The organism is Paenibacillus sp. J22P143 (assembly GCF_059692035.1).
In genome coordinates this window covers 1-57671 of the sequence record NZ_JCAUAQ010000010.1, presented here as the reverse complement: position 1 = coordinate 57671, position 57671 = coordinate 1, and the positions used below count along the sequence as shown (strand labels likewise).

Annotated in this window: 51 protein-coding genes and 5 pseudogenes (1 of these 56 running past the window's edge); 20 read left to right on the top strand and 36 right to left on the bottom strand. The window is 43.8% G+C overall.

Going from position 1 to position 57671, the window contains the following annotated elements:
- From AC58PQ_RS15975 to AC58PQ_RS15955, 5 genes are all read left to right on the top strand, one after another.
- Positions 1 to 206: the end of a hypothetical protein gene (locus AC58PQ_RS15975; protein WP_497243105.1), read on the top strand. The gene continues 1660 nt to the left of window position 1, outside the view; the window shows 206 of its 1866 coding nt (coding positions 1661–1866); its start codon lies beyond the left edge, outside the window; its stop codon occupies positions 204 to 206.
- A complete protein-coding gene (locus AC58PQ_RS15970; protein ID WP_497243103.1) occupies positions 184 to 1545 on the top strand; it encodes a hypothetical protein in 1362 nt (453 codons plus the stop codon). The genes AC58PQ_RS15975 and AC58PQ_RS15970 overlap by 23 nt, the downstream gene beginning before the upstream one ends.
- A 288-nt stretch (positions 1546 to 1833) precedes the next feature.
- Positions 1834 to 2724 (top strand): ATP-binding cassette domain-containing protein, encoded by an 891-nt coding sequence (locus tag AC58PQ_RS15965; RefSeq protein ID WP_497243101.1) that lies wholly within the window; start codon positions 1834 to 1836, stop codon positions 2722 to 2724.
- Complete coding sequence (locus AC58PQ_RS15960; RefSeq protein WP_497243099.1) at positions 2721 to 3524, top strand: ABC transporter permease; 804 nt, start codon at positions 2721 to 2723, stop codon at positions 3522 to 3524. The genes AC58PQ_RS15965 and AC58PQ_RS15960 overlap by 4 nt, the downstream gene beginning before the upstream one ends.
- 473 nt (positions 3525 to 3997) lie before the next feature.
- Positions 3998 to 5536, top strand: a complete 1539-nt coding sequence (locus tag AC58PQ_RS15955) for a stalk domain-containing protein (RefSeq protein WP_497243097.1) — start codon at positions 3998 to 4000, stop codon at positions 5534 to 5536.
- A 54-nt stretch (positions 5537 to 5590) separates the two neighbouring features.
- On the opposite strand, the gene AC58PQ_RS15950 is transcribed toward AC58PQ_RS15955, so the two are convergent.
- The 5 genes from AC58PQ_RS15950 to AC58PQ_RS15930 form a co-directional block, all read right to left on the bottom strand.
- Positions 5591 to 7699 (bottom strand): stalk domain-containing protein, encoded by a 2109-nt coding sequence (locus AC58PQ_RS15950; protein WP_497243095.1) that lies wholly within the window; start codon positions 7697 to 7699, stop codon positions 5591 to 5593.
- Between the two features lie 21 nt (positions 7700 to 7720).
- Entirely contained in the window at positions 7721 to 9658 is a 1938-nt protein-coding gene (locus AC58PQ_RS15945) for a leucine-rich repeat domain-containing protein (protein ID WP_497243093.1), read from the bottom strand.
- A 222-nt stretch (positions 9659 to 9880) separates the two neighbouring features.
- Complete coding sequence (locus AC58PQ_RS15940) at positions 9881 to 10666, bottom strand: TetR/AcrR family transcriptional regulator (RefSeq protein ID WP_497243091.1); 786 nt, start codon at positions 10664 to 10666, stop codon at positions 9881 to 9883.
- Positions 10667 to 10995: 329 nt separating this feature from the next.
- Positions 10996 to 12012, bottom strand: coding sequence for a LacI family DNA-binding transcriptional regulator (locus AC58PQ_RS15935; protein ID WP_497243089.1), 1017 nt, complete (start codon positions 12010 to 12012; stop codon positions 10996 to 10998).
- A gap of 168 nt (positions 12013 to 12180) precedes the next feature.
- Positions 12181 to 12990 (bottom strand): phytanoyl-CoA dioxygenase family protein, encoded by an 810-nt coding sequence (locus AC58PQ_RS15930; RefSeq protein WP_497243087.1) that lies wholly within the window; start codon positions 12988 to 12990, stop codon positions 12181 to 12183.
- 228 nt (positions 12991 to 13218) lie between these two features.
- Here AC58PQ_RS15930 and AC58PQ_RS15925 point away from each other — a divergent pair, with 228 nt between their 5' ends.
- Positions 13219 to 13662, top strand: coding sequence for a DUF4395 domain-containing protein (locus AC58PQ_RS15925; protein WP_497243085.1), 444 nt, complete (start codon positions 13219 to 13221; stop codon positions 13660 to 13662).
- Positions 13663 to 13714: 52 nt separating this feature from the next.
- Here AC58PQ_RS15925 and AC58PQ_RS15920 read toward each other — a convergent pair whose 3' ends face one another.
- Positions 13715 to 14269 (bottom strand): QcrA and Rieske domain-containing protein, encoded by a 555-nt coding sequence (locus tag AC58PQ_RS15920; protein WP_497243083.1) that lies wholly within the window; start codon positions 14267 to 14269, stop codon positions 13715 to 13717.
- A gap of 19 nt (positions 14270 to 14288) precedes the next feature.
- A complete protein-coding gene (locus AC58PQ_RS15915; RefSeq protein ID WP_497243081.1) occupies positions 14289 to 14720 on the bottom strand; it encodes a hypothetical protein in 432 nt (143 codons plus the stop codon).
- Between the two features lie 183 nt (positions 14721 to 14903).
- Between AC58PQ_RS15915 and AC58PQ_RS15910 the strand changes: the two genes are divergently transcribed.
- Entirely contained in the window at positions 14904 to 16067 is a 1164-nt protein-coding gene (locus AC58PQ_RS15910) for an FAD-dependent monooxygenase (RefSeq protein ID WP_497243079.1), read from the top strand.
- Here AC58PQ_RS15910 and AC58PQ_RS15905 read toward each other — a convergent pair.
- The gene (locus AC58PQ_RS15905) at positions 16048 to 16470 is read right to left on the bottom strand and encodes a hypothetical protein (RefSeq protein ID WP_497243077.1); all 423 of its coding nucleotides are present in this window, start codon (positions 16468 to 16470) and stop codon (positions 16048 to 16050) included. The two genes, AC58PQ_RS15910 and AC58PQ_RS15905, sit on opposite strands and share 20 nt — an antisense overlap.
- A gap of 33 nt (positions 16471 to 16503) precedes the next feature.
- A complete protein-coding gene (locus AC58PQ_RS15900) occupies positions 16504 to 17742 on the bottom strand; it encodes an ankyrin repeat domain-containing protein (protein WP_497243278.1) in 1239 nt (412 codons plus the stop codon).
- Positions 17743 to 18074: 332 nt separating this feature from the next.
- Here AC58PQ_RS15900 and AC58PQ_RS15895 point away from each other — a divergent pair.
- Positions 18075 to 18377 (top strand): annotated as a pseudogene (locus AC58PQ_RS15895) (SRPBCC domain-containing protein); the annotation flags it as partial.
- Positions 18372 to 18659, top strand: a pseudogene (locus tag AC58PQ_RS15890) (IS1595 family transposase); the annotation flags it as partial. The pseudogenes AC58PQ_RS15895 and AC58PQ_RS15890, both read left to right, overlap by 6 nt.
- Before the next feature lie 71 nt (positions 18660 to 18730).
- On the opposite strand, the gene AC58PQ_RS15885 reads toward AC58PQ_RS15890, so the two are convergent.
- The 10 genes and pseudogenes from AC58PQ_RS15885 to desA form a co-directional block, all read right to left on the bottom strand.
- A complete protein-coding gene (locus AC58PQ_RS15885) occupies positions 18731 to 18889 on the bottom strand; it encodes a glycine zipper domain-containing protein (protein WP_477589823.1) in 159 nt (52 codons plus the stop codon).
- Between the two features lie 567 nt (positions 18890 to 19456).
- A complete protein-coding gene (locus AC58PQ_RS15880) occupies positions 19457 to 20506 on the bottom strand; it encodes a YkvI family membrane protein (RefSeq protein WP_497243075.1) in 1050 nt (349 codons plus the stop codon).
- 162 nt (positions 20507 to 20668) lie between these two features.
- A pseudogene (locus AC58PQ_RS15875) lies at positions 20669 to 21013 on the bottom strand (ATP-binding protein); the annotation flags it as partial.
- A gap of 123 nt (positions 21014 to 21136) precedes the next feature.
- Positions 21137 to 22189, bottom strand: a pseudogene (locus AC58PQ_RS15870) (PAS domain S-box protein); the annotation flags it as partial.
- Between the two features lie 808 nt (positions 22190 to 22997).
- A complete protein-coding gene (locus tag AC58PQ_RS15865; protein WP_497243073.1) occupies positions 22998 to 24245 on the bottom strand; it encodes a DUF4153 domain-containing protein in 1248 nt (415 codons plus the stop codon).
- A gap of 12 nt (positions 24246 to 24257) precedes the next feature.
- On the bottom strand, positions 24258 to 24479 hold the full coding sequence (locus AC58PQ_RS15860; protein ID WP_477593263.1) for a helix-turn-helix domain-containing protein: 222 nt from the start codon (positions 24477 to 24479) through the stop codon (positions 24258 to 24260).
- Between the two features lie 10 nt (positions 24480 to 24489).
- Positions 24490 to 24972, bottom strand: coding sequence for a DUF2975 domain-containing protein (locus tag AC58PQ_RS15855; protein WP_497243071.1), 483 nt, complete (start codon positions 24970 to 24972; stop codon positions 24490 to 24492).
- Between the two features lie 179 nt (positions 24973 to 25151).
- On the bottom strand, positions 25152 to 25751 hold the full coding sequence (locus AC58PQ_RS15850; RefSeq protein WP_497243069.1) for a response regulator: 600 nt from the start codon (positions 25749 to 25751) through the stop codon (positions 25152 to 25154).
- Positions 25748 to 26884, bottom strand: a complete 1137-nt coding sequence (locus AC58PQ_RS15845) for a sensor histidine kinase (protein ID WP_497243067.1) — start codon at positions 26882 to 26884, stop codon at positions 25748 to 25750. The genes AC58PQ_RS15850 and AC58PQ_RS15845 overlap by 4 nt, the downstream gene beginning before the upstream one ends.
- Positions 26885 to 26964: 80 nt before the next feature.
- Positions 26965 to 28023, bottom strand: coding sequence for a Delta(5) desaturase DesA (gene desA / locus AC58PQ_RS15840; RefSeq protein ID WP_497243065.1), 1059 nt, complete (start codon positions 28021 to 28023; stop codon positions 26965 to 26967).
- 320 nt (positions 28024 to 28343) lie between these two features.
- Between desA and AC58PQ_RS15835 the strand changes: the two genes are divergently transcribed.
- Together AC58PQ_RS15835 and AC58PQ_RS15830 are read left to right on the top strand one after the other, a co-directional pair.
- Positions 28344 to 28544: a cold-shock protein gene (locus AC58PQ_RS15835; RefSeq protein WP_029194307.1), complete on the top strand. Its 201-nt coding sequence runs from the start codon at positions 28344 to 28346 to the stop codon at positions 28542 to 28544.
- Between the two features lie 65 nt (positions 28545 to 28609).
- Positions 28610 to 28840 carry a cold-shock protein gene (locus tag AC58PQ_RS15830; RefSeq protein ID WP_497243063.1) on the top strand — a complete coding sequence of 77 codons (231 nt, stop codon included), beginning with the start codon at positions 28610 to 28612 and terminating at the stop codon, positions 28838 to 28840.
- 68 nt (positions 28841 to 28908) lie between these two features.
- Here the strand turns inward: AC58PQ_RS15830 and AC58PQ_RS15825 are convergent, their stop codons facing one another.
- The 6 genes from AC58PQ_RS15825 to AC58PQ_RS15800 form a co-directional block, all read right to left on the bottom strand.
- On the bottom strand, positions 28909 to 29604 hold the full coding sequence (locus tag AC58PQ_RS15825; protein WP_497243276.1) for a response regulator transcription factor: 696 nt from the start codon (positions 29602 to 29604) through the stop codon (positions 28909 to 28911).
- A gap of 18 nt (positions 29605 to 29622) precedes the next feature.
- A complete protein-coding gene (locus AC58PQ_RS15820) occupies positions 29623 to 31047 on the bottom strand; it encodes a sensor histidine kinase (protein WP_497243061.1) in 1425 nt (474 codons plus the stop codon).
- A 12-nt stretch (positions 31048 to 31059) separates the two neighbouring features.
- Positions 31060 to 31812: an ABC transporter permease gene (locus tag AC58PQ_RS15815; protein ID WP_497243059.1), complete on the bottom strand. Its 753-nt coding sequence runs from the start codon at positions 31810 to 31812 to the stop codon at positions 31060 to 31062.
- Positions 31799 to 32524 carry an ABC transporter ATP-binding protein gene (locus AC58PQ_RS15810; protein ID WP_497243057.1) on the bottom strand — a complete coding sequence of 242 codons (726 nt, stop codon included), beginning with the start codon at positions 32522 to 32524 and terminating at the stop codon, positions 31799 to 31801. Before AC58PQ_RS15810 ends, AC58PQ_RS15815 begins: the two co-directional genes overlap by 14 nt.
- 60 nt (positions 32525 to 32584) lie before the next feature.
- Complete coding sequence (locus AC58PQ_RS15805; protein ID WP_497243055.1) at positions 32585 to 33832, bottom strand: hypothetical protein; 1248 nt, start codon at positions 33830 to 33832, stop codon at positions 32585 to 32587.
- Between the two features lie 467 nt (positions 33833 to 34299).
- Complete coding sequence (locus tag AC58PQ_RS15800) at positions 34300 to 34674, bottom strand: S-Ena type endospore appendage (RefSeq protein ID WP_497243053.1); 375 nt, start codon at positions 34672 to 34674, stop codon at positions 34300 to 34302.
- A gap of 229 nt (positions 34675 to 34903) precedes the next feature.
- On the opposite strand from AC58PQ_RS15800, the gene AC58PQ_RS15795 reads away from it, so the two are divergent.
- Both AC58PQ_RS15795 and AC58PQ_RS15790 read left to right on the top strand, forming a co-directional pair.
- Complete coding sequence (locus tag AC58PQ_RS15795) at positions 34904 to 35416, top strand: S-Ena type endospore appendage (protein WP_497243051.1); 513 nt, start codon at positions 34904 to 34906, stop codon at positions 35414 to 35416.
- A 487-nt stretch (positions 35417 to 35903) separates the two neighbouring features.
- Positions 35904 to 36152: a hypothetical protein gene (locus tag AC58PQ_RS15790; RefSeq protein ID WP_497243274.1), complete on the top strand. Its 249-nt coding sequence runs from the start codon at positions 35904 to 35906 to the stop codon at positions 36150 to 36152.
- A 66-nt stretch (positions 36153 to 36218) separates the two neighbouring features.
- Here AC58PQ_RS15790 and AC58PQ_RS15785 read toward each other — a convergent pair whose 3' ends face one another.
- The 3 genes from AC58PQ_RS15785 to AC58PQ_RS15775 are packed head-to-tail and all read right to left on the bottom strand — an operon-like array spanning position 36219 to position 39464.
- Positions 36219 to 37763 carry an AMP-binding protein gene (locus tag AC58PQ_RS15785; RefSeq protein WP_497243049.1) on the bottom strand — a complete coding sequence of 515 codons (1545 nt, stop codon included), beginning with the start codon at positions 37761 to 37763 and terminating at the stop codon, positions 36219 to 36221.
- Positions 37750 to 38610: an SDR family NAD(P)-dependent oxidoreductase gene (locus AC58PQ_RS15780; RefSeq protein ID WP_497243047.1), complete on the bottom strand. Its 861-nt coding sequence runs from the start codon at positions 38608 to 38610 to the stop codon at positions 37750 to 37752. The genes AC58PQ_RS15785 and AC58PQ_RS15780 overlap by 14 nt, the downstream gene beginning before the upstream one ends.
- An 11-nt stretch (positions 38611 to 38621) precedes the next feature.
- Complete coding sequence (locus tag AC58PQ_RS15775) at positions 38622 to 39464, bottom strand: metallophosphoesterase (RefSeq protein ID WP_497243045.1); 843 nt, start codon at positions 39462 to 39464, stop codon at positions 38622 to 38624.
- Between the two features lie 190 nt (positions 39465 to 39654).
- Between AC58PQ_RS15775 and AC58PQ_RS15770 the strand changes: the two genes are divergently transcribed.
- Entirely contained in the window at positions 39655 to 41985 is a 2331-nt protein-coding gene (locus AC58PQ_RS15770) for a beta-propeller domain-containing protein (protein WP_497243043.1), read from the top strand.
- 368 nt (positions 41986 to 42353) lie between these two features.
- Here AC58PQ_RS15770 and AC58PQ_RS15765 read toward each other — a convergent pair whose 3' ends face one another.
- The 3 genes from AC58PQ_RS15765 to AC58PQ_RS15755 form a co-directional block, all read right to left on the bottom strand.
- Entirely contained in the window at positions 42354 to 43010 is a 657-nt protein-coding gene (locus AC58PQ_RS15765; RefSeq protein WP_497243041.1) for a hypothetical protein, read from the bottom strand.
- A gap of 2 nt (positions 43011 to 43012) precedes the next feature.
- Positions 43013 to 44284: an FAD-binding protein gene (locus AC58PQ_RS15760; protein ID WP_497243039.1), complete on the bottom strand. Its 1272-nt coding sequence runs from the start codon at positions 44282 to 44284 to the stop codon at positions 43013 to 43015.
- Between the two features lie 121 nt (positions 44285 to 44405).
- Entirely contained in the window at positions 44406 to 45215 is an 810-nt protein-coding gene (locus tag AC58PQ_RS15755; RefSeq protein ID WP_497243037.1) for a transporter substrate-binding domain-containing protein, read from the bottom strand.
- A gap of 167 nt (positions 45216 to 45382) precedes the next feature.
- Between AC58PQ_RS15755 and AC58PQ_RS15750 the strand changes: the two genes are divergently transcribed.
- The 5 genes and pseudogenes from AC58PQ_RS15750 to AC58PQ_RS15730 all read left to right on the top strand — a co-directional run bounded on the left by AC58PQ_RS15750 (position 45383) and on the right by AC58PQ_RS15730 (position 49147).
- Positions 45383 to 45703, top strand: coding sequence for an ArsR/SmtB family transcription factor (locus AC58PQ_RS15750; RefSeq protein ID WP_477589946.1), 321 nt, complete (start codon positions 45383 to 45385; stop codon positions 45701 to 45703).
- 15 nt (positions 45704 to 45718) lie between these two features.
- Positions 45719 to 47011: an arsenic transporter gene (locus AC58PQ_RS15745; protein WP_497243035.1), complete on the top strand. Its 1293-nt coding sequence runs from the start codon at positions 45719 to 45721 to the stop codon at positions 47009 to 47011.
- Positions 47012 to 47035: 24 nt separating this feature from the next.
- A pseudogene (arsC, locus tag AC58PQ_RS15740) lies at positions 47036 to 47455 on the top strand (arsenate reductase (thioredoxin)); the annotation flags it as partial.
- Positions 47441 to 47914 carry a protein-tyrosine phosphatase family protein gene (locus tag AC58PQ_RS15735; protein ID WP_497243272.1) on the top strand — a complete coding sequence of 158 codons (474 nt, stop codon included), beginning with the start codon at positions 47441 to 47443 and terminating at the stop codon, positions 47912 to 47914. The pseudogene arsC and the gene AC58PQ_RS15735, both read left to right, overlap by 15 nt.
- Before the next feature lie 372 nt (positions 47915 to 48286).
- Entirely contained in the window at positions 48287 to 49147 is an 861-nt protein-coding gene (locus tag AC58PQ_RS15730) for an EcsC family protein (RefSeq protein ID WP_497243033.1), read from the top strand.
- 282 nt (positions 49148 to 49429) lie between these two features.
- On the opposite strand, the gene AC58PQ_RS15725 is transcribed toward AC58PQ_RS15730, so the two are convergent.
- The 4 genes from AC58PQ_RS15725 to AC58PQ_RS15710 all read right to left on the bottom strand — a co-directional run bounded on the left by AC58PQ_RS15725 (position 49430) and on the right by AC58PQ_RS15710 (position 55676).
- On the bottom strand, positions 49430 to 50233 hold the full coding sequence (locus AC58PQ_RS15725) for a serine/threonine protein kinase (protein ID WP_497243031.1): 804 nt from the start codon (positions 50231 to 50233) through the stop codon (positions 49430 to 49432).
- Positions 50234 to 50274: 41 nt separating this feature from the next.
- On the bottom strand, positions 50275 to 51528 hold the full coding sequence (locus AC58PQ_RS15720; RefSeq protein WP_497243029.1) for an MFS transporter: 1254 nt from the start codon (positions 51526 to 51528) through the stop codon (positions 50275 to 50277).
- A gap of 564 nt (positions 51529 to 52092) precedes the next feature.
- Positions 52093 to 54642 (bottom strand): ABC transporter substrate-binding protein, encoded by a 2550-nt coding sequence (locus AC58PQ_RS15715; protein ID WP_497243027.1) that lies wholly within the window; start codon positions 54640 to 54642, stop codon positions 52093 to 52095.
- Positions 54643 to 54830: 188 nt separating this feature from the next.
- Positions 54831 to 55676, bottom strand: coding sequence for a helix-turn-helix domain-containing protein (locus AC58PQ_RS15710; protein ID WP_497243270.1), 846 nt, complete (start codon positions 55674 to 55676; stop codon positions 54831 to 54833).
- Between the two features lie 148 nt (positions 55677 to 55824).
- Here AC58PQ_RS15710 and AC58PQ_RS15705 point away from each other — a divergent pair, with 148 nt between their 5' ends.
- Positions 55825 to 56934 (top strand): glycoside hydrolase family 88/105 protein, encoded by a 1110-nt coding sequence (locus tag AC58PQ_RS15705; RefSeq protein ID WP_497243025.1) that lies wholly within the window; start codon positions 55825 to 55827, stop codon positions 56932 to 56934.
- Positions 56935 to 57139: 205 nt separating this feature from the next.
- Here the strand turns inward: AC58PQ_RS15705 and AC58PQ_RS15700 are convergent.
- The coding region (locus tag AC58PQ_RS15700; protein ID WP_497243023.1) for a transposase at positions 57140 to 57671 on the bottom strand (532 nt) is incomplete at its 5' end.

The following is a 57671-nucleotide window of genomic DNA, read 5'->3' as shown; positions in this document are numbered from 1 at the left end:
TTTACAACGATACGAGTGAAACCATAGAAGGTGAATTGTTGGTTCATAGTTACCCGGAATTAATGGGTATCTCTGAATTATGGCACGAGCAGCCTGTTTATCTTGAAGTGGAATCGGGAAAGATCTCTGGGGAAGTGATGCCTAAGGAGCTTGTGATTATTAAAGTCGGGAGGGTACATTCACATGGAACGCACACAAATGAATAACCTAGGCATGCTGCCATTAGCAGGTATCTGTGACTATGAGAAGGCATGCACAATCGGATATGACGTTGATCACAATGTAAACTTGCTTAAGAGATATGTTTACGCTGAAAGTCAATTGACTCAAATTTACGCCGCTCATATCGCTCATGTTCCGGAGTGGGAAGCGAAATGTGCTTCCGGGTTGCATATTTGGTTGGATGCCGAACATAGCAGCATGTTGCGGAAAAGAATCATTGAAATGCGGGAACCTCCACTCCATCTCGATACAGTACCTGATGAAAGGCTTGAAGCTTTCTTTGGCGAACTCATTCGTTCAGAGACGACGCTAGAACTTCTGGTAGGGATTTATGGCGTAGCCAAACCTGAACTCATTCGCTCCCTTCGTAAACACTTGGCGGAAACCAACCCTCTGGTGGATCATCCTACTTGTCGTGTTCTCAAAATCATCCTCATGGAAGAAGAAGAAATGCTCGTCTGGGGTGAACAAGCGATTCAGGCATTGACGTTAACAGAGGAGGATCGTATTTTCGCTCAAAAGTGGCAGCAACATCTAACATATTTTTTATACGCCGCAGGCGGTATTGCTGGTGATTTGGAGAAGCCTCACGAATGGACACATCCAATTCCACGAACTGATGTAGATCAGCCCTATGAAATGAGGGTCGAACCACGCCGCGATGCCCGATTCGTGGATACCGACAATATGAGCGCTAAGTTGGATAGCTATTATTTAGACGAAAATCGACCAGCCGACGAGAGGACCTACGCGCTTCTATACAAAAGATTGAAAGAAATGGATGTACCCGAGTGGATGGGGCCAATTATCTATAAAACCAAAGGAAAACCTTGGGAATACTATCAAGACATGAGCAGGCAGCTGTGGGACGAAACACGTCATTCTATGCTAGGCGAGGTGGCCCTCTATCAAGACGGGGTTCCTTTTTATAACTATCCGATTTCCTTCAAAACAAGCCTGCTGCTCAACACAGTATTCGAGCCATTGGAAGCCCATATTGTGCTCTGGTATATCGAACAAGGACTTATGCCCAAGGATACAGGAAAGCGTTTGGAATGGTTCATTGCCAAGGAATCGGACAACGAGCTCGCCAAAATGGTTCAGGACTACGATTGGGCAGATGAGGTGCTGCATGCACAAATCGGTAGGAAATGGCTTGTTCCAGAGATCGGCAGTTTGGATGCCTTGCGAAAAAAAGGAAAAGAAATCATGGATAAGCTGGGTGAGGAATTCCCTAAGCTGGACTCCAACTCCGATCATGAACAATGGTGGCCCGTATTTCTTGAGGAAATTCGCGCAGGCCGTGATCGGAATCGCAGTTGATATAGTTCATACGTAGTAAATCTTTTAGAAAAAAAGCCGCTTCTCTTCTAATTAGAAGAGAAGCGGCTTTCATTTATGGTGTATGAATGCCTTTGGCGTAGCTGATATGTGAGAGAGGCTGGAGGAACCCTTATAGAATGCGGGCTTTCGACGGTGAGGGGAACGTGAGAGGCAGGTGAAATGGTGCGCACGGCTGAGTGAAATATCCGTCTAGAGAATGATCTTAAACAACTGAGTATATAATACACTGTTTATATGATCCACAATTTACAGGACGGGGAGATAACCATGAATAACTATTCCATTGAAGTTAACGGTTTGCATAAAAGTTTCGGCAAACAAACCGTGTTGGACGGCATTGATTTGATGGTAACGAAAGGAACGATTTTCGCTCTGCTCGGGCCTAACGGCGCTGGTAAAACCACACTGATTAATATTCTATCCACGCTATCCGAACCGGACGAGGGCTTTGCACGCATCGAAGGGTACGACGTGATCGCTGACCGCAAGGCGGTTCGAGGCTCGATATCGCTCACGGGGCAATTCGCTGCGGTGGATGAAGTGCTGACCGGCCACGAGAATATCATCATGATGTGCCGATTATCTGGTCTATCTGCTGGCGAGTCTCGCCTACGTGCTGCGGAGCTGCTGAAACAATTCGAGCTCGAAGGCGCGGCAGGCAAGCGCGTGAAAACCTACTCGGGCGGCATGCGCCGCAGATTAGATTTGGCAGTCAGCCTTGTCGTCAGCCGGCCCGTTCTCTTCCTCGACGAACCGACGACGGGTTTGGATACGGTCAGTCGCCGTTCCCTTTGGGAGACGATTCTGCGATTGAAGCAGCAAGGCATGACGATTCTGTTGACGACGCAATATTTAGAAGAAGCCGATCAGCTTGCAGACGAAATCGCAGTGCTGAATCACGGACGAATCGTCGCATCTGGCTCCGCCGAGGCCTTGAAAGCACGTGTTGGCGGTGAAGTCATCGAGCTCCGGAATCACAAGGACGAAGTCATTCAATCCATACCGACGAGCGGCAGTGTTCAGGATGTTCGTCACACGTTGAACGAAATTGGCCACTTGTGCCCACCAGGTACGCGCATCTTCATTCGTAAGCCTAGCATAGACGACGTCTTTCTTGCGTTGACGACAACTGATCACAAGGAGGCTTCACTCGCATGAACGATTTTCAATCGATGAACAATCCTCAACCTGTGCCTAAGCCTGCTTCTTTCGCAGCAACTAACGCCGTCTTCATCGGACGCAGCATCCGTCATAGCTTGCGCAATATCGAGTCGCTCATGATGGCCATCATGCTTCCCATTATGTTAATGCTGCTGTTTACTTATATATTCGGCGGTGCACTCGATCCGAGCGGCGACTACGTGAACTATGTTGTGCCGGGCATCATCCTATTGTGCGCTGGCTTCGGCTCATCCAGCACGGCTGTTGATGTTGCAACGGACATGACAAATGGTATCATCGACCGCTTCCGGACCATGCCGATCCGCAGCATCAGCGTTATCACGGGGCATGTCGTGGCAAGTCTAGCCCGGAACTTACTTGCTACTTGTATGGTCATCGGCGTTGCTTTGCTTGTTGGCTTCCGCTCAAACGCTAGCTTCATCGAATGGCTAGGAGCTATTGGCGTCATCATCTTGTTCATTCTGACCTTTACCTGGCTGTTCGCTGCAATCGGACTCGTCACGGGCAGCCCCTCCGCTGCCAGCGGATACGGTTTCGCGCTGCTGTTCCTCCCTTATTTATCCAGCGCCTTTGTCCCGACGAACACAATGCCCTCTTGGATGCAAGGTTTCGCTAACCATCAGCCGATCACGCCCGTTATAGAGACGATTCGCGGACTGCTAACGGGTACGCCGGTTATGAATAATGGCTGGTGGGCCATCGGATGGTGCACAACCATTCTGATGATTGCCATTGGCTGGTGTATCCTTGCGTACCACCGCAATAGCGGGAAATGAGTACTATTCGAAGGAATGGAAAAGGAGCTAAGTCGCGCGTTTGCGCTTAGCTTCTTAGTTTTTTTGCGATTTGTCTGGTTGTGTACTTACGCCTAGAGCAAGCGTGACTGGTCAAAGATGCTAAAGTACACTTATTTTCGGGGAATTCGGGTAAACATAGTCTAATTAATGCGAAAGTACAACCTCTTGGACTGAAAGGACCACATTTGCTGAGTGTTGACAGAAATTGTTGCACTTTCGCAAGCATTTGAAATAGTGAGGTTAGTTCGATAAAAAAGGATGCACTTTTGCACTTCTCAGCTATATTCACTTCAAGAACAAGGTGATTATCAGGAATGTCTTCCTCTTAGTCCCTCGTCTATTGGATGTGCGTCATTCCACACAATATTTCTCCGTACCTACAAAGGGATACATCATTCCCATGAAGAATGAGTATGTAAATCATTAGAAAATATGGAGGACGATACATTTACATGGTTATTCGGTCTAAGATTTTAGCAAAAACTGCATTAGCATTAGGATTGCTGCTAGTCCTCGCCAATAATACGTCTGTTCCACTTAGCCACGCTGAGGGAGCTGATGTAGGCTGGAAGGATATCGCTGTTGGAGGGCGCGTCAGCCTTGGAATCAAACACGATGGCAGTGTCTGGGCATGGGGAGAAACGAACCGTGGAGGTGTTTTCGGCAATGGAGAAAAAGGTCCAAGTGCTACGAACACGAAAGTTCCTACTCAGGTTAAAGAATTAAGTGATGTCATCTCCATTGCTGCTGGTTCCGAGCACGCACTCGCCGTTAAAAAGGATGGTACTGTTTGGGTATGGGGTGACAATTTGGGCGGACAAGTCGGTGACGGTATGCAGACATCTCTTGAGACAGGTTCTGGAAAAATGGTTACTGATAATAACCGTGCTCTTCCTCATCAAGTTGAAGGATTATCACATGTCGTTTCCGTTTGGGGAGCTTGGGGGAAAAGCTATGCGATTAAAGATGATGGTACATTATGGGCCTGGGGAGGCATCTACTATAAGAAATCCGATGGATCTACAGGTACCTACACATCCCCTGTCCAATTAAGATTTCAAAATGTTAGTCGTATTTCAACGGGATATGGTGATAATCTATTAGTTCTTGAAAAGGACGGAACAGTATGGACCTTAGACCGAGGAGCCATCGTTAAGATTGACGGACTCAGTGATATAACAGCTATCGCGGCAGGCGGAGCCAATTCCTATGCCCTACAAAAGGATGGCACCGTTTGGGTATTTGGATCAAATGGTCAAGGTGTTGTCTATGGACAAGACACAGCTAATAAATCCGCTCCCCAGAAAATACAAGGCATCCAAGACATTATCGATATCCGCGCCACTGCTGGCGGTCCCCTTTATTTGAAGAAAGATGGTAGCGTTTGGGCTAGCGGTGATAACCGAGGTGGTCAATTAGGGATTGGATCCTATGATAATAGTGAAGTCCCTGTACAAGTAAAAGACTTGATGAAAGTCACTAAAATCGGCGCACATGGGACCGGATATCGTTCCTTAGCACTTAGAGAAGATGGCACACTCTGGTCGTGGGGTGGCGGTTATTCCGGCGACGGTACGGAGTGGTATCGGACTGAACCCGTTTGGATTAAAAGTAAAGAGGATGAAGCAACACCTCAAAGTACATTGATATCTGTACGTCTTGATGGGACATTGCTCTCGTTCGACCAGCAACCCACGATCATCAATGGTAGTACACTGGTCCCTTTACGTAAAATATTCGAAACCCTTGGAACTCTCGTTACATGGGATGCTGGTACCTCAACAATTACAGCAACGAAGGGTAACAGCATCCTAACATTGGTCGTAGGAAACATGACGGGCACCTTGAATGGAAAGTCTATTAATCTTGACGCGCCTCCTACAATAATAAATGGGAGCACCCTAGTGCCTGTTCGTTTTATAGCTGAGTCACTTGGTACCAAGGTTGATTGGGTTCCTGAAACACATACAGTTAACATCCTCACGAAATGAGAAAAAGGCCATTCCTTCTTGTAGAAGGACGGCCTTTTTGGTGTACTAACTAGGTTAATCAAACGTGATGAAATCGAAATCGATGTACCGATCCTGTAGCAGTTTCATTTTCTCTTCCGCCTTCAAAACCGTCACGATAACCTCGTCTTCATCATTCTCTATCACAGCGAACTGATATTCATTCGCCTTCATCATGGCATTAATTTCCTTGAGAATACCGTAGGTATCTATATAACCCCCCACATAGTCAGGATGGATAACTCGCTCTTGGCCATTCAACTTAAAGCTAACAGTGATTGGCCCCTCTTCTGCTTCCCATGTTTCCTTGATATCGGTTGGCTGAAATGCCCCACGGGATATCTTGCTCCACTGTCTTAACGTGGTGACATAGGCATCTTTCCCCTTGCTGACATCTAAATCCCAATCCTCTAACCAAACACGGTCTTTATCTTCTTGCAACAGATAGAGTTCAGCTAATCCATCGTAATACTCGCTAGAATCGAAAGGATCCCAATCCGTAAAACTCTTATAGAATTCCAACACTTTCTTATCGAAGTCTTGATTTGTCAGGCCCTTATCACTTTCAAAAAAGCCTAGATTCCGATAATAATGCGCTGCATCTAACAATCGTTCGGTAGGCTTAAGTTGACCAAACTTCTCCTTACTTAACTGATAGGGTGTTTTTATTTCTTCCAACGATTGTATGATTTTTTGATAATCTTGGTTTATTTCCGAGTAAACGAGTTCTCCAGAGATGAGAATAACATTAAAATAGCTGTACTTCCCGTCGACTATTGTATGGGAGACAGTAAAATCTTCACCATTCGTTCCGCTCTTTGAATAGGAAAATTGCCGTGCATTCAACCCGTTCGTTGTCAATGATTTTTCCTCGTAAAACTTGGTTACCTTCTGTTCCTCCAACACTTTCTTTATACCCGCTTCGTATTCATCGAGTGCCAGAGTCTTATCGAATAGTGACTTTGACTCTGAAGAAGATATCAAAGCGTTATTACCGCTTAACGCGTATAATTGGAAATTAGCGTTAGCTGGAGGCGTTTTACTCAGCCAATTGCCGCCTAATGTTACTTTTAACTTCTTATCAGGAGTAACAATGGATCGAGCAGGTTGAAGATAAATGGTTTTCGAGCTGCTTTCCCAAGTGACAACATATTTGGACGCTTCTCCTACAAACCGGATTGGCACAAAAATACTGCCTTCGATATTTCTCGGTGCAACGGTTAACGTATTGGAATCGCCGTTCAAAGTAGCATTTGGATTATCAACCTGCAGAGTAATCTTCGCTCCCTGCTTCTCCGCTTGAATGGTTCGTGTTGTCTCATCCCACTGAATAACGAAACCTAGCTTTTCAAAAAGAGGTCGGAACTGCACTAATGTTGTTCCCGCATCTACTAATGGAGCATGATCAAATAGAACGCGGTCGTCGTTCACTAATACGGATATGCCAGATACCTTGTCCGATGAAGCAGAAGCCCGATTTACTGCAACTCCCGATTGTTCTAGTTGTTCTAACAGCGTGTTAGACACTTCATTAATAGATTCTTTTGTAACATAGATATGATGCAGTTTATTCATTGTGCCGATCGCTGAAATATCTGTAACTGGATTATTTGAAACATCAAGCCATCCTATTTTAAGCTTGGTAAGTGGAACAATACTCTTAATCCTATTGTTACTTGCCAGCAAATCGGTCAGAGCAGTCAGACGAGAAAAACACCCAATTTCCTCAATTTGATTATTGCTCATGACTAGTTTTTGTAATGCATACAGATTGGCGATCGGACAAGCATCTTGAATTTGATTATGATCTATAGCAAGAAACGTTAACTTATATAAGCTACTGAGCGGACTGATATCTGTAATCTCCTGATTAGGCAAGTATAATTGTTGCAGATTACGTGCCATATTCAAGCCTTTCAGACTTTTAATTTTCTCCTTACCCTTCGGATATAGGGAAGTTAGTTTTTGTAAATTTGTATAATCCAGTGCTGTATCCGCATCTAATTTCAACTCAGCCCGAATTTCTTTTTCGAGGGCCAGATCCTCGATTTTAACCTCTGGCGATGCAGCATATGTCTGAGAGGGGATCAAGCTGCTCATCGATAGCATACCGATTAAAGCAATAGCGAGAGCTTTGTGTTTCACTTTTCATACCTCCTATTCGTTCTACTTGCTTTCAATTACAACCATTTGATTCTGGTCATCCCAATCTACCTTAGCGCCAAGCATCTCGCTGACAAAACGGACAGGTACAAACGTCGTTCCATTTTGTATCTTCGGAGCTATCTCTAGGTGAGTAGCACGGCCGTTGATGGAGGCTTCCTTCGAATCGATTGTTAGTACTACTTCAATGTTTCCTTTCGTCGCTTTGACCGTACGCGTATGCTCGTCCCATGTCACACTAGCGCCTAGTGCGTTAAAAATTCGACGCATCGGAAGTAAGACACTCCCCTCTTCACGCAGAGGTTTCTCATCGCTAGAAAAAATCTGGATATTTTTATTGATCATAACGGTAAGCTCATTGCCATACGAAATGACAACACCGCGCTTCTGGGCAACCTGAATAAATGCTAACGAGTTCTCATCAAGCGGATTGTTCCCAACATGAATCTCCCATAGATTTGGATGATCATTTAGTGCTTCAATATGGGTAATCTGATTGTTAGCCAGGTATACCTTTGTTAATTTCGTAAGCTTCGATAAAGCCGAGATGTCCTTAATCTGATTGAAACTAGCATCTAGATCAGACAAGGTTGAGAACCACTTGATTCCCGAAATATCAGTGACATTATTATTGGATATGCTCAAACTCACTAATCGACGAAGTTCTTTTAATGGCGTTAGGTCCCGAATGTTATTTCCGTCCAGAGAAAGGTAGTTTAATCGCTCCAGGTTAGATAAAAAACTGATATCGGAGAGACCATTGTATCCCAATGTTAAAAATGAAAGAGAGGTCAATTGACCGAGCCTTGAAAAATCCTGCACTGGCACCCGATCCAAGAATAGCGTTGATAGTTTATGCAACTGCACTAATGGTGTAATATCAGTAATTGGATTATAGCTGAGTTGTAAATCAGACAAGTTGGTCATAAGTGACAACGGATTAAGTTCAGTGATTTGGTTATTCATTACGTTCAGATGTTCTAAAGAAGTCAACTTCGTTAGCGGTCTAATATCTCGGATAAGATTTTCAGAAAGATCGAGATTAGTTAAACTATGCATGTCATGCAAGAATGTCAGATCTTCTATTCCAAAGTTGGAAAGATCGAGCCACTCCAGTTTTTTTAGTTTTTGAAGAACAGAAAAGTCCTTAACCGGGTTATCATCAAAACTTAGGATGGTAAGCCCCGGCATGTTTTGAATAACTTGGATATCTGCAATGTGATTACGGCTAATTGAAAGTGATGATAGTTTCGTTAACCTGTTCAGCATGCTAATATCTTCGATCTCATTACTGCTTATGTATAGTGAAGTTAAATTAGTCAAGCCAGACAGTGGAGAAACATCTTTAACATGATTAATATAAATCTGCAAAGAAGTCAGACTCACCAAACCTTGTAAGGGAGATATGTCATAGATTTCGTTAATGTAAAGGCTTAAATCTTCGAGTTTAGTTAGTCCTCTTAGAGGCTCCAGGTTGCGTATTTTATTATTGTCCAAAGTTAAAATCTTTAAATTGAACAATCCACTTAAAGCGCTAATATCGGTTATTTCATTATGATTAAAATCAATAGATACGAGCTGTGTTAAGTTAGCAATCGGCGTTAAATCAGAAACTTTATTTTCTCCCATACGAATTGAGGTTAGATTTTTAGCATATTCCAGGCCATTCAAGCTTTGGATACCTAACCAGCTTGCGCCCGAAATCGACTGTAATGACAACATATCCTTCTCTGTTATTGGCTCATCTGAAAGTTTCAACTGCTTCCGAATTAACGCATCTAATGCGGGATCTTCGATCACTACACTAGTCGTCGATTCAGCATGCACTAGGCCTGAACCCCCTATGAATTGCCCTATGGATAAAGAAAGTAGAAAAAGTGCAGTGATACAAATAGTTATCTTTATTCGTTTCAAAATCTTATCCTCCTGTTCAAATTTCACCTTACAGCTCCTCCCCATTATAGTAGAGTGAAACCTTGTCAGTATACTACATATTACACTTTATTCAATAAATGAAATGAATACTCAAGATAGGGTCTGTACGGATGACGATCAACAACGCTTTCAACATTCCTGGCAAAAGAAATAGCTGTCCGCAAGTAGATCCATCTACTTGTAAACAGCCGTTTTTTGTACTTAATCAAAAATCGAATAAGAAGTCCCTTACCCCTGGCCCACTGCTTTCTGCTTCAAATAGTGCTCAATCCCGTCCAATATCCGTTCGAGTCCGAAATCCAGATCGTTGCCGATTGGATTTTCCACTTCGTCCGTATAAGCACCTGCCATCAAGATCGGATACAAACTGGGAAACCGATCCGGCTTAACCAGTTGCTTAAGCGCGGCACCATAAGGAATACCGCTAAATGCTTCCGGACTCGCACCATCGCGGATGGCCTTGTCCATATCTCGTGCGATAAGACCACATGCTCTAGAATAGCTGCTTATGAGCAATAGGAATGACATTTTCTCAAAATCGTTCAGCGGGAACTCCCGCATAATTCTAAGCGCCCAATCGATCACTTGAAGATTGTTTGGCGTGAGTGGAACGCTCGTAATCGGAATATCGCCATACCAAGCATGTTTACGGAACACCTCCACACAAGCCCAAACGTATTCCCTCATCTCTTCGCGCCACGGTTTACCCGCCACTTCAGGAGGAATCGGAATATCGCAGATGGCCTCCTGCATCAGTACGAGCAGATCTTCCTTACTTGTGATGTAGCGATACAAGGACATCGTCGTATATCCTAACGATTGAGCCACTCTGCTCATCGACACGGCTGCAAGTCCATCACTGTCGGCAATGACAATCGCCGCATCGACGATTTTTTTTATGCTAAGCTCGCCCTTCGGCCCTCTACGGGACGGCTTTACAAGTCCCCAGCTCAGAGCTACCCCTGACGGTAAGCTTTGTATCGTTGCTTCATCGATTTCGTCGCCGATCTCCATGTTGTTCAATCCTCCATCATCCTAGCAATCCCGAAAATGTATACATCGTATACAGTATATCATAATCACTTTTAGACTGCTCGGATGGAGGCCAGGAGGGTAGTTTGTTCTGAGGTAGGTTGCAGTGTTGTTTAACTGGAAAACGTAAGAAAAAATACAGTTAATTCTTCTCAATACGACCAATCTGATCAAATTGGCTGAAATTAACTGTAGAAAATACATCTATTCCTCATATTTCCACTAATTCGGTGAAATTAACTACATAAAATCCATCTATTCCTAGGAGGAGGGAAGGGGTGGGAAGGGAGGACGGGTTGTTATGTGATTGCTTAAATGCGAGTTGTTTCTCGTTCTATAAAAGAAAGGGGAACTTCAAATTCTCGGTCCTCGCCCGTGTTTACGTCATGTCCAAACTTATGCAGCAATTTATTTATGGCCATCTGGGCCTGAAGTTGGTAAGGTATGTCCCAGCTGGAAATGCCAGGGTAGCTATGCATAGCAATATAATCGTTATTAATACCGATCATTTGAAGTCGGCCCGGTATGTCGATCTTTCGTTTATTGGCAGCTGAAAGCAGCTTTAACGCGACATGATCATCAAAAGCAATCAGCCCCGTTCGCTGCGCTTGCCCGGCCATCACCTCTTGGAGAAATGCATCCAAGTCCAATTCCTTCATATCAACAATGTGATGAGGGATTTCCACAGCCAGTTCTTGTATGCCCATCATAAATCCATTTCGGCGCTGTTCATCGATCACGTTGGAGTACTTACTGCCTACGTAAATGAGTGAATCACAGCCACGATCCGCAAGCATCTTCGTTGATTGTCGGCAAGCTTCGGCAAAGCCTAAATTTACGGCCCCTACGGCAATATCCTCCGGCCAACCCCAGCCATTAATGAGCACTAGAGGCGTTCCGCTATTTACGATTGCGCGTGTGGAATCCATTCCCATCGCTAATCCATGACAAATGAGTCCATCCACTCTTCGCTGCAGCAAAACCTCTAAATTTCTTCGTTCAATCGTCGGGTCGAATCCACCTGAGGAAAAGACAGATAAATGATAACCCGCATGGTGTGCTTCCAGTTGTAAGTACTCGGCTAACCGTCCGTAATAACTCGTTAACCCAGGAACAATGAAGCCAATTTCAAAGGTTTTGTTACGACTTAACCCTGCTGCCATGGTGTTGCGTCGATACCCCAATTGCTCTGCCGCCAATTCGACTTTGCGAATCGTCTCTTTGGACGAACGAATCCCGCCGCGATTCAGCACATTGGAGACCGTGGCAATCGATACCCCTGCTGCTGCTGCCACATCTACAATGGTGACTTGTTTCGGTTTACTCATATGTGTTTCAGCTCCAATAGTTAAACGCTTAACATGCTCCTCCAGATTAAATTGAACCGTAACACCTGTCAAGCGAAATACGTTGGAATGCCAGAACTATTTAAAAAAAGAATCGCCCCCAGGCCATGAATGCTGCCTTAGAAACGATTCCTGCAATCGGTTATTCAGTTAATGTGGGTACACTGTCTCAAACTCATCGCCGCATGGACCGCCATTTGGGTTAATCTCTAAGGAGACAGGCTCCCCATTTGATCGATACAAAGGCCGGTAATGATTACTAATATGCGTCGCAGAGGCATTGGCGTAATGGCAGATGAACGCACGGCGGAAGCGATCCTTGGACTTATTTCGATAAGAACCATGAATCAAATTTCCATTGAAAAAGAGGACATCGCCTCGGTCCATGATGACTGGCATCGCCTTCTCGTCCTTAGGCGGCTTCACATAGTGGGTCGTAAATGATTCCTTCGCATCTGCGATGTCGGGACACGAAATTTCGAGCGCGTTCGTTTTCGGCACAACGAGCAATCCCCCATTTTCCTCATCTGCCGCGTCGATCGCTGTCCAAGCTGCAATACAATTACCTGGTTCCACCTGCAGATAAAAGTTATCCTGATGAAGCGCTTGCCCCCGGGAGCCTGGCGGTTTGTAATAAAACATACTTTGAGCAGCCAGTGCCTCTTCCTCATACAAATCTGCTAGCACCTCTAGTACAGGCTGATGCAGCATATAGGTCTTAGCGGTCTCATTAAACCGATGCGGGTGCATGACACGCGGGTAGCGTTTCAAGGGATCTGTGACTTCGGTCGTCAGCTCAGGCTCGAAATAGCCTGGAATCGCTTGACGGCTGATCGCTTCAAAGGTCTCATCAATTTCCGCCAGATTCCCCTCCGAAAATAACCCTTTCACGATCACGTATCCCTCTGTTTCAAAATGTTGTTTTTGTTCCTTCGTCAATTTCATTAGCGATTTCGTCATCCCTATTCCCTCCCAAATCGACCTTCATTTCTATGTCTTTAGCATATCGAAATAACCGGTTACTTAGAAGTAATAATCTTGCTTAATATTCCTATAATTCTGCTATGACTATCAAGTATATTTTTGAAAAATTCCGCGGCAATAATAAAATTATTTTAATCCTATCAGAATACTATGAATTAGCGTATAATGATGATAACAACAATTCATTATGAATGGAGGATGACCATGACGAACCAACTTTTGCGTGGCGATTACGATTGTGTAGACGAGGTGGCCTTGCATCGCGTGCGGGGTAATCAACTAGGAATCCTGTTAAGTATAATTGCCAGTGTTCTCAGTCAGCAGCTATGGATTCTAGTCCTTCCTTTGATCATCCAGCTGATTAGTCGTACGTATGGCGTAAAATACAATCTATTTGTCCGGCTGCTCTCTCCACTCTTTCCTGTCAGTACACGAACTGAAAGCCGCGAACTTCTGCGTTTCAACAACTTGTTAGCCATTCTTTTTCTCGTCGTAACCATAGCGGCTTTACTTTTAAATATAACCACACTTGCCTACATCGCACTAAGTATGCTCACAATAGCTGTCGTGCTGGCTTTATGTGGATTTTGTTTTGGATGCTTCATGTATTTTCACTGGAAGCAATATTGGGCGCGAAGAAATGCTTAAGCCCATAAGCTAAACCCCCAACCGTTACGGTTGGGGGTTTTTGGTTTTACACTTACGTTCTCTTTCCAGGAGCCGATATATCTACATACACATAACCCTCAATGATAATTGGTTCATACCTTTCCAACCCCTGCAGCACAATACCGACAGCATTTCCTACAATATCGAATTCAGCTCCATGACAAGGACACCAAAAGAAAAGCTCCTTTTTTCTATTCCGTTGCGCTTCCGTAGCCGGTTCCACCGAACAACCCAGATGTGTGCAGGCTGGTGAAAGAACAACAAGCGCGCCGCTCTCATCTTTCGTCACATATACGAAACCTTGTTTAGGTGTCTTTACCCAGGCATCCTCGATCGTAGCGCTATAGTTAACCTTTTCGTAGCCAGTCATTGCATGTAGCTGCCCCAATTCACCGAGCTTAATGAAACTACTCGGAATTTCCCTAGTGGCGCCATGCCCCTGCTCATCTTGCTTTTTTCCATGGACTGCCCCGTAATAAAACAACGCCGTATCCCCAAGTAATACACCAGATAAACCTAATACCAATTTTCCTGATGAGCTCAGAAAGGATCTTCTTGTGATCTTGCGCGGCAATCGTGCAGTCATATGGGTCAACTCCTTCACACTATGAATAACGTAATATGTTATATCCAGATGCTTTTAGCTGTAGACCGATCCATAAAAATAACGAAGGAACTACAAAAAACCAAAACGTAAACTGTGGTCCTGGATCCATATTAAACGTATCGGTAAATCCAAATATATACAAGTAATATGCTAAAAATATCATCCAATTGAATCCCATCATACTAGGAAATATCCATGCATATAACCCAACTAAGAAACCGACTATGCTAACCAATGAGACAGATAGGAGATTAGTAACAGCCGAATTCATCGGTCTAAGGAAGACATTCCCAAGCGTTATATATCCAATTAGCACTAACAGCAGCACAAAAATAATCAAACCGGGGTGATTCCCCACTGCATATAAAATACCTGTCATTACAAGGATCAGAATGTGAAATACAAATGATAGCAGGATATTACGACTCATTCTTCGTCCCCCTCATAGTCCTCTACCTCAATTCCAGTGTCCATTTATACCAATATAATACAATTCGTCGCATGTTAAATAAATCCTTTTTCTGCCACATTGTGGGTGGTCATCAGCCCCCCTCCTTGTGTATGATGAGACTAAGAATTATAGCGCGATCTAACGAAGCTGGAGGACATACACATGGGTACATTAACGAGACGGAAGGCGATCGTAATTGGGGCGGGAATAGGTGGATTATGCACAGCATTGTCGCTTCAGCTGCAAGGATGGCGAGTATCTGTTTACGACAAGGCAACCTCACTGAGAGAAGCTGGCGCGGGAATCGTGCTAGCAGCCAACGCCATGAAAGCACTTGATCTGCTTGGCCTCGGCGAAACAGTCAGGAACGTGGGGGCACCTGTCGTTCATGCTGACATTCGAACTTGGGATGGCACAATCATTACGAGTCTTCCGGCTGCCAAACAAGCGGCATTATACGGTACGCAAAGCTATGTCATCCATAGGGCTGATCTTCAATCGATTCTAGTGCAAGCAGTAACGGCGACAGGACCTATTCAGACCCATAAACAATGGGTCGATGGGAAACAGAGTGACCAAGGCGTAATCGCTGTTTTCGCAGACGGTTCGCAAGAGGAGGCGGATGTCGTTATCGGTGCGGATGGGATTCACTCTGCCGTACGAGAACGACTATTCGGTCATAGCACGCTCCGGTACTCGGGATATATCGCTTTAAGAGGCGTTTGTTCAATGAAGGAGGCGCACACCGCAAATAATGGCGGGGGCTTCGAGGCGCTGGGACCTGGCAAACGTTTCGGACTCTCGAGCCTCGGCAACGGCCGTGTATTCTGGTTTGCCGCAATTAACGCGCCTCAAGGGAGTATACCGCCGTTAGAGGAGAGAAAATCGGAACTGCTGCGTCACTTTCACGGTTGGTACAGCCCGGTCGTGTCTGCTATTGAAGCAACGGAGGGCTCGACCATTCTGGCCCATAACATCGAAGACCGCCGCCCTTTACCAAAGTGGAGTTCCGGCAGAATGACGCTCCTCGGCGATGCGGCACATCCGATGCTGCCCAATTTGGGACAGGGCGGTGCGCAGGCGATCGAGGATGCCGTCGTCCTGGCAAGGTGCCTGCAAGATCCGGATATTCCGGCTGCACTTTCAGCCTATGAGAAGGAGCGAATGGCTCGGGCATACCGGATCGTGCGGATGTCTCGGTCGATGGGACGAATGGTACAACTGGAGAACCCCCTACTTATCTACGGCCGTAACAAGCTGCTGGCTTCCTTGTCTGATGCCCGATATATAAGCCGTTTTGACCCTATCATTGGCTATGAAGTATAGGCTTTATATGCCTAAACCCCACTTCAACTGATGTCTCGATATAACCAACTATCTGATCGAATGTAAATACATGTAATTGTTCATTCATGACTTCCCTATCATACTCCATATCGCCTAATACATAAGGAATAAAATCTTCGACATCTTTGGACTTAACCTCTTGTAAATCAAAGATTGTTGGCATATAACAAAGCGTTTTTCTCAATTCATTTTTAAAACCATAGTACTTTAATAACTTTCCATTTAGTAATCTGAAATCATTATGATATAAATTCAATACTTCTTTATTAGCTTCCATTCTGTTTCTCAACCAAGGCAAATAAAAACCTTTCAACCAGATATGATCAGCGATTAAATGTGTAAAATACCCCAATATATAATGACTTTCTTTTCTTGAACCCACATCAATCCTCCTCCCGTAATAATGAGCGTCTCTTTATTTGGTTCCTTTTCCTACGCCGTGACGCACAAGCACTTCCTTTACGTCTTCGCTGCCAGACGCTTCGTTTGGTAAGGGAGAGCCGGCATGAATGAGGAGCTCCGTCACCGCTGGATAATCCCCGGCCGAATCTCGATAGTGAACGGATCCCCACATGCAGCTGTCCAATGCATTGCCGCCGTGCCCGTGGGTTAGATGAGCGGATGCGCCGTGCGCTAGCAGTAACTGTACCGCTTCGCCGTTTCCTCGCATTGCCGCGTTATGGAGCGCCGTAAAATCCTTGTAGTCGCGACGGGAATCTACAGGAAAGCCGGCTTCGAGCATCGTACGAACAACTTGAACCTCATTGTCCCATGCGGCATCGGCAATTAAGCTTAGATCCACTAGCGAGAGTGATTGTATCAGGTTCGGATCCTGCTTAAGCAGCGTTTGGACGGCAGCTAGATCGGCCAGCAGGCAGGCAAGCAACAGACGCTGATTTAATGGGCTAATCTTTGCGATCAGATCCACGATCTCGGGATGATTACGGCGCGCTGCCAGAGAGAGCGGTCGCGTATTTGCGCCTATTTTGTACACATAGATGTGTCCACCGTTCGAATCGCCGGAAGTGAAGGTGCCCCGCCCGACTTGAGCTTGAAGGCACTCGGGTGTGGTATTAAGTAGAGAGCTGACCAGCTCCGCATCTCCCATATTGATCGCCATAAAAATATCCGCTGCCGCGCCACGTTCAATAAGAAACCTGCATTTATCCGCATTATCAATCGCCCATTGAGCCGGCGTGCTGCCATGATCGATATCACACATATCGAGATCGGCGCCGTGAGCAAGCAGAAAATCAATGATTTCATGTTCAGTGGCAAAATGAAGCGGAACCTGCCCATCGGGTCCGCGCTGATTGACAGCGTTGGGATTCATCTCGACCATTTCTTTCACAGTATCCAACATTCCCAGCGCAGCGGCTGCATGTATATCGACGGGAGCTCCTCGTTCAATCAAGTATCGGGAAAGCTCATGATGGTCATGATGCAAAACCCCGAATCCTCCGGCCCACCAGCTACTTTTTGCATGCAAATCAGCGCCGTACTCCAGCAACACGTCCACGGTTTCGCGGTTCCCCTTTGCAACTGCGGCGACGATCGCAGGCGTATCGAAGGCAAACCACGGCTCATTAATTTGCTCGGCGAGAAAGGGATGCTCGTTTAGGCATCGGCTCGTCGCGACCGGATCATTGCTCATGACAACCAGTTTGAACTGTTCTATGATCTTTTGCTCGTTCATGTCTGTAGTCTCCATTCAACTATGTATATGCTACTAATTCGAGGAGAATTTCGTGATTCCTGTACAGTTTCTATTGAAGTAATCTACCTTCAACCGAAGCTAAAGAAAGAAGTTAAAAGAACTTGACCCTTTCGTTATGTAACGGTATATATTGAATATATCGATAACAAGCTAGTGTCTGAGAAAGGGGACGCCCGAACAGCGGGAACACGGAACGAAACTATTCTTGGACAAGCTCGGTGACGTTCTGGACGAGTAATGAAAATCGATTTCATTCTGGAGGGATGGACATGGACCAAAACAACACAACAAACAAAATCGCTACGCAAGTAGGTGAAAACCAGATTTTGATCACTCGCTTATTTGGTACGCCACGAGATCTTGTGTTTGAAGCTTGGACGAAAGAGGAACATCTGTCGAAGTGGTGGGGACCTCAAGGTTTTACTAGCACGTTTCAGAAGTTTGATATGAAATCGGGCGGCACATGGCAGTTTATCATGCACGGTCCTGATGGCGTTGATTATCCCAACACCAACATCTTTGTCGAGGTCGTTAAACCCGAGCGAATCGTCATCAAACATGATGTATTTCCTAAATTGAAAGGATTGACGCACGAAATTCTGCCGCGTGGAACTCATGTGTCGAAGTCGATATACCACATCCAACATGTGAACTCGTTTCATTCTCGCTTAAAACAGTGGATGGATCGATTTCAAGGAGTCGCTACCAAATATATCGACAACTATATGTTTTGGTTCCGATTTCTAGAGTTGCATAAGAAACTCGATTTTACTGATAGACAGAAGAAACTCCTGTTGGATACCTGCAAACGAGCGAACTTTACGACCGTAGAAAGGTTGAGAACAGGTGTATAAAAAGGCGATAGTTCCTTAGTAATTGTGAAGTAGTGGTTATTTCTGGTTATTAGGTGAATGGCATGATTTAATCATTGATCTTTATTTTTGCTATTTCTAAACAACCCGATTACTAATCCGACTAAAATTCCGAAAACAATTCCAAGACCTACATTATCAAATGCTGCTCCAAACGCGACACCTAATGCAGTTCCAACGCTTATGAAAACACCGATTCCGACACCTTTCATTTCAATAAATCACTCCATTTCTTTACTTCATTCCAAAAACGTCACTGCTGCTGTGGCAGTTTCGGATAGGTATGTTCTTACAGCCTTCCCTTCATACTGCGCCTTTACAAAAGATACAGAAATGAAACACAATACGTTTCAAATTTCTTGAAGTTTCACCTTGCCAACCTACCAAGACTGTTAAATATGACGGCACAGGCTTCAATCGCAAATCTTATGGCCAATTTGACCTATCTTCACTTTCCTGTGCAGTCACGAACGCAAAGATCCAACTGGTTCCTACTTCAGTCGGAACGACCGGAATCATCAATCACTAAATTACAAAAACAACGAAAAAGAAGCTGGATCATGGATCACAGCTTCTTCATTCTTGCGTCTTATCCGAAAGGAGAAACTAAACATATTGCAGGCGATACTTCATCAATTTTCAATTCCATTATGGATACATTAGTTATTCGAACATTATCCGGTAAACAGGTTTACTTCTAGTTTCAATTTTACGCAATAAATAGTAGTATTGCCCAAGTAAAATCAATATATACACGAACCATGCAAATTATCAATCATCTAATCCTTACCAGGTACAGGTCTCACTACTAGAAAAATAAGAAGAATCATCCCCATATACCCGAAGAGCGGGTACAAATACGTAAGAAGCGATGTAAAACCAACCTGACTGATCAACAAACAGGTGAACAAAATAGCCAGGACTACCCACTTTCGTGGGAGTGGATAGATACGCCCAATATGTCGAGTGATGCCAAACACATTGCCAATGATTGTTGTTAATATTTCTCCGTAGATCACCAGTATGAATAAAACATGGAAGAACCGCCCAAAACCACGTATGATTTCAGCCATCGGAATCTCCACATTCAAAATCTCCGGCATCCGTGAATGTATGGCAAAATGGCTAATCAATAGCATAACGCCTAGCCCTATGCCGCCCCATAATCCGCCCCATTTCAATATGCTCTCATCTTTCACTTCACTGCCTAAAGGCACCAAGACCGCTTGAGCAAAGGCAAAATTTAAGGCGACATAGGTAAAAGGACTGATAATCCATTTTAAATGGTTGGGCGGTTGCTTCGCTTGCCAATTCGTAGCTTCCCCAATACCATCCACACCAACAACACGGATGATCATAAGAATCATAAAAAATAGCATCAAAGGCATTACAAGCGAATTTGCCGCCAAAATGCCGTTCATTTCTTTGCTCATGACCAGGTAGCTCAGTAACATACTAATGATGATGCCAAACTGATACGGTAATCCTAGCTGCTCCTCAAAAATAGATCCTGTACCGGACATCATCACAGCGGTAACGCCAAATAAGATGATAAACGTCAACGTATTAGCGACTTTCCCAAAAAAATCCCCGAACAGATAATGGTTCAATTCCTGATAGGACGACGCCTTAAGTCTATGAGAGAGTATCATCATTTTCGTACCAATCCATATAAAAAAGATCGTTGCAATCAATATGCCAACTCCGCCATATGCACCGTATATCGTGAAAAAGTGCATGATGGACTGTCCTGAGGCAAAGCCCGCACCAACCACAGTTCCCATGTAAGTAGCTGCGATTTGTAAGATCATGAGCGTTTTTCGATTCATAGCTCCCCCATAGTCAAGCAGTATCTTGTACCATCTCATTGTATGTAAGACAGGACAGGATATGCCATTTGATAGGAGTAATCGGATAGATTCTAAGCACAAGACTACTGAATGTGCGAATATAGCGTGTCGGGAATTTGTAAAGTATCTATAATTTTATTTCTATATTGGTAAAATAAGATCAACAGTTGTTCCCGCATCGATCTGACTTTTTATATGGAGAGTCCCGCGATGCGCTTCAATGATTTTATGACATACCATTAATCCTAATCCGGTTCCTTTTTCTTTTGTCGTGTAAAAGGGTTCGCCTAACATCGGCAATCGTTCTTCCGAGATTCCACAGCCTTCGTCAATAAAACGAATAACAATTTTATTGTCGTCTACCTTCATTTGAATAAGGATATCCCCCCCATCTGTCATCGCCTCAATCGCATTTTTAAGAATATTAATGAATACCTGTTTTAATTGATTTTCCTCACAATTGATTAAAGGAATGTCGTCATCAATAATCTCAGTATGAATTTGTACTTTACTAAGAATTGCTTGTGTGTCTAGCAGCGATATCACATCATGAAGAGTTTTTCTAAGATCCTTCATCTCAAAATTCACTACTTGCGGTTTGGCAATAACCATAAACTCGCTCACAATATCATTAATTCGATCCAATTCAGATAACATGATCTGAAAAAATTCTTTATAACCATCAATCCTCGTTTGTAATAATTGAACAAATCCTCTAAGTGAGGTCAACGGATTTCGAATTTCATGAGCAACACCAGCCGCAAGCTGCCCCACTACCGAAAGCTTCTCTGATTTAAGCAATAGTTCTTCTGTTCGCTTACGTTCTGTGATATCTTTTGCAATACCGTAAACACCATCGATTTTATCGTTGACGATAATAGGAACCAGATTCAAGTTTACTTCCACGCTTGTCCCATCTTTATGTGTAATGGCAATTTCGATGTTATTTGATTCACCTTTTACCGCCTTTTCAAACTGAAGCGATGTTTTCTCTTGATCTGGAGCGACAATGAAGTGAAGGAAGAATTGATTATGAAGCTCTTCCTTCTGATAGCCCATTATCTTCTCAGTAACAGGATTACTATGAAGCATACACCCGTTTAAATCTAACGAAAAAATGGCATCAGGATTATGATCTACAAGCGATTTATAACTTTGTTCTCTTTCTTCCAGCATACGCTGGGCTTGTTTACGCTCAGATATATCCCTACATAAAAGCTGTACAGCCGGTTTACCAAGGAAGACAATAGGAACTCCTCGAACCTCTACATCAAAAACTTGTCGATCCAAGCGAAAAAATTTCTGATCAATGGGATCCGTTGGTTTCCCTTCCTCTGAGACTTGCCTAATACGTTTCTTCGCAATGTCTATAAAGTCTGGATGAACGAAATTAATGACTGGTTGACCCATAAGTTGATCTGGACTAGTTGCGCCAAATATTTTAATTGCAGCAGGGTTAATAAAGACTATATTTCCTTGACTGTGAACGAGTACCGGTTCAGGCGAATGTTCCACAAGTATTCGATAACGTTCTTCGCTTTCGGTAAGCGCCTTTTTCAAACGTTTGACCCAAAAATAAAGAATCAAGGCCGTACTTAGAACATAAAATAGCCCCTTCGAGGTATGTATAGTAATTGCCGCTGACGTGTTCAGTGTGTCCATTAATCTGTCAGATAGGAGTACCCATAGACAACCGATAAACACATAGACAAAAGTGATTTTAAAAGGAGTATTGAACCTTGCTGCCTTGGATTTATTATACATATGTAACTTCCTTATTTTTTCATTTTTTTATGAACATGCGTGGAAACATAAATGAGTAGCTAGTTGATTATACCAGTTTTTAGCCAAAATACTTATTGGATCTTTCACCCATTTCTTTTAGTTGTTTATAACACACACTTGGACGGACATGGAGGTATTCATTTTGAAGCGATCAGAAGAACTTTTCCCCCTTTAAGACCCTTCTAATAAATCGCAAAAACCCATAAGTGTCTAAAAATGAGGTTTTTAGAGCCTGGCTCATAGAAGTTCCCGGCTGTAATTGGAGATACTTTTCTGGATTGTTGTCCGATATACAGGCAGGAATAGTTTCCAGTAAGAAATTACTGTAAGGATGCAATCACCTGCATTTTAATTTCCACAAGGTAGTTCTAGTTACCAATGCTTGAAAGGTGTGTCTCACGTTATGGGGTCAGTCCCGAAAAATGGCTCACAGGGTTTTTCTCCAGCTTGGCAATTATGGTCTAGTCAGGGTATAAACGAGATCATTCGTGCCGATTAAGTTGTAAGCTTTGATCGTAAATCCGGCTGATGTTAAACAATCCCGTTACTTTCTTCCGTTTTAGCGGTTATATAGCGCATGATTAAACACAAAAATGCCCCTCATCTTATTGTGACGAGGGGCTTTTGCACGCGGTCGGGACAGGCTACTACTTATACTTTGTCAATCCATGTTTAGCTAGTTCCCCTAATCAAAAATTAACGGAAATATAAATGCAACGAAAGCTGCCCAAACCCCATAAACCGGCAAATACTTCGTAACCGTATCTTGGACGGCCATCGGACCGGATTTGTTTCGTAGAAACCATAAATAGGAAACCATGATCCAAATGAGATTGGCCCAGATCAGGATGTTTACGCCAAGAACAGCAAGTCTGTTGGGCGTAATCCCATAAGATGAAAGCCTGAACACGATGGCCGATAAAGCCACACTGTCAATGATAAGCGCAAGAACAATGAGGCCAAAATTGATATAATCCGAAATGGTTTTTCTCTCTTCTGTGCCGCTTTCGGTAATGGAGAATATCGTAACGGCCAATACACCAAGGAGTATTCCGTTAAAGGATAGCAGGAAATCGCGGTCCAAGAATGGATTTTTCCCGACCACAATAACCGTTATCAGATAAACCAACAAGGTTGCCAGCACAAGAGGACTAAAAATTTTGGCTATATAGGGAATGATACTTTTCGCAAGTTTAAGGTTCTTAGATACTAGATAGGTAGCCACGATAGAGAGACCGGCAGCACCGAATACAACGACATTTCTAAAATAGAAATCTTCGATATTCATGCCGAGAAATGTAAATAACTGCATCGTGATTCCAAATAGCAGCATTCCGCAAATGGCCATGGGGGCATAAAGTATGCCGAATTCACCGTTGAATTTAAGAAAAGCTAATCTTGTTCTGCCATTGCGATAATCAATTCCTGTAAATGCAAGCCCTACGAGTACCCATAAGAAGATGGGAAGATGTATATAAGCTAGGATCATACTGTCTGTTAGCTCTAGCGGCAGCAGATTCAGAATTAACGCAGAGAGTGCGAATGCCAATGATAGGGTGTACAGAACCTTTTTATTCGGCCTATTCTTGATTACAAAATAGATGGCAATGAAGGGAAGCACACCAAACGCAAGATTAATTGGGGCTATAGCTCCATTTTCGACAAAATGAAATAGGATCCTCGTCATGATCCCGGCCAGAATGGCTAGAATGCCCATCGTAATGAAATCTTTCTGAAATAAGGAAGCTTTGTCGGTATGTACCGTCTCCTTGAAATACAATCTTTCATACCACGCGGCAAGAAGCTGCGATTCAGGGTTTTGTTCCCAGGCGTACGAGAATGACTTCTTGAAAGCTTCGGGTTCTTTACGAAATATTCTCTCCAGCTCATGGGGGTTAGCCATATTCGCAATAATCAAATTGGTATTGTCCATGGGGGTACCTCCTTATTCTTCTGTGTCTTCGTCCATTTTGTATTCTAAAACATCTCCAGGCTGACAGTCCAAAGCCTTACAAATCGCCTCTAACGTAGATACGCGAATCGCTTTTGCTTTTCCATTTTTCAAAATGGAGATATTAGCCATTGTAATTCCGACTCGCTCCGAAAGTTCGGTTACACTCATTTTTCTTTTAGCCAACATCACATCAATATTAATTATAATCGCCATGTTCGTCACCTCAGACCGTCAAGTCATTTTCTGATTTGATATCAATCGCCTCTTTTAAAAGCTTTTGGAGAACAGCAGCAAAAACAGCAATCACCATGGCGGCAAAAATCATGCCCATTGCGATCAAAATGATACCTGGGGCATCGTCTCTCTCCGCAATGAGATAGAAGAGCGGCATCCCTAACACATACAAGACACTGAATGAGATTGCACAGTATTTTATTTTCTTTAAAGCTTCTACAGACAATTCCGAGAACGCTTCATTCTTGTCGATATACCTCAAAAGTTTAAAAGCCAGATACAGAGCAAAGTAAAACGGTATCGCCGTTGCAAACAAATCGATGAGCACGAGATATTTCAAGTACGTATAATCTGGATACAATTCTGCTGCATAATTCGCGATCTCCGGTACCAAGAATATGCACAATGCAAGAACTGGGATGCCAATAAGAATAACAGCCGCCTTTAAAAAGAGTGTTGTTCCTCGTTCCATATAAACTCCCTCACTTATGATTAAATTTAATATGAATTTAACATACGATTTATCGTTTTGCAATAAAAATATACCACAATTAAATATATTATTGTTTTTATATAAAAATACCCACAGCCAGAACACCTTATTTCAAAGTGTCCAGTCTATGGGTACCTAGTTGCCTTCTTGGGGGCCAATCATTTGAACCATCCCTTCTCTTTAAAACGCATAATAGCCTCAATGCGGCTACTGACATTGAGCTTATCGAGGATAACGGAAATGTAGTTACGAACGGTACCTCGTGTTATATACATATGATCAGCGATTTCCTTCGTATTTTTACCGTCGGCGATCAGGTTAAGCACTTCCTTTTCCCTCTCCGTCAAAGGATTTTCTTCATGATATGTCTCATCTACCAGCTCCGAGGCATAGATTCGCCTACCTGCCATCACACTGCGAATCGAAGTAGCCAGTTCCTCGCTTGGGCTATCTTTCAACAAATAACCGTTGGCACCCGCCTTCACAGCCCTTTCAAAATACCCATATCGGGCAAATGTAGTCAAAATGATGACCTTGCAACCCAATCCCTTGAGTTGCTCCGCCGCATCTAAACCGTTCATTACCGGCATCTCGATATCCATGACGCAAATATCTGGCTTGTGCAGTTGAACCAATTTTACAGCATCCTCGCCATTGCTTGCTTTACCAACAACCTGCATATCCTCTTCCAAATCAAGTAAGGAAGCAAGTGCGCCAAGCAGCATCCGTTGGTCCTCGGCAATTACAATTCGAATCATATCCTCACCTCTCTTTCCTCTGGTATGATCGCATTCGGTACTTTTATAACAATCGTCGTTCCCTTGTCTGAGACAATTTCCATACATCCGTTTACAAATTCAAGTCGCTCTTTCATCCCTCGCAACCCATTTCCAAGTAAAACAAGGGACTCTTTCGTCATGCCAATCCCATTGTCCCCCACCTTGATAACGAGATCGCTTTGCGAAGGCTCAATGGAGATCGAACAAGTAGTAGCACTGCTATGTTTGATAATATTCGTAATCGATTCCTTTAAACACATGCTCAACACATTTTCATTTATCAGCGAGGTGTTCGTTAACTTAGGATCCCCCTCCACAATGAGGTCGATCTCTGCAGCCTTCAAAATCTGCTTGATACGAAACATCTCATCCACTAGTCTCGTACCACGCATTTGAGTAACGATCTCTCGGACTTCCTTTAACGCACTTCTAGCTGTCTGACGGACATCATTAATTTCGATTTGTGCTTGGGTCGGATTTTTGATCATTAATTTCCCAGCCAAATCACTTTTCAAACCAATTAATGAGAGCTTCTGACCAAGTGTATCGTGTAAGTCGCGGGCGATTCTTTGACGTTCTTCGAGCTTGACCAGCTCGGAAATCCGCTTATTTGCATCCTCTAGCTGTACCTGGAGTTTTTCACTCCTGTTATGGTTGAACGTGGTGACTGGAAGAAGAATAACGCCAATGACACTGATAATAATAAAAGGAAGTTGCGTAAAAAACACGGGATTCTGGGATACCAATCCATAGTTAATTGTTACAATGGTGGTCACTAAATGTATGCAGTACATCGTGATAAACCCTGCTCGACTTTTCATCGTGCCAATAAAAAATGCTAAAAACAGAGAGAAGTACACATAACTGAATACTAAGGTCATAATAATCGAAATTACAATTTGTACACTAGTCCAAAAATACACGATCCATCCTTTAGAAACGAAGGAAAGCACGTAACAACTAAAGAATCCTATAATCATGATTGTGCCTAGTACAAATTGGTACGTGGCCGAAGAATGAAATATGAAATAAAAAGGGAGGATGTAAAAAACAACCCACACATACGGACTAAGACCGGTGTTTTTGTGAAAAATTTGATACCACTTTTGCATAGTCCGTTTATCCTCTTTTTCTCAATATAGATTTACTTATATTTTAGCATAAACATGTAATGAAGTATTTATTGCCTGTGTTAGCTCGATTTAGCGACTTTTATTTTTAATTTGTTCACCAGCAGATCTTCTTTTTCTTCCTCTAGGTGTACTTGTTTATTATTTTTATAACCGACAAATGTTTTATTACGCTCATCCCAAAGACGGAAATTTAGCGAATTCAGACTGGTGCTGATCGTTATGGTCGTTGCTTTTTGAAGCGGAGGAGTGGCATTATGCGCCTTCTCCAAATTATAATTTGGCACTTTCGGACTCAAATGATGCACATGGTGAAACCCGATATTTCCAGTTATCCATTGCAAAAGCTTAGGCAGCTTATAATAAGAGCTTCCTTCTACCGCGGCTTTCACATAACTCCACTCATCCTCGTTCTCAAAGTAGGAATCTTCAAACTGATGCTGCACATAAAACAACCAGATTCCCATCAGGCCAGCAACGAACATGATTGGAGCTTGGATCAAAACAAACGACTGCCATCCAATAGCCCAGGTCAGTAGTGCATACAAAGTAAGGATGGACACATTCGTCAAGTACGTACTCATTCTTTCCTTGCGTTTGGCACCTTTCGTATTAAAGCGATTCGTAAATAGGAACAATACGATAGGACCAAGCCCGAACATAATAAATGGATTCCGATATAACCGATACGCAATTCGGACCCATATGGAAGATGCCGCATACTCGTCGACAGTAAACACCCACATATCACCTACACCGCGTTTCTCGAGGTTACTGCTCGTTGCATGATGAATAGAATGAGCATTCTTCCATTGTTGATAAGGAAAGAGTGTGAGGATCCCGGTGATCGTACCGATGATTTCGTTCGCTCGGCGACTTTTGAAGAACGATTGATGACAGCAATCATGGAAAATGATAAAAGTCCGTATAACGAAACCGGATGCCATAATCGTAATCGGAATTGTGATCCAATAAGATATAGATAGGCTTAGATAGGCAGCAAACCACAATAGCAATAAAGGTCCTATTGTGTTGATTAGCTGTTTGATACTAGCCCTCGTATTTGATTTTTCATAAGGGGCAACCTGTTTTTTTAAGTTAGTTAGCGTGGATTGTGTCATCGTTTAGTTCCTCCTCGATATAGAACGCAGGTCTTGTTAGCGAATATCTATAGTTGTATCCTATCTTCATTATAAATACTGCTGTCCATTCGTTGCAGTCATAAACATCATATAGAGGGTATGACATTTGTCATGTAGGTTAGGGAGAATGAAACAAATTTGCTTATAACACTTTTGTGTGCTATGATTGTTGAATAAACAGCTTTGACATAAACTCACATATTGAAAAAGTGATCATTTGTGTAATGGTACCTTTTTCAATGTGTGATTTTTTTTGTTTAAAAAAGCATGTTAAATAACAATTTGGAGGTAATTATATTATGGAAACAGGAACAGTGAAATGGTTTAACGCAGAGAAAGGCTTTGGATTTATTGAAATGGAGGGCGGAAATGACGTATTCGTTCATTTCTCCGCGATTCAAGGGGATGGCTTCAAATCATTGGACGAAGGTCAACGCGTTCAATTTAACGTAGCTCAAGGCAACCGCGGTCCTCAAGCTGAAAATGTAGTAAAACTGTAAATCACAGTAAACTGTCCTTAACAAGTGTTAAGGACAGTTTTTTTTATTATAAGGAGGAGAAAAGGATGTACTTTCGAAGAAAATCAGATGAGGATCTCATTCAGGAAAACACGAAAGTCTGGGCATGTAATACCGAAGATTGTAAGGGGTGGATTCGGGACAATTTTTCGTTTGAATACGTCCCAACTTGCCACGTCTGCCATTCTCCCATGATCAGTAGCTTGAAAATGCTCCCTATCATTTCTAACTCCAATATAAATATGAAGGCTCTTCATAAAGGCAGACTGATCTCCTAGGCGGTTTATAGCATGCATAAAAAGAAGCCGCCAATGCGCGGCTTCTTTCTTTAAAGCTCTTATCAGAATCAAACCATAAACCTATACCCCGATCCCCACACCGTTCCTATGTACTGGGGTTTCGATGGGAGTTCCTCGATCTTCTCTCTGATTCTAGCAATATGAACGGTGACCGTAGAAGCGTCGCTCATCGCATCCATTCCCCAGATCCGCTCGAACAACTCTTCCTTCCCAAATACCCGATTAGGAAATTGCGCAAGAAACAGCAGCAGGTCAAATTCCTTCTGGGCCAGAACGACTTCATTTCCGTTCACAAAAACGCGTCTGGCATCCTTTTGAAGCTCAAGGCCCCGGATCTGGAGCGTGCTTCCTTCCGTTCCTTTTCCAAACCGCTCTTTCATCCGCTCGAACTTTTTCAGATGGGCACCAACCCGTGCAACTAGCTCACCCGAGCTGAACGGCTTCGTAATATAATCGTCCGCACCGAGGCCTAAACCGTTAATTTTATAAATTTCCTCTGCCCTCGCCGATACCAATAGCACGGGAATATCATCCTGCTCACGTATGGTTCGCAACACTTCGAAGCCATCCATATCTGGCAGCATGATATCTAAGATAATCAGCTCAAACGTTTCCTCTTTGAGCGCTCTCAAACCAGCTGAGCCGTTGTTCACCATCTTCACGGAATAACCGCTGAGCTCAAGGTAATCCCTTTGCAGATTGGCAATACTTTGGTCATCTTCGACAATCAAAATTCTTTTCATCATAACCTCCAGACCTGTTTAGAACTTTTTCAGAGATATCATGATCCCGGTTCCCTCACCTACCGTGCTTTTAGCCCATATTTTCCCGTCGTGCCCCTCGATGATTTGCTTAGCTATCGCTAGACCTAGTCCACTGCCGCTCTTTCTTGAAGGGTCTACCTGATAAAATCGTTCAAATATGAAGGGAAGCTTGTCCTCGGGTATGCCTTTTCCATTGTCCTTAATTTCAATAATAGCTGACGTTCTAGTTTCCCTGAGTATAATATCAATCTTTCCATTTGCCTTTTCTGCATACGTCATCGCATTATCCAGAATGTTTTGAACAACCCTTTTTAATCGTTCACGATCAATTAATACTTGGACAGGCTCTACTAATTCATTTATTAACGCTAAGGATAAATTAGCCTTTTCACATTCATATTTATGGTCCGCAACGCAATCCTCGAAATAACTCGCCAAATCACTATTTTCAAAATGGTAAGGGAGCTGGTTCAAATCGAGCTTTGAATATAAAAGGAGATCATCGATCATCGCATTGACCAAAATAGCTTTGGACCTTGCGGTTTCCAGATACTCCTCCATTTTCTCAGGCGTGTTGGCTACCCCATCGATAATGCCTTCGATATATCCTTTGATGGAAGTCACTGGCGTCTTTAAGTCATGAGAAATACTTGAAACTAAAAATTTTCGGTTATCATCATATTTTTGCTGTACATAGACAGACTCCTTCAGCTTGATCCGCATTAACTCCAAGGTTCGGCCTAATTCCCGAATTTCACCTTCGCCCTCTTCGGAAATCTCGCCGCTAAGATCGCCTTCCCTGATTTTTATCGCGGCGTCCTTTAATCTAGAAATCGGTAAAATAATACCACTTGAGAACTTATACGAAATCCAAGCATTCATGAGCAAAAAAACAACCGTAAAAAAACTGACCGTAAAGATGCCAATCAGCACATATAAGCTTGTTTTTACCTTGATCGGTGCAAGCAGCAGTAGAATACCCCTATCGCCGGACGGCAGCTTGTAATCCGCTCGGTTAAACATATACGTTCGGCCATCCAGCTCTATCTCATCTCGATTCGACCCGCTGGAAAGCATTAGGCTTTTCTCGATATCGATCTTATTAAAATTGTGAGTAGCGTACAGAACCTCTCTACCCACTAGAATCATTGCACTGGCACCCAAAACGTCCACGCGATATAAGAGCTCTTGTTGATATGTCTTATCCAAGAGTTCTTCGAACCTCAAGGTCTGCGCCTCTCTTCCGATCTCACTCATCGCTGCCTTGACCTCGAACGCTTGTTGAAACGCCTTCATATCGACTTCGCGGCCAAACACTTTCGTATACGCAGCAACAAAAATAATGACGGCCAGGATCGTCAAACCAATGGATAGCAGCACAGCCAGCATGTTCATCGTGAAAAAACGTTTCGTTAAGTGCATGTAGATTCCTTTCTAAATGTCCTTGTTGTCAAACAAGTAATACCCTGTCGTAAATAACATGATACCACAACCGGACATGATTAGAATCTGGCGGAATATTTTAAAGAAATTGATCGATTCAGAGATCCAGAGGGTATACCAGTCGAACATCGACGTGATAAAAAAACTCGAATAAGAGGAGAAAACAATGCCCAGAAAATTAAAGCCAATAAACACAAGAATGGAGAGGAAAAATACGGCTAGTCCGCCCTGAATCATATTGGATAACAGCACGACGATAAGCGCAAACACAAAGATAGGAAAGAAAGTTAAACCATAGGACACAATGACCTTTACAATCCCAAGCAGGCTGGCGGACGAAGGGTTAAATATAAATCCAGCAATAAGTGATAGTACCATAATGAACAGTAGGTTCCCAGCTATAAATAGCGCTAAATTCAAAACTTTTGCACTAAAAACACCGAATCTGGAGACTGGTCTTAGCAGTGTTATTTTCATCGTATTCGATGCGGATTCTCCGTTAAACATATCGATCGCTACAAAAATAGCAAACAGCGGTAAAAGCGTATACGCAATAAACGACAGTACAGCTATGGGAAATTCAACACTGCCCACAACTCGTAATCCAAGTCCATGCTTGATCGTGGTTACTGCAATTTGGCCGATGATGACCGCAAGAATGGACAATATCGCGGCTGCCATGATTTTTTTCTTTTTCAGCAGCTTCACGGCTTCATTCATAAACGCAGCTTTAAACCCTACCATTCCTGTCCACCTCACTAACAAAATAATTCTCAAGCGACGAATAATCAGACAATATATGTTTGGTGTATGCTACGTTGACCAGTTTGCCTCCGTAAATGATTCCGATTCTTGAGCACGTTAATTCCACATCGTGAATCAAGTGGCTGGAAATAAAAAAAGTCGTGCCTTCCTGGGAAAGTTGTTTGATCAACTTCCTCATCTCCAGCATCCCCTCTACATCCAATCCGTTTAAAGGCTCGTCCAAAATTAACAATTTCGGTCTCGATAGAATCGCCGCTGCTATCCCCAGTCTTTGTTTCATCCCGAGGGAAAACTTTTGTGATTTCTCATTTTTATATTTCAGCATCCCCGTGATTTCAAGACATTCATCAATTCTTCGCTGATCAACCTCAGGATAGAACCTCGCAAACACTTTCAGATTGTCATTTGCCGTCAAATAAGGATAAGATTCCGCTGTTTCAATCAGACAGCCAACATGTTTCATCGCATTGACATAGTCTTCTGAGACGCTCGCTCCGAAAATCTTCACATCGCCTCGATCCGGCTTCATAAGTCCTGTGATCATCTTCATGGCTGTGGTCTTTCCTGCACCATTGGGTCCTAGAAAACCGAAGATATCCCCTTGATCTACATCTAAGTTCAACTCACTGATACCCCGGCCATTCTTAAATGACTTCGTTAAACCTTTAATTTCAATCGCCTTGACTGTCAATTCATCATCTCCCTAAAAATGTTCAGGAAGCTGCTATCCGCAGCCTCCTGAGAATCATTTCTATTCAAATACGCGTCTAAATTCGCCATCATAATATGGTTTCGAGCTAGATTTCCACGAGTTTTTATCAATGACTTCTATTTCCATTTCTAAATTCACCTTGCCAGCAGAGTTTGGACGAATCATTCCGTTTTTCTGTTCACCCTTCGCATCTGTGTAAGTAAAAGTTGAAGATGTCGCCGGATTGTATTCAAAGTTAAATGCATCCTTGTTTGGATACTCGCTCTCAAAACTAGGAAAAACGGTTTCTGAATACTTGCCTGTCACTTTATCGCCGTCTACGCTTGTGATTTCAAGCGTTCTCTCGCCAATCTTCACGAACTTACCATCTTTGTCCATAATGATATCATTTGTATAGGTTCCCACATATTTACTGCTGAATCCGTTTGAACGACTGACTTTCTCAACCTTGGCAACTGATAGGTCAGGCATCGTAATCTTCGTAGTGCCAATCTCAGAAAGCTTTACCATGATATTTAGGTTCAAGTCATGCTGAACACCATTTTTATCTTTTCCTGACAGCGTGACATCACCCGTCAGATTTTCCAGATAGCCGGCTTTATTTTCAGTGGCCGTACCTACAACCTTTTTCACAAAAATATCGCTCTCGATGTCCGGTAAATCTCTCTGATCATCCAGCATCTGCTTGATACCAAAGGAGGTGACAGCATTTACGATGGCTGGCACTTGTGCCTCGGACAAACTTCCCGAAAACACTTTGCCGCCATCCGTCCCTTCCTCTACTTGTACATAATCTTTCAAAGAGCCAACCACAGCGTCAACAATCTTCTCTACCTCTGCAGCTCCATTTTCTTTAAAAGGGTTTCTGAATTCATTTGGACCTTTAAGGTCACGGTGCATAGCAGCCGGATTTTCAAATACGTAATATGTATTATCCAATCCGTTTTTATTAATGGATTGCTGCTTGTCGGTATACGAGTAATTGGATGTGGTTTCACCCTTCGCGTTTTTTGTCGTCTCGGTGTTCTCTGACAACTGGTTTACCGTATCCAATTTCGAGAACAAGGAAGATTGAATCAAGGTTTGATCATTATCTTTCAATGTATACAGCGTCTCGACCGTAAAGTTGTTCAGGCCATTTTCCATCAGTGCAGCCGTGTTTTTGGCTGAATCCTTCAACCGGTCATACCCAGATCCAAGCAGCGCATCAGCGAATGCGGTCGATACAAACAGACAGGCTCCAAGCGTAAATGAAAGCACAGTCATTGATTTTTTGCTAAGTTTCATCTCTTTGCTCCTTTTAACACAATTTTCGGGAAACGTTTCCTTACTTTTATTCTAATACAGGCTTATTGAATCCATATGAATGGATTATTAACAAAGTATTAACTCTTTACAGGTTAACCATCGGTTTGTCCCAGGAAATGAAGTAACGGTGAAACACAGTATTGTGATTCCAATATTTCTCCATTGCTATTTCACTCCCCAACACTCCAGCCTCTCCATATAGACACTTTAATTCTAATAAAAGTTCGAAAATGTTAGTTCGATAGTCTTTTGTCCGACACCTCTTTGGTTTGTCTTACATACTTTGTATTATCTTTAAATTCTATAATCTTTCTGGTATTGATGTAAAATACTGTAATTAATCAATTCGAATACGATACAACGTATTTCATTGAACTATAAAAACTAGCTAATTCAACCTTATAAATATTAAAAAAGACCTTCCAGCTGGAAGATCTTTTTGATCACTATATTTCAACCGTATAAGTTAGCTCGTAATCAAAACGCCCTCTACAAAAATTTTCTTGGTGACCCTCACATTTAAATGAAATACTTTGAACGTTATCCACTACATTCACAAGTGAACTACCCCCTGGTATCGAATCTGTATAGGATCCCTTTCCATCCGAATAGGTCACGGTGAAGTACAACGTACAGTCGGGACAATCGTTTGAGATGCTCCACAGTAACGTATTTTTTTTCAACAACGTACCGAAAATGAAATGAGTATTCCCGTCACATTTACTCGAAATCGGAAGGCAATTCGAATGATGTCTAACCAATGGTCCTATTTTACACGGAACATGTGAACATTTGTCATAACAAGAACAAGATTTTGTCATTTTTCATCACCTCTATTTTCCCATCAAGACTCCTTGTCTGATATATAGTACTGACTTTTCCTGCCTTTAGCGCATGTCATATATACTAAGCTATTAGCCTTTTTCTCTCACTGTTATTTAAGGCGATTGACTATATATACAAAAATTGTATCTATGACCTGGTCCAATAAAACCAAGACTACGTACTATATAGAACATGTATCTAATTTGGATTAAAGGAGGGGTTGTTTTGGATGATGAAAAACTGGCAGAAAAAGCGAAGTTGAAAAATAAAACCAATATTCGGATAGATAATAAAATTAACAACCATCAAGTAACAATTATTAAAGAAAAATGCGATGATGGAATGGGAAAAGGGAAAAAATGTCCGGTAGTAAGGAAACCGAAGGGGAAGATCAGAAAACGATTAATTGAGATTCATAGGTGTGTTCCAATTCAACTTAAGTGCGATGGAACTTCGCCTTCGTCGTTTAAACCAGTTTTTGTGTCAGCAACATCAGGTTCCATCATTAAGCATCCGTCTGGAACTCTTACCATTACTAATACTAGTGATGAATGTACAATGGAAGTATCAATAAATAGGATAATTGGTGATCATGGTACGGTACAAGTCGGACCTAGTTCATCGTTTACTGCAACAGTCTCGAATTTAAAAAGCGTAGAAATACTTTGCACAGGCTCATCTAATTCAAAATGTACAGGTGCGATAAATTTAGATTTGTTCTTCATTGTTGAGTTCTAACCTGAAGATGAAGGAAGTGGAATAGCACAGTCTCTAATTTTCCTTGGTGCATACGTGGATATGGTATGTAGTTTTTCTATTTGGAGGGATAATCATGATTATTTAAATTGTAAGGATTATCTCCCCAAGATCACTTGCTGCGAATTAATCAACGAGAAGTGATCACACTTTCATTAACGATAAAGAGAAGCATTTATATTCCCTCGTCGGTCGTAAATCCATTGATCCTGTGTTTCTCATGAAAATAATGTAGAATTTATAAACGGGGCATCCGTATCGCTACGGATCACTGCCTCTTTTCGGTGTTGGAGCTAACAAGTAAGGGATTTTCACAGAACTTCATCCTTAAAATCTCGCCGCCAGTATTCGCATCAATATCGTAATAACTTTTTTCTAAACATTATTATCTAGTAGTGTTTAACACACACTTGTTCTATTGGACGGACATATACTAGATTAATAAAGCTAGAAAGGAGGTATCATTTTGATGCGATCAGATTCCTATTTGATTTGTAAAAAGTACCTCAATCGAGAAGTCATGATACAAACGACACATGGCACTTACAAAGGAACCATTGTGAAAGTGGACGGCAATAAGGTTTATCTCAAACAATCCCGAAATGGAAAGAAAGCGCATATCTCATTCCTGCCTTTCATCCTCCCTTTAGTTCTGTTTGATCTCTTAGCTATCGTTCTCTTGGATTCCAGACAATTCTCTCCTTTCAGATTCTTCTAATAAATCGCAGACTAAAAAAATGACCGCCACATTCCAAGATGTGATGGTCATTTTCGATTCCAGTAGTTACAAGCCTTTAAGCACTTTTTTATCCAATTTCCCTAAAGGTGTATAGGGCAACTGATCAACGAAGCAGACTTCTTTGGGCAGCTGGAATCGTGCTAGTCTGGGGCGCAGCCATTCCAAAAGTTCTTCTTGGGTAGTTTCCGCTTGAGGAAACAAAAGCACAAAAGCTTTCAACCGTTGTCCAAAATGCTCGTCGGAGACCCCGATGACGGCTGCATCCTCTACTAGCGGATGTGTGAACAAGATTTGTTCCACTTCAAAAGGATAGACATTTTCCCCTGCCGAGACAATCATACTGTCCGCTCTCCCGCACAAAAAGTAATACCCCTTCTCATCTCGATAACCCAAATCACTGGTTTCGATCCATGCATGCGTCTTATTTCTCATGGACCATCTGTTTTTCATACACAATTGACCTACGCTACCGATGTCCACTTCTTTCTTCTGATCATCCATGACTCTTAAAATGACACCATCAATCTTTCTACCGATCGTCTGTGCGGAGTAAGTCAGATCCTGCGGATCGGCGATGATATTCAAGCCCGCTTCCGAAGTACCGTACAGATTGTATAACACGTCCCCCAATTGGCTCAAAGTCTCTTTGACCAGCTTGGGATTAAGCTCTGCACCCCCTGAAGCTATACAGGAAAGTGATTTCAAATCGTCTTCCGTATTGGTCTTTAACATTTTATGCAACATTAAGGGGACAACCGTTACGATATCAACCTGATGCTCACGGATTAGTCGGCAGGCTTTCTCTGCATGGAATCCACGATGAATGACTACTTTTTTTCCCAAAGCGCAGAAGAGGAGCAGCACGGCTACGCCATAACCGTGATAAATAGGTGTCGCAATGTAGGCCGTATGCTTATCCAAAATTTTTAATCGCGTAAGGAATGCCGAAAAAGGATCCAAATAATTGAATAGCGAAGGTTTATGCGCCGCTTCTTTAGCTTTTCCTGTGGTTCCACCTGTTAGCAGAACTAGTTTCCCAGAAGAAGCTCGGTATACCTTTTGTTTTTCACACTTGGTTGTAACAGATAAATGATTTATCGCCGCAAATGTATGATGATAGCTCAACAATCTGGCATTCTTGTACGTAGTTTGTTCAAGTACGGAGCTTAGTTCGTCGTCATAGACCAAGAGGTGGAAAGTATGGCTCTCCAGAATGGCATTCAATTGACCCTTGCTCATTTCCGCATTCAATAGATACATATCCGCACCCGTAAATGAAACCGCGAAAATAGCTTTCACTAAAGAAGCATGGTTCTTGCACATGAAGCCCACTTTCTTGCCGCCCGCAAGCTGGTACTTCATCTTCAATATGGCCGCAAGCTCTTCGGATTGGGCAAACAATTGGTTGTAGGTTAGGGTGTCCTGCTCATCTACTAAAGCGATTTTGCCCCCGTAGGTGCGAGCTGCAAACCTCAATAGAGCCAGCAGATTGATGCCAGAGGTATAGATCGCACAAGCTAACCGGAACATCGCTGCCACAGAGAGCAGTCTGATTTTATATAAAACATAGATCAGCTTAAACATCCTCATGGCCGTTACCCTTTTTCCCTAGCATGCTTGGCATAACAACTTCCCAATATCTTCTGAAAATGACGGAAGCCAGCTGTCCGAAGATCAACCACCATGGTCTGAACGTCCTTCTTTGGGTATAGATGGCCTTACCAATCATCTTAGCAACGTGCTGCGGGGACATGGCGGGCAATTCACGATACGCTGCCGTTGGCAGAATCATGGGTGTTCGAACTAGCGGAAGATAGATCGCGGTCGTGGCGATCCCCATCCTGTTCAGCTCGGGAGCGGCAGACCGAAACCAAGTGTCAAACGCAATCTTCGATGCCTGATACGCTGCCCAATGAGGCAAGGGAAGCAACATCGTATTAACGGTAGATACGTTGACGATGTGCCCGCGCTTTTTTTCAAGTAGTGGAAGGGTAGACAAAAGCAGTTGAACGGGGGCGAAATAATTAATCGCCATCGTGCGAGTAAAATCGTGATAGCGGTCCAGCGACTGCCTAATTGAACGCTTGATCGAATGCCCCGCATTGCTGATGACGATATCGAGCCCATCCGGAAGCTGATGGAGAAAGCTCAGCAGTCCTTCCATGTCTTGCGGATCTCGAAGATCCGCGGGGAACACACTTACGCGGGCTACTCTCGTTTCGATGTCACTTTTCATGGAAAATAGCTTTTCCTCTCGTCTAGCCACCAATATCAGATGAACCTTGCTATCAGACAGTAGATAAGCAAGCTGTTCGCCAATGCCAGAACTGGCACCCGTTATAAGAACCGTCTTTCCTGCTAGCTGGTTCTCCAGCTTCAGTCTATTCAAGGACGTCGGCGGAAATAAAAGGAATTCGAGAAGGGTTTTCGTCTGCATGAGGCCTCCTCTTAAACCAATGTCAAAACCGTTACTTCAGGACGACACATAAACCGAATGGGACGTACCGATACACCGATACCTCTATTCGTATAGAGGGTAAGCGACTTATTACGCCCTACATGATATAGTCCAGATGGGTATTTGACCCCATAGGGCACAGAAGCCAGCGGTCCGATAAACGGAAGTCTCACTTGACCCCCGTGGGAATGCCCTGAGAGTTGCAAATGGACGGCTTCTGCGGAAGCAATATCGGCAAAGTCAGGTGCATGGGACAGCAGGAGTACCCACTCTTCTTTTTTCACCGACTGCATAGCAGCTTTAAGATTAGGAACTCCCTCCCACATATCTTCTACACCAGTGATCCATATCGATTGGTTGCTTTTCTGGATCCGCATCCCCTTATTACGCAGGCAGTGAAAGCCACCACCCTCTAAAACATCCGCTACTTCATCCGCATCTGCGTAGTAATCATGATTACCGAGCACCGCATAACAGCCGTATGTCGCTGTGATCGAACGCAGAACATCTCGGATTGCTTGACCAGAGGTACCCATCGCATAATCGACTAGATCGCCTGTAAAGCATACGATATCCGGTTTTTCCGCTTGAATGACCTGAGCTACGTTAGTTAATTGCTCTACATCCAAATGGAAGCCAAAATGCAGATCACTGAATTGCACGATTCGCAGTCCCTTGAATGCCTCCGGCAGTGTAGGAAACGGCAGCGATATACGTTCAACTTGTAACCATCGGGGCTCTAGCCAAGTGGCATAGCCATAACTTAATGGGGGGACTGATAGTAAAGCGCCACCTAACAGAAGGCCCTTTTTCAAAAAGGAACGACGATTCATTTTCTCCATATTTTTCATACAACTATCATATAACAAGACGGGTGCATGTTGCTATTTTCAGCACATGTCATTCATAGAAGATTTAAGAAAAAAATTCCTACTGAGTGCAACAAATCTTCACTTCCATCCGTTTAGTAGGTACAGATAATAGTAATGGAAACCTATACTAACTAAGCAAAGGATGAGATAGATGAAGAAAAAGGTTTTGGCCGCCGGCCTCCTAATCACCGCGATACTCTTAACCTCCGCTTTTACTCCTGTGACCACGAATGCGGGTCAGGGAACCACGGTCAAACTCGAGGGCCAGCCGATCACGTTCTCGTTGCAGCCTCGCATGATGGACGGTGTTCTGATGGCGTCTGTTCGCGATCTTGCAAACGCTTTAGACATGGACGTCACTTGGCAAGAAGCTGAACGTACTGCCGTTATTACTGGCAATGGGTATGAGCTTAAATTACCCATAAATTCGGACTTTGCTTACGTAAACGGAAAAGCAATCACTATGTCAGGCATCACGCAAATCGTGGATGACTCTCTTTACGTACCGCTGCGCTTCTTTATGGAAAGCGCCAATCATGTTGTCCGTTGGGACTCAGCAACGAGCTCCGTAAACATTACGAAGCAGGCTGACAGCTTGCCGGTTGTGGGCACCTATGACCACTTGGTCACATTGTTGACGCAGAATGAAAGCAACGGGATGCTCACTGGCGTCTTTATGGCAAAAGAATCCAAGTCCGAATCCTCAAGCACCGCTTCAGCTCCAGCTACCGCCGGCAGTGCTGGTGTCGCAGCCCAAGATTCAGCCAAGTCAGTGGTGGCACCCGAATACTCCGGAACGAACGTACAAGTTCAGGGTGTCGATGAATCGGACGTCGTGAAGACAGATGGAACGTACATTTATACCGTGAATAAGCAACGTATCGTCGTCACTGCAGCTTATCCCGCGGACCAAATGAAAGTACTGAGTATCCTTGATTTCCCTACAACGCAAGACACGCAGTTCCAACCAAGTGAAATCTACGTGGATGACAAGCATCTGATCGTGATCGGGCAATCCTATCAGAACTTTAAACCAGTGCCTTACAACGATTCACCAAGCATCGGTATAACGGAAAAGAGAATGATCATGCCTATGAGATCGCAGGCAACTACGAAGGTCATGGTTTACGATCTCACGGATCGGAGTAACTTGAAGCTTATTAAAGATGCTGAGCTTGAAGGAAACTACATGTCTTCTCGCAAAATCGGGTCATCTCTTTATTTTATTGCCAATAAGTATGTCAATTACTATCAATACCGAGAAATGGCTAATATGGAAGGCGCGCAAAAAGAGCTAGCCCCATCTTACCGGGATTCCTCGGCGGGCGATTCCTTCACTTCGGTTCCGTTAGATCAGATCTATTATTTGCCCAAAGCGCTAGAGCCCAATTATATCCTCATCGGAGGCATAAACCTGAATGATCTGACGCAGACAATGAATGTCACGTCGTACCTCGGATCGGGGCAGAATGTGTACGCCTCTGAAGAAAACTTATATGTAGCGGCGACGAAATATGAAGATCAGCAACAGGAAACGATTCTCTATCAATTCGGGCTGAACACTGGAAAAGCCGTGTATACGAATACGGGCAAGGTGCCTGGACATCTGCTCAATCAATTCTCCATGGATGAGCATAACGGTCACCTCCGACTTGCTACGACAACAGGGGAAATCTGGCGGACAGATGAGGGGATATCGAAAAACCATGTCTACATCCTTGACGCGAACCTGAAAGTGGAAGGCAAGATCGAAAATATCGCGCCAGGTGAGCGCATCTACTCCACCCGCTTCATGGGTGACCGTGCTTACATGGTTACTTTTAAAAACACGGATCCGCTGTTTGTCATGGATTTAAAAGACCCTGCTGCACCCAAATTATTAGGGGCATTAAAGATTCCTGGATACAGCAATTATCTTCATCCGTATGATGAAAATCATATTATTGGCTTCGGGAAAGATACGATCGAGGTGGATAACAAAAACGCGCTAGGCGCACAATCCATCGCCTATTACCAAGGCATGAAAGTAGCGTTGTTCGATGTATCCGATGTGAACAATCCGAAGGAGAAATTTACTGAAATGATCGGGGATCGTGGAACGGATTCCGAGCTGCTGTACAATCATCGTGCGTTGCTCTTCTCCAAGGAGAAAAATCTACTTTCCTTCCCGGTTACTGTGATGAAAATCGATCCGAATCAGACGGCAAATAATCCGAAGAATGTGGCTGCATACGGAAGCTTTGCTTTCCAGGGGGCGTACGTCTACAACCTTGATTTGGAAAAAGGCTTCCAATTCCGCGGCGGCATCACCCATCTCTCGCAGGAAGAGCTGCAAAAAGCCGGCCAATACTATTATGCCGGTGACAAACAGGTACAGCGCGTTCTCTATATTGGCGATACGCTGTATACCGTCTCGAACGGTTTAATCAAAGCGAACGACCTCAGCACGCTACAGGAAAAGAATGCGGTCGTCATTCCGTAAGACCTAGATGAGTGGACCAAAAGTGGCCGCTTGGCGGCTGAATAATACTTTCTGCGTCTTAAGCAAAAGGGCTAAACCGTCCTCGGGAAGTCACGATCTAACAAATAAGATGCGAATATGCATCTTTTTCCACTAGAGAAGTCGCGATCTACAGTAAAGATGCAAATATACATCTTTTTAAACTATTTATCTATTTTGTGGAATTCTGAAGAAAAAAAGATGTATTTTTGCAGTTTTCTGCTCAAATCTGGATGCTTGATGGGCATAAAATCAGGGATCCCAAATCCAAAATATACATTCTGGTTTATTTAGAAAGGCCTCGATTCCAAAAAAATTGGATCGAGGCTTTTCGTTTGGCTGGGGCCGGCTTACATGGCTAAAACCTCTTTCAAATAGGTGGCCAACGAGTCGAGTTGATTCCCCACGGAATGATTGGTTTGCTTCTCGGCAGCCTGCGCGGCTGGCACCATCGAAAGCTGGGCAGCAACCACACTCTTCGTTGGATTTTCCCCGATCAAATGGACTAACCCCTGTGAGACAGCTTGGATGTACTCACTTTTTTTACCTTGCATAATAAGATCAAAGGTATTCTCCAGAAGGGAAGGCTCCACTTCAATCGCTATTCCCTTCCTTTTGGCGTAGGCTGCTAATTGATTCATCGTTCCTTGCACTGTGTTCGGATTCGTAAATACAATGATGGCGGGCTGATTCATCTGACAGATATCTTCGAACAGTGGGTCATCAATTAAGATGATCGGGATCGGAAAGCGATGTATTTCTTCATCATATATGGCTGTAAAAAAAGTACATGTAATTAAAATCGCGTCCACATGGCATTTGGCTATCCAATCCAGTGTTTCAAGTACTTTCTTTTGGACAATTTCAGTAGTGAAATCCGCATCCATCTTGATTCGATCCAGACCTGGATCTACAAAATGAATGAGTTCAACATCCAAATTACGCAGGGCATTTTCAATATGTTCAATATTGGAATAATGGGCATGAAAGCAGCCAATTCTTTTCATCGTTATTCTCCTAAAATGTACGTTTTCAAGAAGACGTTGCGAAACTTCCCTTGCGGGTCACATTGAAGCAGCAATTGCTGAAAGTCTGGCAGCTTCTCGTAGAGTGATTGCAAACGGGCTGGTTGCATCGTAAACAGCTTGCCCCAATGTGGTCGAGCCTGGAAGGGCTCAAGTTGTTGTTCAATGATGGGCAGCACCTGCCTAACGGCCTCCCAATTCGGTTTCCACGTAAAATGGATAGCAACCGACTGCTGCATGTAGCAGGGACTCATCCACAAATCGTCTTCGTCAATTGTACGTATCTCAGAAACATACAGCAGTGGCGCTATCAGCTCCTTGATGCTGCCCAAAGCACACAATGCCTCGTAAGCATGATGACGCGGCACAAAATACTCGCTTTGCAATTCTTCGCCCGCACTTGGGGTAAAATCCATCCGAAAGTGCGGCATCCGTTCGTGCCATGGTCCTGGGATTCCCATCTGTTCACTGCAATTCACGGCTTTGTGACCTGGCACCGGGTGACGATGCATGTCGGCTAGTCTTGCTCCGAAAAATGCAGGTTCCACCTGCTCGAAGATGGAGGTAGGGTCCATCATTTTCCGCTTCAGCCACAATTGATTGAATCTCGATTCCTTCCAGTCCGTGAACAGGCTGACACTATAGCCGCTAGAGAAAATATCATCGAAGTGGTCTTCAAGCTGCGCCACTGGCAGGTTGTCGTATACGTACTGTCTCATCTGAAAGGATGGGACGACATCCAACGTGATTTTCGTAACTACGCCTAGTCCGCCTAGTCCAACGGCTGATCCGGCAAGGAGCCCGTCTTGATGCTCGCGGGAGAACATAGCGATACTTCCGTCTGCTTTAACGACTTCCATTGCATGAACCGCTGTCGCTAGATTGCCATTCCGATCTCCAGAACCATGAGTAGCGGTTGCGCATGCACCAGCAACGGTAATATGAGGCAGCGATGCCAAATTGTGCAGCGCATAACCATTCGCGTGAAGATAATGTCCCAGCTCTCCATAGCGAATGCCTGCTTCAACCGTTACTCTATTGTGCGTTCTGTCGAGCGCGATCACGCGATTGAGGTTCTGAAGCGAGATCAAGCTTTCGGTACAATCGGCGATGCCATTAAACGAATGGCGCGTGCCAAGAACCTTGATTTGACTGCTGCGAGCTACCAAATCCTGTACTTCTTCCACGTTCGTGGGAACATGAAATGTTGAGGCGCTGTATGTATAATTGCCAGCCCAGTTCCGATTATTTAACATCCATATCCCACTCCTTTCGTGTATATTTATTTTATCATAACTAGACATGGGCATTGGAATTTCATGAATTACACATAGCAAATAGCTTGCCGATAAATCGGCAAGCTATTAACGCACATCCTTACGCTTCATGCTGTAAGTCGTATTCCACTTCTTTTTTGATTTTATTTGGCAGCATTTTCGGCTTACTACTGAACCACTTGGTATACACGTCTTCATAAGTCCCGTCTTTGGACACATTTTGGAGCGCTTCGTTGATCCTTCCGATGTACTTGTTTTTCTTTTTAGCTAGAACAGCAAGGCTTTCTTTGTTGAACGGCTCTCCTACTATTTTTACATTTCCTTGCCCTGTATTTTTGATGAAATCTTGCGCGTTGCGTTCCTCGACGATAACTGCGTCCGCAGTATGATTTTTTATTTCGTCGTAGGCATCTGAGATTCTTGAATAACTATGGATTTTCACTCCTGGAATTTCACTTGCGTAGTAATACCCCGTAGATCCGTTTTCGGTGGCTATCACTTTTTGGGCCAAGTCATCTTTACCTTTGATAACCCCGTTCTCCGAAGCGGTAAGAATCACCAAATTTGTTTGAAAATAAGGATCGGAATAGTCAAGATCATTACTGCGTGCATCCGAAATGGTCTTCCCCGCGATGGCCAAATCGATTTTGCCGGATCTTAAGCCTTTATTCAATTCACCCATTTCCATTGGAACTAATTCATATTTAATTTTCGACTTTTTAGCGATTGCTTGCCATAAGTCCACCTCAAAGCCTTTCTTCTCTCCCCCTTCAGTAAATGTATAGGGGCGGAAATTCTCTTCGATGCCGACTTTGACCGTTTTATTCTGTCCGCATCCTGAAGCAATCAGGACTACCAACAGGGGGATTAACAGGACGATTCCTCGTTTGCTTCTAACGCCATCATTCATTGCTTCAATACCCTCCTCATTAGGTAAACAGAGGTATTATTTGTAAATAGTTAGATGGTTATACAGTTACTTCGCTCGGCTTAAGTATTTTACAATTTCTTCACTTTTAAATATAATTGAATGATTATATAATGATCTATAGATAAGAAAAGGAGTGTGTAATTGGGATGGAAATAGATAAGTTATCCGATGTGTTCAAGCTCCTAGGCGATAAAATGCGACTGACGATACTTTCTCTGCTCAATGAGCGTGAGCTTTGTGTGTATGAGATTGTTGAGATCTTGCAAACGAGCCAACCGAATGTGAGTCAACATATGCGAAAGCTCAAAGACGGTGGTTTAGTGAAAGAAACCAAAAAGGGACAATGGGTATTCTATTCATTAAACATCAGCGATAAACCCTTCTTACAAGATCTATTTCAACACTTGCCTTCCCAAAAAGAAAAAGTGAATGCGACATCTTGTGAACAGCTTAATTGTTGCGATTAGTAAGAGGAGGATCCGATGGTATTTCTAGCAGTCTTTATTTTCTTACTCACATTAACATTTGTAATTTGGCAGCCTAAAGGGTTAAATATTGGCTGGTCCGCTTCGGCAGGAGCCCTGCTAGCACTCATTTGCCAAGTGGTATCTCTTCATGATGTCGTGATTGTGACAGGCATGGTGTGGAATGCTACGCTAGCTTTTGTCGCCATCATCCTGATCTCACTCATCCTTGATGGGATCGGTTTTTTCGAATGGTGTGCCTTACATATGGCACGTATGGCCAAAGGTAACGGGAGAACCATGTTTATCTATGTCATCCTGCTCGGAGCAGCCGTTGCAGCCCTTTTTGCGAATGACGGAGCCGCACTGATCTTAACCCCCATTGTTCTAGCGATGGTTCGAGCGCTGAAATTCCCAGACAAAATGATCCTGCCCTTCATTATGGCAAGCGGTTTTATCGCGGATACAACCTCACTTCCTTTTGTCGTCAGTAATTTGGTAAACATCGTCTCTGCTGATTTCTTTGGTATTGATTTCGTAACCTATGCAAGCCGAATGTTCGTCACGAGTTTAGTTTCATTAGGGGCCAGCTTGCTTGTTCTCTTCCTATTTTTCCGAAAAGACATTCCGCGAAATTACGATATGGCTCAGTTGAAGCGTCCATCCGAAGCGATCAAGGACCTCAAACTTTTTCGTCTATCGTGGGTGATACTCGGTGCTCTGTTAGTCGCTTACCTAATTAGTGGATTTATTGAGATCCCCGTTTCTATCCTTGCCGGTATCGCGGCACTAGTGTTTATTCTTTTTGCCCGTGCTAGCAAAGCTATTGAAACCAAACGAGTAATTCAAGACGCACCGTGGGCTGTCGTGATTTTCTCGATCGGGATGTACGTTGTCGTTTACGGGTTGAAAAATGTCGGTCTGACCGATGCCCTAGGAAGCTTGATCGAGCAACTAGCTGATCACGGATTGTTTGTTTCCACCGTTGGAATGGGGTTTCTAGCGGCTATTCTCTCCTCTGTCATGAATAACATGCCGACGGTTATGATCAATGCGCTTGCTATCCAAGGGACTGGGACGGATGGGATGATCCGTGAGGCTTTGATCTATGCCAATGTGATTGGATCCGATTTGGGGCCTAAAATCACGCCAATTGGCTCATTGGCCACACTGTTATGGCTTCATGTTCTATCTACTAAAGGTGTGAAAATAACTTGGGGTTACTATTTCAGAATGGGTATTATCCTTACCGTTCCAACCCTACTCATTACACTCATAGGTTTGTACGTATGGTTAAGCTTAATCACATAAATCAATCTTAAGGAGATGTTCCACATGGACAAAAAATTAGTTTATTTTCTTTGCACAGGTAATTCCTGCCGCAGCCAGATCGCAGATGGATTTCTAAAAGCTTTGGGCAGTGAGAAATATGAAGTGCGAAGCGCTGGTCTGGAAGCACACGGTTTAAACCCAAGAGCTGTTGCAGCGATGCAAGAAGCTGGAATCGATATCTCGAACAACACATCTGACGTGATTGATCCTGAGCTTTTAAGCCAAGCTGACTACATCATTACGTTGTGTGGTCATGCTAACGATAACTGCCCTGCCCCGCGTAACGATAAGGCCGAAAGATGGCACTGGGGTTTCGATGACCCTGCCAAAGCAACCGGAACGGAAGAAGAAATTACAGCTAAATTCCGTGAAGTAAGAGATGCTATTAAGCTCCGGATTGAGCAATTCTTGAAGGAAGATAGACACGATATCGAGCCCCGTACACCTAAAAACTATCAAGCATTAGTCGAGGATCGCATTTATTTTGGCGGAGCTGCGGACGTTGAGGATATGGTTAAAAATGAAGGTGTTGAAGTCATCATAGATTTGCGTGGTGAAGCTACAGAGTGTGCATACCCTGCTGGCGACGTCCAATGGATTCAAGTCGCTCTTGGTGACAATGCAGCGGGACCGCAAGACCAGTTGTTTCAACAAGCCATTCATCACGTGATTGAAGCCTACCAAAGCGGTAAAAAAGTCGGGTTTCACTGTGCGGGTGGCGGAGGCCGAACAGGTGCTGTCGCAGTTGGTACCTTGATTACTTTAGGCAAGAGTCAGACCATCGAAGAAGCTGAAGCCCTAGCCAAAAGTATTCGTGCTAAGGTAAACATTAAACCAGCACAGCGAGAAGCCATTGAAAAATTGTTTAACCCCATAAAATAAAATAAGATGAAAGAAACCAGAGAAACCAGCCAAACCCTTGAGTCGGGGTTAGCTGGTTTTTGCAATTTAGAAGCACTTCTTACCTTTAGTAACTGGCAGGTTCAAAGGTCCATTGACTAGTCCAGCAGGTTGCAGGAACACTTCCGTACTGCACGTCCCCCGTGTTGTCTTCGGTGTGCATATAGGTTCCTTTACAGCAATTTTTTCGCTATATCTCTCGAGTTAGTCGATTATTCGACTACACAAAATCTAAGATTTTTTGGAATGCTATGAGAAAACCTCTTTGTTGGTGAGAAGTGTGCTGTAGATCTATTTATCTGCATCCAAATGCGAAACCATACGTATACGATGTAGAAAGGAGTTGTGCACAGCATGAATGATCTTGAACGCAATCACCATCCGGAAACCCATAATGAGCTGCAGCAAGCCCTTCGTGAAATAGAAGCCTGGGAAGCTGAACAGAAAGATCTGTGGTTTTGGGAAAAGCTCGGGCGCCTTCCCTTCCAGGTGCTGGATCGCTTAACGCCAAAGTTTCTGAATAAAAAAATAGGGGAAGCCTTGGACGAGCTCGGGAATTATTTGCAAGCGGGAGGACGATATTTAATTTCTGAAAAGGGGACCTTGCGGCATGTTGAAGAAGTGTTTGAGCGGGGCAGCGCTAACCGAACAGATCTTACGGAGGCGCTTACGATTGCATCCGTGGGAACCTTACCACTTCAGGTACTGGATCAAACCGCCGATGAGATTGTACTGAATCGTTCTAAAATTGCTACCTTACAAGGCGCGACAACAGGCATTGGCGGGATTTTGACACTCGCTATCGATATTCCGGCCATCCTTGGCCTGTCCTTGAAAACCATTCAGGAAATCGCCATCTGCTATGGCTATGATCCCAAAGACAAGCAGGAGCGGATCTTCACGATCAAAGTCCTGCAATTCTCTTCCTCCGACATTGTCGGCAAAAAGGCGATTCTCGAAGAGCTGTCGAACTACGCCTCTGCCGATAAGGAGAAGGTGCAAATGATCTCTCAGCTTCAGGGCTGGCGCGAGGTATTCGCCACGTACCGCGATAATTGGGGGTGGAAGAAGCTGTTCCAGCTCATTCCAATCGCGGGCATCCTCTTCGGCGCTTGGATCAATCGCGGAACGCTGAAGGATGTTGGCGAAGCTGCAAAAATGCTGTACCGCAAGCGGCGCATTCTGGAACGCCTGCACGCCCAAGTGGATGGCTAGCTGAAACCAACGTGTGCTCTTGCCGTATTAAGGAGTAAACCGCGAAAGGAGGAATGTAAGGTGATCAAATATTTACTACGTAAACTATTGGGATCTCTTCTCCATTCCAGACGAGGCCGACGCTACGGACATAGCAGCTCTAATCACAGCGTACACGTGACTCGACGTTATTCTTCAAGTGACCGTGGAGGATACGGACACAGTCATCAAGGACATGGTTATTATAAAAACAGAAGAGGAAGCTCCAGCTAATCCGAAGCCGCGAAAGTGGCTTTTTTCTTTTTACACTGTGAGTAATGCGTCAAGTTCCTCCATACATGCCTGTGCACTCTCGTAAGGAGGATCGATTTGCAATAGTTTCCGAAGCATATGCTTCGTCTGCACGGACATCGACAATTCCTCTTCCCATCCCCGTATGGCATCCTCCTGATCACCACTCGATTCGAAGGTTGAATACAGCATATACAGTAAAAAATGACCGATCGCGTACAGATCTGAAGTGACGGCTACGGTTCTTCTCCGGATTAGCTCTTCATCGGAATCAATCGTTAACCACGCCGGCTCTCCTAAGCGAGCAGCCAAACCGAAATCAATCAGGCTCATACGCTCCCCGTCTAAAATGACATTCGGAATGCGAATATCCAAATGGACGATGCCCTGCTCGTGAATGAAGCGTACGATATCCAGCAAACGGCGAATAAGGCTTAAGGCGTCCTTCTCCCCAAACTGAGCTCCCCGTTCAAAAATTAAATCCTCCACGGTCCGACCTTGGATATATTCGGTTATCATATACAATCGTTTCGATTCTTCGAAAGACGAATAGCATCTTGGAATGGAGGGATGTGCTAACTGACTCATGATCGCCATCTCGCGTTTCAAAAGGTCTTGACCAAGCCGCCCTTTACTTGGCTTAGCTTGCTTCGCGACGACTTCCTGGCCGGACCTCCTGTCCTGACATAAATAGGTTAACCCATAGCTTCCCATCCCTAGAAAGCGTTCAATTTGATATTGATCCCGAAGAACCGTGCCTCTTCTTCGAGGATAGTCGATCCATGCTTCATATACCCGTTTCAGATAAGGAATCACGGTTAGGGGCCCTCCTTCTTTGACTGACGTTTATTCCCCCGTCATGTTTGGCCTTGCAGTCTCCGATCCAGCTTCCCCTGCACGAACCAAGCATAAACGGCATACCCGGCTAGCAAGGCAACCGCGGTAAGAAGGAAGGGCAGCGAATAATGATTGCCAGCTAAGATGTAGCCCGCCCAGTAAGAGGCGATCGTATTGCCGATGCTGCGAGACACCGTCCGCATACCTGCGAACAAGTTGCGGTCCTTTTCAGCGACGGCTGACATGCATTGACTGTCCATCAAGTTGTTCAACATCGTGAAGCCCGTTCCGCGAATGAGCAGCAGCATAGCAAATACAGCAGCTGGCATCGTGATCGCCATCAGCGCCACGACGACGATGTTATACAGAAACAGGAACACGAATGTCCTGCGGCCTCCCCATCTCTCTACGAAATATGGCATAACGATCGAGCCAATGAAGAAGAAAAATCCAGACAGCGCGAGCAAACCAGAGATGGCCCCGTCCTCCATCTGAAATCGGAATTTCAGGATGACATTCAGGAATGGACTCAGCAGCCCGAACGTAAAGCCAGAGTTGAAAATAAGCAGGGAAAGCAGCAGCAGAAAATACATGGCATGCCTGCTCATCGGCTGATCGGAAGACTTCGCTGGTTGAACGCCGCTGACTTCATCTGCTGCACCCTCTTGCGCCTTAGCATGTGAAGAAGGCAGCAGCAACCACCGTAATAGGCCCGAGAGCCCTAAACATCCACCGGCAACGAAGAAGGCATATTGATACGATGTGGTGTGCCCGGGCAGCCATTCCGGCAGATAACCGCCAAGCCATGTGCCTAAACCGGTAAACAACGTAAAGATGGCGAACAGCAACGAATACGCACTTGTTTCTTCTTTCTTGCTGCTGCAATATTGGAAGATCAATTGAATTTCCGAGTTAACAATCGCTGTAACGCCAAGCGAATAAATAAGCTGCGCGGCGGTAACCGCGGCGATACTGGTCCCGATCCCGAAGATCGTGAGTGATAGGAATGCCAGCAGCATGCCGGTGACGAGCATCGCTTTGCGTCCGACAAGCTTCACGATAAAGCCTGCCGGCAAGCTGGCCAAGCCAATGGTCAGCGCCCCGAGTGACGTTATTTTACCGATGTCACCTTTGGAAAAACCAAGATCTAATAAATGCAAATTAAGGACTAGGCTAGAAATCCCTACTCCGATGCCAAACAAGCTTTCTGTCGCGATGAACCGCTTCACATTAGGGGATAAATCACGAAATAACTGTACGATATACGTCCACATAGATGCGCCTTTCCTCTTGCTAGTATGTGCTCTATCTTACATGGCGGCGGCATCTAGTTCAAATTATTTGGTAGGATAGGTGGAGTTTACTTTTCACTTTGTCGTATGTAGCTTACGAAAACCTGCACCGGATCAGGACTCATTAACTAATTAATTTCAATTTAGCTTTTTTAATAATTAACTTTTGATATAGCAGAATGTATCTATCCAACAATTGACTAACCGATACGCACTTTATCATGTGTCAGACTTCCGTTAATAACTGCTTGATTGATCATTTCAAATCGTAACGATTCAATTTTCGCTTGAAGAATGGATTCCATCGTATCGATCTCCGTCCTATGTTAGATTTCACAAAATAATTCCCTCTATTTGTATATTAACGTAAGATTATTAGGAAAATATTAGTCATTTGTTTGACCAAATATTAATTTCATACACATGCAAAAAGGCAGCAAACTCAAGGGTTTGCTGCCTTTTCCATAGTCATGTCAGACTTATGAATACCGGTACCAGTTCGTGTCCATGGGACAACCTTATTTTTCACAAGCGGAACAATCCGTTTTACTTTACGCTAGCCCATTTCAGCTCCCACTCTACGCCAAACGAAGGGAAAAATAGGCCGTCAATGTTTGGTTTTCTTACGAAAACACGGCTGCGGAAATACAGAGGTGCAATTGGCATTTCCTGCATCAACATCTTTTCAGCGTTAACAAGCATCTTCGATCGTTTTTCTGGATCTGTTTCAAAGCGAGCGGAATTTAATAATTGATCATATTGCGGGTTTGACCAATCGACTTCGTTGAATTCGCCCTCTGTCTCCCACATGTCTAAGAACGTCATCGGATCGTTGTAGTCAGCGCCCCATAATGCAAGACCGACATCGTAATCGTGTTTACTTTGCTTATCAACACGAATCGCATGCGGTAGCGGCTCCAGAGTCGTATTGATATTCAGGTTCATTTGCCATTGTGCTTGAATGAATTCAATGGAGTGCATTCCTGTTATCGTGTCATCCGCTATCAGCTTGAAGGTTGGCAGCGATGTCATACCTAGTTCTTGCAGACCTTCTGCAAGTAACTGCTTCGCTCTCGCCAAGTCGAACTTCGGTTCAACGTCATCTCCTGCTACTTTACGAAAGCTTTGATTATTCCCGTCTAGCGTTCCGTTAGGTACCAAACCTGTCGATGGCATGGAACCATTGTTGATAACTTGTCTGATGTACTCTTCTCGATCAATCGCTAATGTAAGAGCTTGCCGTATTTTCGCATTTGCGAAAGCGGGGAATTTCTTCTCCTGGAACATAAGATACGATGTAGTCAGCTCCGGCTTAACTACGAGATCGGGAGTACCTTTATACAAGTTCAAGTAGTCCACACTCAGCTCGGAAACGTCCGCCACATCCGATTTATACAGATTGAAACCAGTTGTTCCGTCTTTTACGATGTAAACTACGAACTTGTTCAACTTCACATTCGCTGCGTCCCAATAGTTTTCGTTCTTCACGAATTCGAGTCTCTGACCATGCTCCCATCTGACTAGCTTGAACGGACCTGCACCAATGACTTTATCCGCCTCAGCACCATACCGGTCTCCTTGTGCTGCAACGAAATCTGCTTTTTGTGGAAAGAAAATCGGGAAAGCAAGCAGACTTGGAAAGTACGCAATTGGCCGTTCCAAATGGATTTCAAGCGTTTTATCATCCAATGCTTTCAAACCAAGTGCGTCTTTTGCTTTTTTCACTTCGTTCGGCGTTTTAGCATTCTTCACAGCTTGTCCGCCTTTGATCCCCTCTAAAATAAAACTATATTGCGCTCTGGTCGCAGGATCTAGGGTGCGTTTCCATGCGTTTACGAAGTCGTTAGCATTTACTCGCGTACCATCGCTCCACTTGGCGTCTCGCAATGTGATTGTGTAGGTAAGACCATTATTCGTTATTGTTGGCATATCGTTTGCTAGCCCAAGCTGTACTTTACCCTCTTTATCAAGACGGTACAAACCTTCGTTGAACGCATTGATCATGGTGAAAGCAGCATTCGCTGTAGCTTTCGAGCTGTCTAATACTGGAGGTTCAGCCGAGAAATTAATGGCGATTTGCTGAGTTGCAGCTTTATCAATCATAGGAAATCCATTTTTAAACAATCCTTTAAAGTCTAAACTACCATCCTTATTGTACAGGGTACCTTGTCCATTCGCCGCATTATCGTGGAACTCACCTTCATAACGGACTTTCCCGTCGGTAAAGTAGATTTTTCCCTGCCCTTCAAATAAGAAATTCTCTACTTGCCCTTCAAAATAAAGGACTCCGCTTGGATCGTAATATTTCCCCGTCCCATTGGCTGATCCGTCAACCAATTCGCCTTTATAAACCCATCCATTACCGTCATAGTACGTCCCATTTCCGCCTATAATGTTGTCGGCCATTGTTATATCCTCATATAGAAGAGTACCATCTTCATTATAGAGCTTTCCTATTCCATTCATGAGGCCATTGGACCATTGACCTTCATAACGCTTCTGCCCACCCTGCCAATAGAGTGTACCTGTTCCACTTATTTGAGAATCGTTTAATTCTCCTTCAAAAATGAGCTTTCCGTCTGAATTGATGGCAACGTGGCCATCTTTTTGATCCCCAACATACGTCAACTTCTTGCTGTTATTGTAGAGCGTATTCTCTACATAATCAGATAGTTCATCACGGATTAGAACGGTATGCTTTTTATCGTCCCAGAGCACCCTTTTTCCACTAGATTCGCCGATAAACCTTAGGGGGACGAACGTGTTCCCATCTTTGATTCTCGGTGCCATCGTTAACTGTTGCGGCATCTCATTTACAATAGCAGTCGTACTGCCAATTTGGAGTGTAATTATTAAATCACTAGAATAACCGGTAACCGTTTTTGAGTCTCCATCCCAGCTAACGGCTAAACCAAGCTTCTCGAATATGGAGCGAAACGGTACCATTGTGGTGCCATCTTCAATAAACGGTTGTACTTCAAACGAAATCGCCTCCCCATTCAAAAGTACGGGAATTGCATCATCAGCCATCGAAAGGCTGGGAGTGCTCACTAGCAAAGCTAATGCTACTAGAAATGCTACTAGTTTCTTTCTCATGAATATAACCCTCTCTCCAATTGTTCATAACAAAAAAACCATTCACGACTTTAGCTCCAAAGTGAAGAACCAATCATGTATGGTTTTTCTGTCACTAGATTATCTTAATAAAAAGTATAGTGCCGCATCCTTAAAAATACAAGATTTTCACACAGACACTTGAATAGGGAATTTCGCCCAATATCCCTCTACGAATAACTACTTTCCTTCCTGTAATAGAGAGGAGCATGTCCCGTAACCGACTTAAATACGCGACCAAAATGCGTTACACTCCCGAAGCCAACCTTTTTGGCAATCAGAGAGGCTTTCATAGAGGTTTGCTCCAGAAGCTTTTTCGCTTCTTTGATCCTGACGCTGTTCAAATACTCCACGAACGTAAAACCCGTAGCTTCCTTAAAAAAACGGCTTAAATAATACGGGCTGATGTAAAATTTCTCCGCTACCAGATGCAACGGCAGCTCCTGCATGTAATGGCTGTTCATGTAGCGAACAACCTCCGAAATTCTTTCGTGCATGGGGCTTGGAGATTCTAGCGACTCCATACGGTTTTGTTTGATATATCGGCAGCAAATCATGAGCAATTGCAGCACCAACGTCTGCGCGAACATCTCGAAGCCAGGCTTCTTCTCCTGCATCTCTTGCATGATGCTCTGTGCAATAGCATCGATGGAGAGCCGATCCTGCAGGGGACATTTTACGATGATGTACGCGTTATCGAGCAGTGGTTGCAAAATATCCCTATAGGAACCATTCACCAAGGCCATGTATGTCTCATGAATGTTAACAATGAGCCGCTCATGCTTGGGCATTTCCGTATTGGTCGTCCGATGAAGAATATTCGGAGAAATGATGATAACATCCCCCTCGTTGATGATTACCGTCCTGTCCTTTATGAAAAATGTCCGTTTGCCAGACATCAAATAGAAAATTTCGTACGTACTATGAAAATGGCTCACTGGCATATTGTGGCTTAACGCCTTTCGATAGGATACCGAGAAGGTCCCTTCATGGTTATCGAATTGAAAATCACCCATCGATGCTCCGCCTCTCACTGGATTTGTCATTTATTATACGCCTACCCTCATTTTCTGCAAGATATAAGAAGAAAATAGGAATTCTCGCAAAAAATGTACATTTTCCTCTGCTAAAATAGGCTTATATCAAGAAGGAGGAGTTAACACGATGCAATCTTCAGAATCCCTTACCACCCTAACCCCCATTCAATGGGCCGAGAAGGCGTGTGAAGCTTTAATGCTCAAATTCGAGCCGGAATCGCTTCCGCCGGACCGATTCCACTATCATCAGGGCGTCTTTCTGTCGGGTATGGAGAAATGCTGGCAGGAAACGAAGAACGATACATATTATACGTATATCAAACGGTGGGTGGACAGCCAGATCCTTGCCGATGGCAGTATCAAAAAGTACAACCCGGATGAATTCGACGATATTCAGCCTGGCGTACTGCTCTTTAATCTGTTTGAGCAAACAGGGGACGAGCGATATAAAAAAGCCTTGTACACGCTTGTCTCTCATTTTAAGACATGGCCAACCAATCCATCCGGCGGCTTCTGGCATAAGGGCAAATACCCGAATCAAATGTGGCTGGATGAGTTATATATGGCTGGACCGATCACCGTCCAGTTCGGCAAGACATTCGGCGAAGCCGACTATTTTGACATGATGACCTACCAAGCGATCCTGATGGAAAAGCATACCAAGGACCCTAACACAGGCTTACTATACCACGGTTGGGATGAAACCAAAGCTGCTGCTTGGGCTGATCCTGTAACAGGCTTGGCACCGGAATTCTGGGGCCGCGCCATCGGCTGGTTCCCCGTCGCTTTGCTGGAAATGTTCGAATACCTTCCTGCGGACCACAAGGATAAAACCAAACTGACGAGCATTCTTCAAGATCTGCTCATCGCCTTGACGCACTATCAAGATGCCGCCACAGGCTTATGGTATCAGGTTGTGGACAAAGGAAACGTAGCGGATAATTGGCTGGAAAATTCCTGTACAGCCTTGTATGTGCATGCGATTGCCAAAGCCGTGCGATTCGGCTACCTCGACGCCAAGTATTTGTCGTATGCGTGGAAAGGATATCAAGGGGTCATTGATACGCTGAATTTTGATGAGAACGGCCATGTGATTATTGGCCAAATCTGTATCGGCACAGGGATTGGAGACTACGCCCACTATATCGCCCGTCCAACTAGCGAGAATGATTTGCACGGCGCAGGCGCTTTTATTCTCATGTGTGTGGAGATGAGTAAAGCTCAACAAGCGATATAACATTAAGAAGTTGAAAAGCTAAAAAAGCGATTACCTCGTCCTCTTAGGGCGTATCACAGTGTTTAAGGAGAAATATAGCGGACTTATTATTATGATTGAGAAAAAGCACCCATTAGGAGAGCAATGCAAAAGCCTTACTTTTGTCTGAATTGGATCTTCGAAATGGAAAAAGTATGAGATAAAGAAAAAAAGCAGTCCGTTCTCGTCAGAGGGCGGGCTGCTTTTGATATATTAACTTGACCATTCGCTTCACATTCACGACGAATGCGGTAAGATATGCCTGTATTCGCATGCGAAATAGGCCCCGGTATTTGGCTATGTCCATACCGTGGAACCTTTTCATTTCAGCATTCTTGTGTTCAATGATCGGCCTGCGCTTGATCCGTTTCTTGAACGTGTCACTAAGCTCGAACTCAATCTGTTCCTTGAAGTGCTCCGCTATTACTCGAATCGAAAATGTTTTACTTTTGGATTCTGGTTTGTAGCAACCTTCTCTTAGTGGACATGCTTTGCACTTCTCGACATCGAAATAGAAGACTAATGAGCGGCTTTCCCCGCTATTTTTACTGCCTTGTAGAGCTTTTCGAATGCTATGTTCACCCGCAGGACAGATAACAAAATTAGCATCTTTATTGTATTCGAAGCCTTCTTGCTTTAACCCTCCGCTGTGTACAATGGGGTTTAAAGGGACAACAGGTTGAATTTGTTCTTCCTTCATTTCGGCCAAGTTATCTTTG

What these genes read in the sequence shown, in the direction of transcription:
- AC58PQ_RS15705 (WP_497243025.1), top strand. Translation starts at nt 55,825, where the DNA reads ATGCAATCTTCAGAATCCCTTACCACCCTAACCCCCATTCAATGGGCC.
- AC58PQ_RS15765 (WP_497243041.1), bottom strand. Translation starts at nt 43,010, where the DNA reads ATGAAAAGAATTGGCTGCTTTCATGCCCATTATTCCAATATTGAACAT.
- AC58PQ_RS15850 (WP_497243069.1), bottom strand. Translation starts at nt 25,751, where the DNA reads ATGATTCGAATTGTAATTGCCGAGGACCAACGGATGCTGCTTGGCGCA.
- AC58PQ_RS15885 (WP_477589823.1), bottom strand. Translation starts at nt 18,889, where the DNA reads ATGAAAGGTGTCGGAATCGGTGTTTTCATAAGCGTTGGAACTGCATTA.
- AC58PQ_RS15820 (WP_497243061.1), bottom strand. Translation starts at nt 31,047, where the DNA reads ATGCACTTAACGAAACGTTTTTTCACGATGAACATGCTGGCTGTGCTG.
- AC58PQ_RS15745 (WP_497243035.1), top strand. Translation starts at nt 45,719, where the DNA reads ATGGTATTTCTAGCAGTCTTTATTTTCTTACTCACATTAACATTTGTA.
- AC58PQ_RS15755 (WP_497243037.1), bottom strand. Translation starts at nt 45,215, where the DNA reads ATGAATGATGGCGTTAGAAGCAAACGAGGAATCGTCCTGTTAATCCCC.
- AC58PQ_RS15730 (WP_497243033.1), top strand. Translation starts at nt 48,287, where the DNA reads ATGAATGATCTTGAACGCAATCACCATCCGGAAACCCATAATGAGCTG.
- AC58PQ_RS15925 (WP_497243085.1), top strand. Translation starts at nt 13,219, where the DNA reads ATGACGAACCAACTTTTGCGTGGCGATTACGATTGTGTAGACGAGGTG.
- AC58PQ_RS15720 (WP_497243029.1), bottom strand. Translation starts at nt 51,528, where the DNA reads ATGTGGACGTATATCGTACAGTTATTTCGTGATTTATCCCCTAATGTG.
- AC58PQ_RS15865 (WP_497243073.1), bottom strand. Translation starts at nt 24,245, where the DNA reads ATGGACAATACCAATTTGATTATTGCGAATATGGCTAACCCCCATGAG.
- AC58PQ_RS15770 (WP_497243043.1), top strand. Translation starts at nt 39,655, where the DNA reads ATGAAGAAAAAGGTTTTGGCCGCCGGCCTCCTAATCACCGCGATACTC.
- AC58PQ_RS15815 (WP_497243059.1), bottom strand. Translation starts at nt 31,812, where the DNA reads ATGGTAGGGTTTAAAGCTGCGTTTATGAATGAAGCCGTGAAGCTGCTG.
- AC58PQ_RS15960 (WP_497243099.1), top strand. Translation starts at nt 2,721, where the DNA reads ATGAACGATTTTCAATCGATGAACAATCCTCAACCTGTGCCTAAGCCT.
- AC58PQ_RS15845 (WP_497243067.1), bottom strand. Translation starts at nt 26,884, where the DNA reads ATGCAAAAGTGGTATCAAATTTTTCACAAAAACACCGGTCTTAGTCCG.
- AC58PQ_RS15940 (WP_497243091.1), bottom strand. Translation starts at nt 10,666, where the DNA reads ATGGAGATCGGCGACGAAATCGATGAAGCAACGATACAAAGCTTACCG.
- AC58PQ_RS15750 (WP_477589946.1), top strand. Translation starts at nt 45,383, where the DNA reads ATGGAAATAGATAAGTTATCCGATGTGTTCAAGCTCCTAGGCGATAAA.
- AC58PQ_RS15955 (WP_497243097.1), top strand. Translation starts at nt 3,998, where the DNA reads ATGGTTATTCGGTCTAAGATTTTAGCAAAAACTGCATTAGCATTAGGA.
- AC58PQ_RS15965 (WP_497243101.1), top strand. Translation starts at nt 1,834, where the DNA reads ATGAATAACTATTCCATTGAAGTTAACGGTTTGCATAAAAGTTTCGGC.
- AC58PQ_RS15860 (WP_477593263.1), bottom strand. Translation starts at nt 24,479, where the DNA reads ATGGCGATTATAATTAATATTGATGTGATGTTGGCTAAAAGAAAAATG.
- AC58PQ_RS15830 (WP_497243063.1), top strand. Translation starts at nt 28,610, where the DNA reads ATGTACTTTCGAAGAAAATCAGATGAGGATCTCATTCAGGAAAACACG.
- AC58PQ_RS15930 (WP_497243087.1), bottom strand. Translation starts at nt 12,990, where the DNA reads ATGACGAAATCGCTAATGAAATTGACGAAGGAACAAAAACAACATTTT.
- AC58PQ_RS15785 (WP_497243049.1), bottom strand. Translation starts at nt 37,763, where the DNA reads ATGAGGATGTTTAAGCTGATCTATGTTTTATATAAAATCAGACTGCTC.
- AC58PQ_RS15825 (WP_497243276.1), bottom strand. Translation starts at nt 29,604, where the DNA reads ATGAAAAGAATTTTGATTGTCGAAGATGACCAAAGTATTGCCAATCTG.
- AC58PQ_RS15715 (WP_497243027.1), bottom strand. Translation starts at nt 54,642, where the DNA reads ATGAGAAAGAAACTAGTAGCATTTCTAGTAGCATTAGCTTTGCTAGTG.
- desA (WP_497243065.1), bottom strand. Translation starts at nt 28,023, where the DNA reads ATGACACAATCCACGCTAACTAACTTAAAAAAACAGGTTGCCCCTTAT.
- AC58PQ_RS15805 (WP_497243055.1), bottom strand. Translation starts at nt 33,832, where the DNA reads ATGAAACTTAGCAAAAAATCAATGACTGTGCTTTCATTTACGCTTGGA.
- AC58PQ_RS15760 (WP_497243039.1), bottom strand. Translation starts at nt 44,284, where the DNA reads ATGTTAAATAATCGGAACTGGGCTGGCAATTATACATACAGCGCCTCA.
- AC58PQ_RS15710 (WP_497243270.1), bottom strand. Translation starts at nt 55,676, where the DNA reads ATGGGTGATTTTCAATTCGATAACCATGAAGGGACCTTCTCGGTATCC.
- AC58PQ_RS15920 (WP_497243083.1), bottom strand. Translation starts at nt 14,269, where the DNA reads ATGACTGCACGATTGCCGCGCAAGATCACAAGAAGATCCTTTCTGAGC.
- AC58PQ_RS15780 (WP_497243047.1), bottom strand. Translation starts at nt 38,610, where the DNA reads ATGCAGACGAAAACCCTTCTCGAATTCCTTTTATTTCCGCCGACGTCC.
- AC58PQ_RS15915 (WP_497243081.1), bottom strand. Translation starts at nt 14,720, where the DNA reads ATGAGTCGTAATATCCTGCTATCATTTGTATTTCACATTCTGATCCTT.
- AC58PQ_RS15835 (WP_029194307.1), top strand. Translation starts at nt 28,344, where the DNA reads ATGGAAACAGGAACAGTGAAATGGTTTAACGCAGAGAAAGGCTTTGGA.
- AC58PQ_RS15880 (WP_497243075.1), bottom strand. Translation starts at nt 20,506, where the DNA reads ATGAATCGAAAAACGCTCATGATCTTACAAATCGCAGCTACTTACATG.
- AC58PQ_RS15910 (WP_497243079.1), top strand. Translation starts at nt 14,904, where the DNA reads ATGGGTACATTAACGAGACGGAAGGCGATCGTAATTGGGGCGGGAATA.
- AC58PQ_RS15855 (WP_497243071.1), bottom strand. Translation starts at nt 24,972, where the DNA reads ATGGAACGAGGAACAACACTCTTTTTAAAGGCGGCTGTTATTCTTATT.
- AC58PQ_RS15935 (WP_497243089.1), bottom strand. Translation starts at nt 12,012, where the DNA reads ATGAGTAAACCGAAACAAGTCACCATTGTAGATGTGGCAGCAGCAGCA.
- AC58PQ_RS15900 (WP_497243278.1), bottom strand. Translation starts at nt 17,742, where the DNA reads ATGAGCAATGATCCGGTCGCGACGAGCCGATGCCTAAACGAGCATCCC.
- AC58PQ_RS15800 (WP_497243053.1), bottom strand. Translation starts at nt 34,674, where the DNA reads ATGACAAAATCTTGTTCTTGTTATGACAAATGTTCACATGTTCCGTGT.
- AC58PQ_RS15775 (WP_497243045.1), bottom strand. Translation starts at nt 39,464, where the DNA reads ATGAATCGTCGTTCCTTTTTGAAAAAGGGCCTTCTGTTAGGTGGCGCT.
- AC58PQ_RS15970 (WP_497243103.1), top strand. Translation starts at nt 184, where the DNA reads ATGGAACGCACACAAATGAATAACCTAGGCATGCTGCCATTAGCAGGT.
- AC58PQ_RS15790 (WP_497243274.1), top strand. Translation starts at nt 35,904, where the DNA reads ATGCGATCAGATTCCTATTTGATTTGTAAAAAGTACCTCAATCGAGAA.